This window comes from Bartonella sp. AU16XJBT, from assembly GCF_028618665.1.
GTDB lineage: Bacteria > Pseudomonadota > Alphaproteobacteria > Rhizobiales > Rhizobiaceae > Bartonella.
In genome coordinates, this window is record NZ_JAQITF010000008.1 from 1 (window position 1) to 57,671 (window position 57,671).

A 57,671-nucleotide genomic window follows, 5' to 3' on the forward strand; every position below is an offset into this window, starting at 1 on the left:
GGATTGTTCCACAACGCTGTGATAATCACTAGAGGTTTTATCCTTGTTAAAGGCAATATTGGTTGACGCCGCATCATCCTTTTTTCCACCATTAAAGCCAACAGAAACAGAGTTTTGCTTGCTGGAACTTTGTCCCGTATCACTGAGGCTGGTAATGGTGAAATCACCACCACCCCCCATCTCTACACGGTTTGCAGAAACCACGGCGCCTGCAAATGTAGTATTTCCCCCACTATTGGTATGAACAGTGCCCGTCCCTATAACATGGCTGTTCTTGTGTAGTACTTATTCACTGGAGCCCTTTCCTTTTCCAAAGGAAGCATTGCCCATCCACCCAGGACCACCCGCACCATAGGTGTAGCCAACATTCACGGAAGCACTTTGCGAATGATTTTGCGTTATTAAGGCTTGCATTCAGGTTGTTCTGGATGCTTTTTACAACATGGGCTGTTTAAGCGCCTCTTGACACTTCGCTGGGGAATGACAGCCCCAGGTTGGTAAATGGGAAGGTTTTCTTCTTTAAATGTATAACACCATCCTCCTGCTCTCGAAAGTTCCTCATTTTTATAGCGAAATCCTGATTGAATCATGCAAGCATAAATTGTCGCTTTTGCATTAATGCTTACCTTTCTGTTTTCTGAATCCTCATCATAAGGAGTTGGCATGCCACATTCTACAAGGCTTTTCCTACTTCTGTAAAATCTGCTCTTGGCTTCTCCCACATGTATATGTATCCTGGAGAAGGCTTAAAAAAATTACACCCAGCTATAATAAACAAGACTATCACACTCAATAGTTTTAAGATGTATTTCATTTCTTGCCCCCTGATTTAATTGAATTAATTTGTATACGGTGAGATGAGCCATAGAACGATGTACACACATCACTTGCATGACCATAACAAGCATGAACAGTAAGCAGTGTTTTTTATTCAATTTTTAGAGATTTCCACGCATATAGAAATCCTTTTTGCTTTTTTGGTCATTTTTAGGTGATTTTGCAGTAGTAAGATTCACTTTTACTTCATTTTTTCAAAGGGTCTTCAAAGCCGATTTTTTTGACTTTTACAGACTTTTTAAAATCTTCAAAGAATTTTCAAAGACCTTTCAAAGCCTTTTCTCATTTTTACCGTCAAATTCCGATTTTTGCCATTTTTGACTTTTTTTTACAATTTAAACTGTCAAAATCCATTTTGACAAAACGTGTATTTAATGGTAAAAATTGTATATAAAAACAATAAACTATCACGTCTTCCTATCGTAATCCCATTGAGTATAAAACCTACTGTCAAATTATAATAGATAAAATTCCAGTAATGCCCTTCATATTCATTATTGAGAATCTCTTCCTATACATTATAGTTTTCATGTTTTTTATTATAAACTAAATAATAAACATTGTTTTTATAGTTTTAATCCGTAAAAAGTTTAATCAATGTTATTATCTCCAAATGTATTAAAAAATAATATTAAGCTCATTTCATAAAAATGATGCAATCATCACATATTATTTTATATATGATACATAAAAAATATTACATAATATGTTTTAAAAGATTCCAATAAAATATATTTATAAGTTATTATAATTATAAAAATATACATTAACACATCAATAAATGATTTAAAAATCTTTTTTGTAATTATTACTGTTACTTTTTTACAATAATTTTTATAAAAAATTACATCTATATTTATAATATGTATTTTTAATATTGACTAAAAACACATAATGAAATATGCATTTTATTTGTAAAGTAAATTATATACACATATTGTATATTTGTAGTATGTTTACTTACATATATAATTTAAAAATATTTGAGGTAAAGTTATGGTGAAAATATTTAAAAATTATGTCTTAAGTGTTTTTATAGCGAGCACTTTTTTTCTTTCACAAACTGTAAATGTTAATGCAAACTATTTGGGAAATAATGCTCCAAAAGAGGAATTTTCTGTTCCTCTAATGGAACAAGTAAAGAATGCGAAATCTGATGCAGTTTCTACCACTGCTTTCTATGTTCCATCTGTAAATTATCAAACAGAAAATGGGGCAACCTTTGAAGGAAAAGTTGAAAAGGTCGTTGAGCCTATGACTATAGGAGTGGGACTATTGTTTGCTGGATATGCAATGAGTTTTATAGGATCCATAATAAGTTGGATAAAGGACATAGTGTTGATGTTCAAATAATTCAATGCAGTGTATAACGCTAGAATAGTAGCTTCATTATGTATTATTGATTTCTTATAATTCATTACATAATGAAGCTCATATTACTACAAAATATAAATGATGTAGATTAAATCCAAATATCCAAAGTATAAATTTACGCATATATATTGAGTAGTATAAAGTATTTGAGGTAAATTATGATTAAATTGTTTAAAAATCATATATTAAGTATTTTAATTATGTCTGCATTTTCTCTTTCTCAGGTTGTAAGTGTGCATGCAAATTATTTGCAAAATAGTGCTCATCGTGAAAATACTTTTGTTTCTGCAATAGAACAGAAAAAAAAGGATGCAGTCCATCTCGTTTCTCTCTATACACAAAATCTAAATCATGGTGTTGGAAATGAAACTACCATTGAAGGAAAATTTGAAAAGATCGTTGAACCTCTTACACTTGGAACTTTTGGGATTGGGGTAGCCATTGGATATGCATCAAGTATGGTAGGCATGTTTTTAGGATGGATAATAGGCAAAATAATATCGCATTTTAAATCTCGTTAAAATTAAAATTTCATCAGAATAAGATCTTCTCGTATAAGACATCATACTATGAATATATTCTCTGCTCATCCATAGTTGATGACAAAAAACGAATGAATTATCACATTAAAAATGAAAAAAGCTTTAAATGCTTCTGTTTCCCTCAATGTGCACTAATTCTGCCGATGCATCTATTCAATTCAAATTAAAGTAAAAGTATTGGTGATAAATTATGATTAAAGGATTGAAAACTTACGTATTAAATATTTTTATAGCGGTTGCTTTTTTACTTTCGCAAATTATAAATGTTCATGCTAATCAGTTCAAAAATGATGCTCAATGGGAAACTGTTTCTCTCATAGAACAAGGAAAGAAAAGAGCTGTCAATATGGCTGCTCTTTATGTACCAAGTTTCACTCATGGTGCCAAAAATGAATCTGCCATTGAAGGAAAAGTTGAGAAAGTGTTTGAACCGATTACTCTAGGTTTTTTTTCTACAGTAGGCGCTTTGGGTTTTGGATTCTTGACCGGATCTGTTATGGCCATATTTAGCGGGATAATCGGATGGGCAATCGGAAAAATTAGAGGCAAATAATTCAAAGATACTCAATTATTTTTTCTATTTAAAATAGGAATATTTTACAGCCTGCTTTACATCATTTGGCAGGCTTTTTTATGCTTTCTATGAATAAGCTTTAGATTACCATACTGTATAGCACAAATGTAATACTTATTCGTATATAAAATGATAAATTAAGTTAAACAAAGATTATTAAAAATATACATCTGCGCACGAAATGCCATAAAATTACCTTATAAATTTTCCACTGTGAATCTCAAGATGTATCATTTCAACATTTATTGTAGTAGATTTAATTGTTACACAGTATAAGAGCATAAAATAGCTCTGGATAATTGAGTTTTACAAAAGAGTTCTTCAATAAATACTTATTCTATCTATTTGATTTTATTATTCAGGAAGATACATAAGTAAAGATTAAGCTGTAAGTTTAAGTGAATGAATAATAGAGAGAAAATTTTCGACTGTAACAGGTTTTCTGTGTACATTTGACGTTTATATCTCAAAAATAATAATGTTTAAGACTATTTCTTTCATTATTGATTCAAAAAAAAGAAAATAAGCTTCTATCCATTTAATAATTTAAATATTATGAAAAACATGAAATAAATAACTTCATCAATTTGCCAGAAATAAAAAAAGGATAAAACTTATGAAATATATCAGCACGAGAGGCGTATCTCCTGCTTTAAGCTTTACAGAAACGATCATGACAGGGCTGGCAAATGATGGTGGACTTTATCTTCCAGATAAATTTCCGCAATTATCATTTGATGCGTTACGCGCACTTCGTGGTCAGTCTTATACAACAATTGCTAAAACACTTCTGTGGCCCTTTGTGAATAACGAGATCGAGTATACAGCTTTTGAAAATATGGTTACTGAATCTTATGCAACCTTCCACCATCCAGCAGTCTGTCCATTACGACAAACTGGAACAGATGAATTTATTCTTGAACTCTTTCATGGGCCTACTTTAGCTTTTAAAGATGTGGCAATGCAGTTTCTTTCTCGACTGATGGATTATGTTTTAACTAAAAAAAATAGATGTGCAACGATTATTGCTGCAACATCGGGTGACACAGGGGGAGCTGCAATACAAGCTTTTGCTGGGAAAAAACACTCAGATATTTTTATTTTATTTCCTAAAGGACGTGTATCACCTGTTCAACAACGGCAAATGACAACCAATCAAAGTACAAATGTTCATGCCATTGCCATTGAAGGAAATTTTGATGATTGCCAGGCTCTTGTCAAAGCAATGTTTAATGATCATCATTTTCGTAAGAAAAGAGCCCTTTCAGGTGTTAATTCTATAAATTGGGCGCGTATTATGGCGCAAATTGTTTACTATTTTTCATCTGCACTTTCTTTAGGTGCGCCTGATAGAGCAGTTTCATTTACTGTTCCTACTGGAAATTTCGGTGATATTTTTGCAGCTTATGTCGCTGCTCGTATGGGTTTACCCATTGCTCAACTGGTTATTGCAACAAACGATAATGACATCCTTGCACGTACATTAACCAGTGGCACTTACGAAACACAACCAATCGTCCATACAACTTCACCTTCTATGGATATTCAAGTCTCTTCTAATTTTGAACGTTTACTCTTTGAAAGTAGCAATCGTGATCCAATGTGGATTCGCAATGCAATGGAAAACTTGAAAAAAACGGGATCTTTCACTCTTGATGAAAAGCAACTCAAAAATATTCGTTCCCTCTTTTCCGCTGGAAAAAGTAACATGGCTGAAACAGCACAAACAATTGATCGTGTCTATAAAGAAAGTGGCTATCTTGTTGATCCACATACAGCCGTCGCCCTTAAAGTAGCGCGCGAAAATAAAAAACCACATATTCCAATGATCGTTCTTGCCACAGCTCATCCTGCTAAATTTCCTGATACGATTAAAAATGCTTGCGGTCTTCATGCCCCATGGCCATCTCATCTCAATGATATCATGGAAGGTGAAGAACACTTCATAAGTCTTGCTAATGATGAAAAAATAGTAAAAGATTATATTTCTTTAAAATCGCGTGCATCTTATTAAAGTTAGCTGCATTAATTTAAATCAAGGATATTCTAATACCCTTTAAGATGAGGTATTTAGCTTGTTTAATGGAGTTGTAAATACATGGATGTAGATGTCTGTCGCCTTAGTAATGGTTTGACTATCGCCACACATACAATGCAACAGATTGATAGTGTCGCACTCGGAATATGGGTTAAAGTGGGCTCACGCAATGAAACCTTCACACAGCATGGTATTGCCCATCTGCTTGAACATATGGCTTTTAAAGGAACCGAAAACCGTACCGCTTTTCAAATTGCAACTGATATTGAAGATGTTGGCGGTGAAATCAATGCCACAACCAGTATTGAAACAACAGCTTACTTTGCACGTGTTCTTAAAAGCGATATCCCACTTGCTATCGACATTTTAGCCGATATTTTAATGCATTCAAAATTTGACGAAGCTGAACTAGAACGAGAAAAACAAGTCATTTTTCAGGAAATTGGTGCCGCCCATGACACGCCTGATGATATTGTTTTTGATCACTTTACAGAAACAGCCTTTCGTCATCAATCCCTTGGTCGCTCTATTTTAGGAACAGCTAAAACTATTCAATCATTTACATCTGCCGATCTTCATGATTTCATCAATAAACAATATAGTGCAGATCGTATGATCGTTGTTGCAGCAGGAGCTGTAAAACACGAAAGCTTTCTAAAAGAAGTTGAAAGTCGTCTTGGTACTTTTCGCTCCCATTCAACCGCCTCTCTTACTAATCTTGCAAATTATGTTGGCGGCGACTTTCGTGAATATCGCGATTTAATGGATACACAAGTTGTTCTAGGGTTTGAAGGGCGTGCTTATCACGCCCGTGATTTTTATGCGAGCCAAATTCTTTCAATCATTCTTGGTGGCGGGATGTCCTCACGTCTTTTTCAAGAAATAAGAGAAAAACGTGGATTATGCTATTCTATTTATGCTTTTCATTGGGGATTTTCTGATACTGGACTTTTTGGTGTTCATGCAGCTACTGGACAAGAAGGGCTCAAAGAACTTCTGCCTGTGATTCTTGATGAACTTTGCAAGGCAAGCAAAAATATTCACGCCAATGAACTCCAACGAGCACAAACGCAATATCGTGCTAATCTCACAATGTCACAGGAAAACCCTTCTAGTCAAGCACATCTCATTGCTCGCCAAATACTTCTTTACGGTCGCCCCATTCCAATATCGGAAACAATTGAACGCCTCAATCTTATCACCCCTACAAGGTTAACAAATTTAGCGCATCGTCTTTTTACAAGCTCCACGCCAACACTCACTGCTGTTGGACCGGTAGGCCCCCTCATGAATTTTGATGATTTAACGTCAACTCTTTCATATAAGCTAAAGTAAAGAAATGCTTTTTAAAAAGAAGCATCACAATGAACATGAATATATTTTATCATAAAATTTACCACAAAAATTCTTCTCATTAAATAAGTTTTGGAAATATTAGGCAAAGAGGCGTACAAAACTATCCAATTCCTCCTTCATGTGATAGAGATTCTAATGTGTAAAGCTGTATCCGTGAAATTTAAAAATTCATGATATAATTTTGCCCTTTTAAAATATAAAATTCCATCCGTTTCAAGTTTCATTGAAGCAAATGGGTATATGGTCTATTTATATATAAAATCATATAACTTAAGAGGAAGTGATCACAATTTATTCTGTAAATAAGTTATAAAAGGTGAACGCTTTTTCTCAAAAATCTAAATGGAAATTAAGCATCCTAAAATATTGAGAGTGGGACATTGTGAAGAGTTTGCGTAAAATAATTAACATCATTTTCATTATCATCGTTAGTTTTTTTGTCCATCTTACATCAGCACACGCTATTGAGCCCGTTAAGATTTCTTCTCAGGATGCTGCACTTGATCTCTCAAAAGCAATTGAAATTCATCATACAAATAACTCTATTTTTCAAACAAGTACAGCGCCAGGACCAGATGGTATTGTATGGCGTATTGAAGTGCAGGCAAAAAGTGAAAAATTCTCGGGAAACTGGGCGGTTTTTTCTCTCGCAAATCCAACAGATGAGCAAGTCGATCGTCTCATCGTTGCACCCCATTACCGCATGACGCATTCTGGATTTTTTTGGCCAGACCTTGGATCAGAACGGATTCAATCTATAACACCAAGTGAAGGTTTTTCTCTCGATCGTCAACCTAGTACAAACTCTGATATCTTTCATATTACTCTCAATCCCGGTGCTGTTGTTACATTTGTGGCCGAACTTAACTCTGAAAATCTACCACAAATCTATTTATGGCAACCTGAAGCTTATAAGGATGCCATTAATTCTTATACGCTTTATCATGGTATTCTTCTTGGAATATCAGGTCTCTTAGCACTTTTGTTAACCGTTCTCTTCGTTGTCCGTGGGACAGGGCTGTTTCCTGCAACAGCTGCTGTCGCTTGGGCCGTGCTTTTTTATATTGGTATTGACTTCAACTTTTTAAATAAATTCTTTGCAGTTACACTCACAACACAACCAATCTGGCGTGCGGGTACAGAAGTAGCACTTGCCGCAACACTCTTCATTTTCCTTTTTACCTACCTCAATCTTAATCGCTGGCATTATCATTTTAGTTATGGTGCTATCGTTTGGATTATTGCCTTTTGCAGTTTAGGAGCCTTTGCTATTTATGATCCAATCAGAGCAGCGGGAATTGCCCGTCTATCATTTGGCCTTACCGCTGTGCTGGGTATACTATTCATCATCTATTTTTCAATCCGAAGTTATGACCGCGCCATTATGCTTATCCCAACATGGTTGCTTATTAGCTTTTGGTGTGTGGGGGCCTATGCCTGCATAGCAGGACATTTAAACAATGATATTATCCAGCCAGCATTAGCGGGAGGATTAGTGCTCATTGTTCTTCTCATTAGCTTTACTGTCCTGCAACAAACTTTTTCTAATGACGCTTTCCATGAAGGAATATTTTCTGACCTTGAACAACAAGTCCTCGCAGCAAAAGGAGCTGGAAATATTATTTGGGATTGGAATATTGAGCGTGACCGTATTGTTGTTCATCCAAACATGAAAACCCTTTTTGGTACTGAAATACACAACCTCAATGGGACTATGCGCAACTGGATTTCAGCCTTGCACTACGATGATCGAGAACGCTTTCAAGCCGTGTTGGATATCATTCTTAAAAATAAAAAAGGGCGTATTGATCAAATTTTTCGGCTTTCTTCCGGTGGTGGTTATTATCATTGGTTTTCTCTTCGTGCACGTCCAGCTATGCAAAAAGATGGGAAAATCACACGTGTCATTGGAACTATTGTCAATATTACTAACCATAAAAAATCTGAAGAACGCTTATTGCATGATGCAATCCATGACAGCTTAACTGGCCTTCCTAACCAACAAATTTTCTTTGATAGACTACAAAATTATACCTCTTTGGCGAAAGCAAATATTAAAATTAGACCGACCGTCTTTATGATTGATTTTGACAATTTTCGCCAAATTAATCGCAAATTAGGTATAGCCGTTGGGGATACTGTACTCCTTATAATCGCCCGTCGTTTAAATCGTCTTATTAACTTTCAAGATACCTTGTCGCGCCTTTCAGCAGACCGTTTTGCAATCATTTTACTCAGTGAAACTGAACCACAAAAAATTGCAGCATTTGCGGATCATTTGCACAAAACAATTTCAGCACCTATTTCACTTTCGGAAAATAAAATAATTCTTTCAACGTCTATCGGATTAGTTACATGGAGTGAAAGCCGATCAACAGCTAAAGATATTTTTAATGATAGTGAATTAGCAATGATTCGTGCAAAACAAATGGGAGGAAATCATATTGAACCTTTTCGTCCTAATTTTCGCACTCTAGGTCTCGAACAGAATATTCTGGAAAAAGATATTCATTATGCTATAAAGCGTCATGAGATGAAAATTCTCTACCATCCTATTCTTAATTTATCAGACGGACATATTATTGGTTTTGAAACCATTGTGGAATGGCATCATCCAACTTATGGAAAATTAAATGTCTCTGATTTCATAAAAATCGTAGAAAATGAACAAATCGTTATGGATTTGTCACAATTTATCATCGACAATGCCATTATCGATCTCATGAATGTAGAAGAAAAATTTCCCCAGCAGTCTTTCTTTATTTCAATTAATTTACCAAGCGCAGAAATGATTCATCCTCGTTTTATCAGTCAACTGCGTGCCGCTCTGCTTCGCCATCCGCTCCACAAAGGGCGCTTGATGATTGAAATATCGGAATTTGTCTTAAGAAACAATCCTGAACAATCAGCGCACTTTCTCGAACAAATTAAAACACTTGGAATGAATCTTGCACTCGATAATTTCGGAACAGGTTATTCGTCACTGACCTATCTCGTCCGTTATCCATTTGATATGGTTAAACTTGATCGTTCACTTATCTCAATCGACTCTCTCAAAAAGAAACTTGTTCTCAAGTCTATCATTAATATGGCAACAGATCTTAACTTGCAAATTATCGCAGAAGGTGTTGAAAATGAAAAAGAAGCAATCTTCCTCCGTCAAGAAGGCTGTAAATATGTTCAAAGCACACTTGTGACGAAACCACTTGCCATAGAAGAATTAATCACTCTCGTTCAAAGCCATTTCCCTTATAAGCCAAAATACTGATTTATAATGATAATTTAGCGTTATTCAACTTGAAATAAAACTCTGAATATTATAAGATTTGCTTATTTCAAAATCTCTTTCATGTTGAATCAATTAAAACCTTTCGCTTGCACGTCACAAGTAGGGAGAGCGCAACTGGAGAAAAAACGATTAAAAAAGGGGTAAAAATGCCTCTTATAAAAAGTCTTTAGTGCCAAGAGCTGTCGCAACATTGGAGGCTAAAAAATATAAAGATGGTTGCCCGGCTTGTTACTTTACAAGCGTAAAGATAGGAGCTCAATGGATTTGCTGCAATACCACTCACAAGCCGCCGTCGCGAAATAGGCTTAAACGTACTGAGGGATGTTTCTTTAAAATAAAAACATAAGGGATAGAATAACGTGTAAAGTTAAAAAGCTCTATGCGTGTCCCATTTCAGAAGCAAGATAAGTTGGATCAATCCCCATGCGTGTTAAACTTTTATCATATTTGCAACTTAAATCACTTTCAAAAAGAAAACTAGGTGATGTAGAACTGATTAACCAACCATTTGTAGAAATTTCCGCCTCAAGTTGCCCCGCTTTCCATCCAGCATAACCTAATGCTACCAGTGCATGTTGCGGGCCTTGTTCACAACTGATTGCTTTTAATATATCAATTGTCGCAGTAAAACAGACCTTATCAGCAATAAAAACAGTTTCTTCACAAGCATAATCATCTGAATGAAGGACAAAACCGCGCGAAGGATCAACAGGACCACCATAGCGAACTGGAAACTGTTTTATTGGTTCAGAAAGATGTTTTTTTTGTCTACTGTCTATGACTCCAAGGTGAAGCAAAAGCTCTGGAAAATCAATATGATGCAATTGATTGAGAATAATGCCCATCGCACCAGAATCAGAATGCGCGCAAATATAAATAACAGAACGAATAAAGCGTTTGTCATTCATCCCAGGCATTGCTATGAGTAATTGTCCACCCAAAAAGCCATTACATTGCTTCATTAATCTGTTATTCTCCATAATTTACATGATAAAAGTTCGTCCATTTAGTACACTAGGAAAATAAAACTCCAATGAGAAAAAGTAACATATTTACAAATTTACAAAATATCGCAACTTTCTTTTATAAAAAGCTTGTCGTTACTTTAAGCTTAACACTCATAGTTTTAGAATTACTTAATATTCCTGTAAATGCTCAAACAGAACAAAAACTCCAGCTTTTCTCAACCTCTTGGTATGAAACAGAGGGTGGCCGTATCCGATTAGCAATCACGGAACCTTCTCTTTCTGGAATGAGAGAAGGCTTTATTGAAATTGTGCTTAAACCAGGCTGGAAAACGTACTGGCGTAATCCAGGTAATTCAGGAATGGCACCCTTTTTTAATTTCAACCAACAGATTTCATATGAAATCTTTTATCCTATTCCACAGCTTTTTGAAACAGAAAATGATTGGTCATTAGGCTATAAAGATAAAGTGATATTGCCTTTTAAATTATCTTCTTCAAACAAAAATTTAAGTGGTGCTTTCACTCTTGGATTATGCCATAAAATCTGCCTTCCATTGACTGTTAACTTTGATTTTTTACCATCTGCTCTTAAAAACAAATATCTTCCTGCTTCCTTGTTAAAAAACGCCCAAGATTCTCTGCCACGCATGACGCAAAATGCCCTAAAAATAAGCGCCGAAAAAAATAATAACACCCTCCTTATAAAAATACAAAATAACAACAAAAGCACGCCTTGCTCTCTCTTTTTAGATGGAGGAGAAATGCAAATTGGAGCAGCAAAAAAAATCAATGATAATGCAGAATATACACTCTTTAGCGCTCCACTCTATTTCGTACCAGAGGAAAAAAAACAAAAAATTTTTTATACAGTTTCTTTTAAAGATCACGCCTTAAGTGGAACATTTATAGTCCATACACAATCACCCCCTCTTGCTATCCCATGATAAAAGAGAAAAGATTCTCAAACAGCAATTATGTTGGGAAACGTCCATTTTCGCGATATTGTGCAATTGCTTTGCGCGCAAGGGCATCAGCTCGTTCATTCTCTGGATGTCCCGCATGCCCTTTTACCCAGTGCCATCTGACTGTATGACAAGAACAAGCAGTCTCAAGAGCTTGCCATAACTCCATATTTTTCACAGGACTTTTTGATGCAGTGCGCCAATTATTCTTTTTCCAATCTTCAATCCACTTAGATATACCGTTACGCACATAAACTGAGTCTGTATAAAGATCGACCAAACAGGACTCTTTAAGTGCCTTTAATGCAAAAATTGCCGCCATGAGTTCCATTTGATTGTTTGTTGTATGAGCATTACCGCCATAAAGCTCACGTTCATGACCATTCCAGCGTAAAATTGCTCCCCAACCTCCAACTCCAGGGTTTCCTGAGCAAGCACCATCTGTATAAATTTCAACGACTTTTTGTTGTCTTGCCATAAAATTTAAAAACCTAATCCACTTAGCGAATTTACGTTACTGAAAAAACAAAGCTTGTGCCAATATTCCCATGGATCTTTTTTAATAACAAAGCTCTCAGGCGGTGTATTAAACCAATCATAAAGACGTGTGAGTAAAAAACGTAAAGACGCACCACGAGCTAATAAAACAATCTTGTCCAATTCTAAAGAGATCAATGGTCGTATTTTTTGATAATTTTCCAATAACTTACGTGCTTTGGTAAGATTATAAGAATGATCAGGTTCAAAGCACCAAGCATTTAAACAAATCGCTAAATCATAAGAAAAAAAGTCATTACAAGCAAAATAGAAATCTATCACACCAGAAAGACGATGATTCACAAAAAAGACGTTATCATTAAATAAATCCGCATGAATAATGCCTGTTGGTAAATTGAATGGCCAATTTTCCTGTAAAAAAGCCAATTCCGACTCAATTTTTTGTCCAAACTCTTTTAACAATGCATCCTCTGTGGTTTGACAACGTTGCCACAATACCTGCCAATCCATAATAGAAAGCGTATTTTTACGACTGAGTGTAAAATCCTGTCCTGCTAAATGCAATTGCGCTAACCCCGTCCCTACTTCGCCACAATGACCTATATCGGGCTGACGGATCCACTCTCCTTCTAGAAAGGTGATAATAGCAGCAGGGCGTCCCGCTAGTTCACCGATCATCATTCCATCATTTTGAATAACGGGTTGTGGACAAGGAATTCCACGCTGTCCTAAATGCTGCATCAAGCAACAAAAAAAAGGTAAATCATCTTTTGAAATACGCTTTTCATAAAGTGTTAAAATAAACCGCCCTTGTGTTGTCTCCAGCATAAAATTAGAATTTTCAATCCCCTCCTCTATCCCTTGATAAGATAAAAGTGACCCTATTGTGTAACGGGTTAAAAACGCTTTTAAATCATTTGGGTGGATATCTGTATAAACGGCCATTATTCTGCTTTCATTGTAGACATGTCTGTATTCTCATTTTCATTTTTTGCATTATTTACTTGACCATTCACAAATGCCATATCTTGAGACGTTAAAATGACATCTCGTAATTCGCGACTCACCAAAAATCTTTCCGTTTCCACCACTGTTTCAGCTAATTCTATGGTCACATCATAACGCGCACGAAACGCTGAAATAATTTCATCAATAATAATTTCAGGCGCTGAAGCCCCTGCTGAAAGACTGACAACAGAAAGAGCTTTTAGGTTTTCAAAATTAATTTCATTAGCACGCTGAACTAAAATAGCTTGTCGCGCACCAGACTTTTCTGCAACCTCTACCAAACGTCTTGAATTAGAAGAATTTGGCGCTCCAACAATCAAAAACAAATCACTCCCCTTTGCTGCTGCCTTAACCGCATCTTGTCGATTCGTTGTAGCATAGCAAATTGACTCAGCCGCTGGGGCTGCTAATGTAGGAAAACGTCGTTGTAATACATTAAGAATTCCTGCAGTATCTTCAACAGAAAGTGTTGTTTGTGTGACAAATCCTAATTTATCCGGATCACTTGGTTGATAATGCAAAGCATCTTCTATCGTTTCAATAAGCGTCACAGCCCCCTCTTCAAGCTGTCCCATTGTCCCTATAACCTCAGGATGATCAGCATGACCAATCAATATAACATGACGGCCGTGACGTTGATGCCGTATCGCTTGTTTATGAACTTTCGAGACCAACGGGCATGTTGCATCGAGATAAAATAAATTATAACGTCGTGCCTCTTCTGAGACAGATTTTGGTACACCATGAGCAGAAAAAACAACTGGTTGATTGCGATGTTCTTCTGGAATCTCATCAAGTTCTTCAACAAAAACAGCTCCCCTTTGCTGTAATCCCTCAACCACGTAGCGGTTGTGTACAATTTCATGACGAACATATACGGGCGCACTATATTTTTTTAACGCAAGGAGAACAATCTGGATAGCACGATCAACCCCTGCACAAAATCCACGTGGACCACAAAGACGTATCGTTAAAGGGGGAAGTCCAGACATAAATCATCCTTAATCGCTATAGCTTTAGTCTCATATTCAAAAAAACGATTATTACATATGAATAAGCAATGTAAAAAAACACGCAATATCATCTTTGCATAAGAATACATTCTATAACATTTTTTTGCAGAAAAGCTCTTTTAAAATTTGCTGTTTCATTTTATTTGCTTAAAGGTCGATAAAATACCAAATAAGAGATTCAATCAAAAGAACTCCAAAGACAGCTGCCAAATAAAGTAACGAAAAGAAAAACGTTTTTTTGGCCATTAAAATAGTTTCATCATGTGTATTAGCTTTCCACAAACGATAAGCAAAATAAATAAAGATAATGCCTAAAATTGTCGAAAAAATGCCATAAAAAATTCCACCAAGACCGGTAAAGCAAGGAGCAACAGCGCATAGTACCATCAAAATAGTATAAAATAAGATCTGTTTTTTTGTTGAGTATTCCCCTCGTACATTAGGCATCATAGGAATGCCTGCAGCCTCATAATCAAGAGATGAAAAGAGAGAAAGCGCCCAAAAATGAGGAGGAGTCCACATAAAAATGATTAAAAATAATAAAAAGCTATCAATACTCACTGTCCCAGTTGTCGCGGCCCATCCAATCATTGGTGGAAAAGCCCCAGAAGCACCACCAATAACAATATTTTGCGGTGTAATACGCTTTAACCAAATTGTATAGATAACGACGTAAAAGAAAATCGTAAAAGCAAGAAAAAATGCAGCAAACCAATTAATGAAACTCCCCATAACCAATACCGAAAGCAGAGACAAAACCATGCCAAAAATAAATGCCTTTTGGGCGCTGATTTTACCCATAGGAATGGGGCGCTTTTTGGTCCGTTCCATCACGGCATCAATGTCTGCATCATACCACATATTCAGCGCTCCCGCACCCCCACCACCAGCAGCAATACATAAAATTGCTAAAAAACCATACCACGGATTGATAGAAACAGGAGATACAACCAAACCGACCAGTGCTGTAAAGACCACAAGTGACATAACACGCGGCTTTAATAATGTGATATAATCACCAATACTGGATTTTGGTGGCGTTGATTTACCATTCGCAACCGATAACTCTCCTGAAACAGACATTCCACACAAAACCCTTTTCCATTTCTGTCATTCACAAATAAATATTATCTGGCAAACATTATTTGGCAAATAATATCCAACGTATGGGAATGCTCCATTAAGACCAATCATATTTTTGAGAAAATATGGCATACCCTTTTTGTACGTATCCTCTAAAAATAGGTAAAAATATCTGCAACAAAAATGCATTTTTCAATCAACATTTTCTCTTAATATTACAAATGTATCATAAAAGTGTATTCTACCAAACATCATAAAGCCATGCTGAAAATTTATTCCCTATAAAATGCTCTTTCTTCTCATTTTCCTTTATTTCTTGCATAGGGATGAATATATTTTGTAAATATGGGTTTTGTGTTATAGTTTTTATGTGGGGAATTCATTTTTTATGCAAATCTATGCAGGGTTGTGTGTGTTGAATCGGATAGGATGTTCTGTGATACTTTATAAATTACTCAAAAAAGCTTTTTTTATTGGTGCTGTTCTTCACACATTTTATAGTAGTTCTATCAACCATGCTTTTGCACAAACACCTTATGCGCAAAATGTCCCTGCCCCACAAACCTATGGTGCATGGACAAAAGTTTGTACTCTACCACCAGGGACACCTAATATGCAATGTGAAGTTGTACAAAACGTCCATACACAAGATCGTCATGATATTACCTTGCGCGTTACATTTTATAAACTTCCTCAAAAGCAAGGTGCTTTAATGCGTGTTTTTGTTCCGATTCGCGTTGAGTTACGTCCTGGCGTCGGAATTAAAATTGACAATAAAAATATGGGCAGAATGGAATATCGTCGTTGTCTTGGTGATAATTGTGTTGCTGAAGCTTTTCTTAAAGAAGACGTATTACAACTCTTTTTAAAAGGGAAAATGGCAACCTATTTTATCTTTACGACCCCGGAGCAAGGAATTGGAGGTCTCGTTGACCTTGATGGCCTTGGCGATGCCTATGCAACTTTACCCACATGAATGAAATCAACGCACATTGGATGATTAAAATCTCATTATATATTTTAAGAGCTTCTTAAGCTAGATCAATGAAAATCTTCTAAGCCCCCAATAAAAATAGGATAATTCTTATGAAATCGCTGATTGATCATTTTGATATTGCTTCCTCTAAAGTGCAATCACTTGTACAGGAAACGCTTCATCATGCTGATGATGGCGAACTTTACCTTGAGTATACAGAAAGCGAAGCCCTTTTATTTGATAATGGACAACTTAAAAACGGTTCTTTCCATCAAGATATGGGGTTTGGTCTGCGTGTCGTTGCTGGAGAAGCGACTGGATATGCACATTCTAGTGAATTATCAGCTTCTGCACTCAAACGTGCTTGTGAAGCAGCTAAAGCTGTTACCTATAATAATCATGCCGGTCCTTATAGCATAGCCCCTCAACGAACAAATAAGAGACTTTATCAACCGCATAATCCCCTTGATGCTCCGTCATTTGAAGAAAAAAGTGCTCTTTTGCAAAAAATTGATGCTTATTTAAGAGCAAAAAATGACAAATTGCATCAAGTGACTGTTTCTCTTTCGGGCTCACTACAACATGTCGAAATTTTACGTGCAGATGGATATTTGGTTCGCGATATTCGTCCCCTTGTACGGCTTTCTATATCTGTTGTTGCGGCTGAAGGCAATCGACGTGAAAATGGTTTTTATGGATGTGGAGGGCGACAAGCATTTGACCAATTTATTCGTGAAGACAATTGGAAACAAGCCGCGGATGAAGCCTTACGTATGGCTTTAACAAATTTAGAAGCAGAAGCAGCACCTGCAGGAACATTTGATGTTGTCTTAGCCAATGGATGGCCTGGCGTTATGCTCCATGAAGCCGTAGGTCATGGTTTAGAAGGTGACTTTAACCGCAAAAAAACATCTGCTTTTGCTGGACTTTTAGGACAACAAGTTGCGGCAAAAGGTGTTACAGTTGTTGATGATGGAACAATTCCTCATTGCCGTGGCTCTCTCACTATCGATGATGAGGGGACCCCTTCAGGATATAACGTCCTCATTGAAGATGGAAAACTCGTTGGTTTTATGCAAGATAGGCTTAATGCACGACTTATGGGGAGTCAATCAACTGGAAATGGACGGCGTGAATCCTATGCTTATGCCCCAATGCCACGAATGACCAATACAATCATGCTAGGAGGAGATAAAACACCTGAAGAAATCCTTTCTTCCCTTAAAAGTGGTATCTATGCTGTTTCATTTGGTGGAGGACAAGTTGATATTACTTCTGGCAAATTCGTCTTTGAATGTACTGAAGCATACCGAGTAGAAAATGGTAAAATTGGTGCACCAATCAAAGGTGCAACTCTTATCGGAAATGGTCCGGATGCTATGAAACGTATCACAATGATTGGGAATGATAGTAAACTGGATAATGGTATTGGTATGTGCGGGAAAGCTGGCCAAAATGTTCCTGTTGGTGTTGGACAACCTCATCTGCGAATCAATAATATGACAATCGGTGGAACTGCGTTATAAAAGAGCAAATTTGCTTATTTCTTTCCAATATTGCCCCCTCCCGTCTATTAAAACGACTTATGAGGCAAGGTCTTTTTGTGTAACCAATTGATTTATAAAGATAACCTAGCGTCATTCAACTTGAATGAGACCCCTCAATACCATAGGATTCTCTTATTTTAAATCTGTGCATGTTGAATCAATAAAAATCATTGGTTTATAGGTTACAAGCGGGGAGAGCCATGTAGAGCGAAACTGCACAAGAAAGACATGCCGAACTGTCTCAAATACCAAAGGCTGTCACGACATTGGGAAATGGCAAATATAATGGTGGTGCTTGTTCAGACGCACCTTCTTCGTAATAGTTAGTCTTTTGTGTAGGGTAACGCTGTCTTTATAAAAAAGTCTAAAATAAGAATACTTCTTATATTCAGTGTTCTCATTCAATGAGAAAAGAAAAAAGCCTTTATTATAGATAAATGAGAAAAAGATTTTATAATAATATTCACGTGAACTAAAAAAATCTTCATAGCGTTAAAAAATTTTCAGGCTAAAGCTTCCAGCCCTTCTTCTTTTTCTTTTTGCTCAAAACAGCAACAATTTCAACATGGGTTGACCATAAAAATTGATCAATTGGTGTGATTTTTTCTATTGTATACCCCCCTGCAACAAGAAGTGATAAATCACGCGCAAATGTAGCAGGATTACACGAAATTGCCACAACACGTGATACTGTTGCCTTCGCCAATTCACGGACTTGTTCCTCTGCACCAGCACGAGGAGGGTCAAAAACAACACTCTCAAAACACTCAAGTTCCTTTACAGAAAGTGGATGGCGGAAAAGATCACGTTTTTCACAAGTGACTGTTTTTAAACCAGTTGAAAAACGCGCTGCTGAACTTAAATTTTCTAATGCTTTCTCATTATTTTCTACCGCATGAACATTCATCTTTTTTGCCATACGCAAGGTAAATGTTCCTACCCCTGAAAACAAATCAAGAGCATTCTTTGCTTTTTTTAAATGTGTCAAAATAATATTGCCCATTATATTTTCAGCTTCGCAGGTTGCTTGAAGAAAACCACCAGAAGGGAATTCAACACGGACATCTCCAAAGTAAATTACTGGTTTTTCTCGTTCAATCAAAACTTCACCATCAACAGATAAACGCGTAATCCCATATGAAAGAGCGGCACTAATCATTTTCTGACGGAGTGCTTCATGGTGTACAATACAACCGCTTAAAGCAACATCTAAACCATTTTCAACGCATGTTATCGTAACATGAAACCGTTTGACAGAGCTGCTTAGAAAAGCACAGAGCTCTCTGATATTACGCAACTGAGAAATAAGTTCTGGATGGCTTACTGGACATTCCTCAAGAGCGACAATCTCATGAGAGAGATAACGATTAAAACCAACTTTTTGACCTTGTGGAGTCATAGATGCTGTTAGAGTCACCCGCCGTCGGCTATAGGGTTTACATTCTATTAAAGGTGTAACAACGCTATTAATTCCATACTTTTTAAGTGCATCAACAACCAATTGTCGTTTCCATACGCGATAAGCATCAGCACGCCAATGTTGAAGCGTACAGCCTCCACATTCTCCAAAATGCTGACAAAGCGCATCAACGCGTTCTGGGGATTTTTCTTTTAATGCTATATATGTTGCATATTTTCCATGAACAATAATTTCAGCATATTCTCCTGGCAAAGTAAAAGGAACATAAACAAAGCCATGCCTCGTCTTAGCAGTACCATAACCATTTGTTCCAATATGGTCGATGATAACATTATCACTCACTGTTGCTTTTCTCCGAATAGTAAATATTCCACATTGCCATCACCTCCTTTAATAGGGGAAGGAAGTAAATCTTTTGCACGCCATCCTGTTTGCGTATTGAGCCAGACAAAAAGTCCCTCAGCGGTTTCTTTAGCTCTTGAGGGATCTAATATTCCTCCCTTACCAAGGTGTTTACGACCAACCTCAAACTGAGGCTTTACCAGTAAAACAGCTTGGGCACCCTTTTTGGCTAAAGACAAAACGGGAGGCAATGCAAGTTTGAGAGAAATAAAGCTAACATCTGAAACGATAAGATCAATTTCCCGCCCGCCTAAATGTTCCTGTTGGAAATCTCTAACATTCAAGCCTTCTAATAATGTTATAGCACTGTTGCCCAATAAACGTTTATCAAATTGATGATGCCCAACATCAACAGCAATGACATGCGCTGCTCCTCGTTCTAAGAGAACTTGTGTAAAACCACCTGTTGATGCACCAACATCAATGGCTGTCACTTTATCCGTTATAATCGGAAATGCATCAAGTGCTGCAATCAATTTCAATGCTGCCCGCGAAACATAATTCTGCGCTGGATCACAAACAACAATCTCTGCATCATCAAAAAAAGTTTCCCCCGCTTTAAAAACTCTTTCACCATTAACTTTAACAGTTTGGCGCATGACAGCATCACGTGCGCGGGAACGTGTCGTAAAAAAGTTTCTTTCAACTAAAAGAATATCGAGTCTTTTTCTGGAAGCCATCTCATACTCGAATTTTCTATTCCATTTGAATTTTGCGTCCCAAAGCCATCAATACCGTGTTGACAATACCCACCGCATCAAGCCCAATCATTGAGAGAACTTTTTCTGGTGGACCATGATTCAAATATTCATCAGGAAGTTTTAATGTACGAACTTTCAAACCATGCTCTAAGAGCCCTTCTTGTGCTAAAAATTGTAATAAATGCGCTCCAAATCCACCGATTGCCCCTTCTTCAATTGTCACCAATACTTCATGCTCACGAGCTAAACGACGCATTAAATCCTTATCCAAAGGTTTTGCAAACCGTGCATCTGCAACCGTTGTCGATAACCCTTTAGCCCCCAACCTATCAGCAGCTCGCAACGCTTCTGATATTCGTGTTCCAAAACAAACCAGAGCGATCCTATTTCCTTCACGCAGAACGCGTCCTTTTCCAATCTCTAATATCTCACCACGTTGCGGTAAATCTATACCAATACCTTCACCACGTGGATAACGAAAAGAAATGGGGCCTTGATCATAAGCTGAAGCTGTACGCACCATATGCATCAGTTCAAGTTCATCTGAAGGCGCCATAACAACAAACTCAGGAAGCGTGGCCAAAAAAACAATATCAAAACTGCCAGCGTGCGTTGCACCATCTGCCCCCACAAAACCTGCGCGATCAATGGCAAAACGTACCGGTAATTTTTGAATTGATACATCATGAATAATTTGATCATAAGCACGCTGTAAAAAAGTAGAATAAATTGCAACAAAAGGCTTATACCCTTCACAAGCAAGTCCTGCCGCAAAAGTTACGGCATGTTGCTCAGCAATCCCAACATCAAACATCTTTTCAGGAAATTTTTCTGCAAAAGCATCAAGTCCTGTCCCTGTTGGCATCGCTGCCGTTATGCCAACAATCTTATCATCATGGCAGGCTTCTTCTATTAAAGCTTTAGAAAATACCTTAGTATAGGGTAAAATATTACTTGATGCCTTAATTTGTCTTCCTGTCGTGACATCAAAACGATTAACACCATGATATTTATCAGATGAGGCTTCTGCGGGTGGATATCCCTTTCCCTTATGGGTTATAACGTGCACCAAAACAGGACCATTAGGGTATTCACGAACATTTTTTAAAACAGGCAATAAATGCCCTAAATTGTGCCCATCTATGGGTCCAACGTAATAAAAGCCAAGCTCATCAAATAACGTTCCCCCAACCAAAAGGCCACGCGCAAATTCCTCTGAACGACGTGCCTTATCCAAAAAAAACTTTGGCAATTTTTCGCTCAACATCTTTACGCGTTCACGCAAATGACGATAAGAAGGACGAGACACTAATCGTGCAAGATGCGCACTCATAGCACCTGTAGGCGGTGCGATAGACATATCGTTATCATTCAGAACAACAATCAAGCGTGCATCTAACGCACCAGCGTTATTCATTGCTTCATAAGCCATACCCGCAGACATTGCACCATCACCAATGACAGCAATGATATTGCGTCTTGTCTCTTCTTTCAAAGCACTTGCCACCGCCATGCCAAGCCCCGCGGAAATAGATGTCGATGAATGACCCGCTCCAAATGGATCATATACACTTTCTGAACGTTTTGTAAAACCTGATAGTCCCCCCTCTTGACGTAATGTGCGAATTTTTTCTCTCCGCCCTGTTAAAATTTTGTGCGGATAGGTTTGATGACCAACATCCCAAATAATCCTATCCTCGGGTGTATTAAAAATATAATGTAATGCAACTGTAAGCTCAACAACACCAAGTCCCGCCCCAAGATGACCACCTGTTACAGAAACAGCATCAATTGTTTCGGTCCGCAACTCATCAGCCAACTGTACCAGATCAGACTCAGATAATGCCCGCAAATCTCGCGGAAAACAAACACGGTCAAGCAATGGTGTTAAGACCTGAGACAAAAAAATTCCTTTCTATTATCTTAGCTCAAGAGAAAGCAACGATAAAAATATATCTTCTCTACTCGTTTATTGAGAGCTTTACATCTTTTCTACTGAAAAATGCTTTTCTCTCTTTGAGATGATTAATGATCTTTTCCATTTTTAACTTATTTTATAAAAAAGAAATCAATAAAATTTGCTTTTTATAAACTAAGATTATTGCATCTCTTAGAGTCCCACAATAAATATCCCAAAATATTTAATATTATTGAGCATCAAGTGGTTCTACTCCTTCTGGAGAACATTCCTGTGAAAGCTGAATTTTTTCAACTTTGGCTTCAGCAACTTTTAAGAGTTTTTCACAATGTTTTTTAAGCGCTTCACCACGTTCATAAATATCAATGGATTGTTCCAAAGGCACATCGCCACGTTCCAAATTTTCAACAATAGCTTCAAGTTGCTTAAGCGCTTGCTCAAAGCTTAAGGTCGTAATATCACCCTCTTGTATCTCTTTTTTCATATGAACCTCAAAAAATATCTGTTCTAGATATACGAATTCCAAAACCTTCTAAACCTACATAATGATGCTCTTTAGAAGCATAAACAATAACAGAGCCTATTCCTAAATATTTTAAAATTTGTGATCCTAAACCAATTTTGCGCCATTCTTCTTCACGCTCAATCGCCTGCACATGGTTTTCTAAAACGTCTCTTTCCATGTTTTGAATGCCAATAGTTGATTGTATAATAGATCCTTCACGCAAATAAACAAATACGCCACGTTTTTCTTTTTCCATCATACGCTGCATCATCACCATGATATCTGAAGATTGACAAAAAACGTCATTTATAATGTTTTCATGATGGAAATGCACAGGAATATCATCACCCTCACGGATATCACCAAAAATAATCGCAACATGCTGAACAGCTTCCCAAGGAAGTTGATAACTTTGAATAATAGCCGGTCCTACCGGTGTTTCAATCGGCATTTCCCCAACATGCTTGATCAATATTTCTTTACGCTGGCGGTAAGCAATTAAATCTGCAACCGTTATGATATGCAACCGATGTTCTTGTGAAAATTTTGTAATCTGATCGCCATGTTTAACGCTTCCATCATCATTGACTAACTCACCGATAACACCAACCGGCGGTAAACCAGCTAATTTACATAAATCAACAGCGGCTTCTGTATGACCTGAACGCATAAGAACCCCCCCTTCATGCGCGATCAAAGGAAAAACATGTCCTGGACGAACAAAATCATCCGCACCTGCATTTGAATTTGCAAGATTACGCACCGCCAATGTACGGTCATGCGCCGAAATCCCTGTTGTTATACCGTGTTTAAAATCAATAGTAACAGTAAATTGTGTCCCATGTGCAGAGTTATTATCTCGTACCATAGGAGCAAGATTAAATCGTTGTGCCTCTTTTTTGGGCATAGGTGTACACACAATCCCTGTTGTGTGACGAAGAATAAATGCCATCTTTTCTTCTGTACAATGCGCTGCTGCAACTGTTAAATCACCTTCATTTTCACGGTCATTATCATCTGTCACCACAACAATTTCACCGCGTTCAAAAGCTTTAAGCGCAGAAACAATTTTTTCTTCATTATACGCCATTATTCACCTTCTCAATCACCCAACTTGACCGCGATGTCTTAAATAATGGTCAGCAATAGCACAAGCTACCATCGCTTCACCAACAGGAACGGCACGAATCCCAACACATGGATCATGACGTCCCTTCGTTATAACGTCTACATCATGACCATCAACATCAATGGAGCGACAAGGCGTTAAAATGGATGAAGTAGGCTTTACAGCAAAACGTGCAACAATTGGCTGTCCACTCGATATTCCCCCTAAAATACCCCCAGCATGATTGGATAAAAAAAGTGGTTTTCCATCATTTCCCATCCGCATTTCATCGGCATTTTCTTCTCCCCTCAAGCGGGCTGCCGCAAAACCATCACCAATTTCAACCCCTTTTACCGCATTAATTGACATAAGGAATGATGCAATGTCTTGATCAAGTTTTGCGTAAATAGGGGCTCCTAAACCTGCCGGAACATTTTCTGCAACGATCTCCACAACCGCACCAACAGATGTACCATCTTTACGGATTTTACTGATATAATCACTAAAAATCTGAACCATCTCTGCATCAGCTGTAAAAAAAGGATTATTTTCAACCTCTGACCAATCCCAACGATCACGATTAATATGATGGGGACCAATTGCTACCACGGCTCCTCGTACAACCAAATGAGGCACAACTTTACGAGCCAAAGCACCAGCCGCAACGCGTGCTGCCGTCTCGCGTGCTGAAGCACGCCCCCCCCCCCGAAAATCACGAATGCCATATTTAACATCATACGTATAATCTGCATGACCAGGACGATATTGATGAGCGATTTCTCCATAATCTTGAGAGCGTTGATCTGTATTTCGAATCAACAAAGAAATTGGCGTGCCTGTTGTAACTAATGTCGTCCCGTCTTCCTGCGCAATCGCTCCTGAAAGAATTTCTACTTGATCTTGTTCTCGGCGCTGCGTTGTATATTTAGATTGCCCGGGTCTACGCTTATTAAGATAAGCTTGAATTTCTGCAAGAGTAAAAATAATTCCGGGTGGGCAACCATCAATGACACAACCAAGAGCAGCACCATGACTTTCACCCCATGTTGTTACACGAAACAAATGACCAAATGTATTATGCGACATGAAAAAAGATCCATTTCTCTGTCAAATATACGCAACGACAACGCATGTTGAGCTTTACACAAAACCGCTCTTTACTACAAATATTCTTAGCCGCTTCAAATTTGGTCAAATCACCGCTGTCCAATACGGGTCCTTAAACCAAACTTATTCTTTAACGACGGAAATATCTGGTGCATCAACGGCTTTCATACCGATGATATTATAGCCTGAATCGACATGATGAACTTCACCGGTAACAGAACGAGACAGATCCGAGAGAAAATAAAGAGCAGAATCACCCACCTCTTCAATCGATACCGTACGACGTAAGGGAGCATTATATTCATTCCATTTTAGAATATAACGGAAATCACCAATACCTGAAGCCGCTAACGTTTTAATTGGTCCAGCTGATATCGCATTAACACGAATATTTTGGGGGCCTAAATCTACCGCTAAATATTTCACGCTCGCTTCAAGAGCTGCTTTGGCAACCCCCATAACATTATAATTGGGAACAACCTTTTCCGCACCATAATAGGTTAGTGTTAAAATTGAACCACCGTCTAACATCAACTTTTCTGCACGCTTTGTTAGCGCTGTTAGGGAATAAACCGAAATATTCATGGTCATCATAAAATTTGATTCGCTGATATCAACATAACGACCAGTTAATTCATCTTTATCAGAAAAACCAATAGCATGAACTAAAAAATCAAGTTTACCCCATTTCTTCTCTATGGCTCTAAAGACTGTATCAATAGAGGTACTGTCAGAAACATCACAATGTCCACAAACAAACCCTTTTAATTCTTCAGCCAAAGGCTCAACACGCTTTTTCATTGCTTCACCCTGATAGGTGAAAGCAAGCTCTGCTCCTGCAGCACTTGCTGCTTTAGCGATTCCCCAAGCGATGGAGCGATTATTGGCCAACCCCAAAATTAAACCACGCTTACCGTACAATAAACCATTACCCTTCGCCATCAGCACTGCCCCATTGTTACTTAAAATTAATATTATTCATCTGCCTATGACACAGGTCAACTTTTTCTTCAAGTAATTGGTTTAAAATCAAACAAAAACCACACTTTGTATATATAAAAAATTTTAAAAATTAATCTTTTTGCGTTTGCAAAAACTGTTCTAGCGCAGCATTTTCACTTTCCGGCAACATAACACGAACATGCACATAAAGATCATCTCTTGTACCATTTTTTAAACGAAGCCCTTTTCCTTTCAACCGCAAAACGCGATCAGAACTTGACCAAGCAGGAATCGTTAAAACCACACGTCCTTCCAATGTCTCAACTTCTTCTTTTGCTCCCAAAACAGCATGTTTAAGAGAAACGGGTAAATCAAGATGAAGCGCCCTTCCTTCAACCCGAAAACGAGGATGTTTTTGAATCTGAATGGTAATCAACGCATCTCCTGCTTGCCCATGAGGAACCTCTTCTCCCTGACCTTTTAAACGAATAGTTTGCCCATCTTCAATATAATCGGGAAGTTTAATTTTTAACTTTTTTCCATGAGGAAAAACAGCTTCCACCTTTTCTGCGCCAACCATCTGCTCTAATGTTATGGTAAGATTAGCGCGAATATGGGCTCCTTGTTGAGGGCGATTATAGTGTGTGGAATTTGAAAAGCTACCACCTCCCCCAAATAGATCGCGAAAAATATCACTCGCATCAAAACCTGGTCCCCCTGAAGAGGAAAAATCAAATCCTTTCGCTCTTCCTGAAAAGGGATTTTGTTTATTACTAAAATTTTCACCAGCACCATAGGCTTGATAAAGCGGTTTGCCTTCCATATCAATTTCACCGCGGTCAAATTGTGCCTTTTTATCTTTATCACCTATAATTTCATAAGCTTGATTAATTTCAGCAAACTTTTCTTTAGCCTTTGCATCATCTTTATTGTGGTCTGGATGATACTTCTTTGCTAATCTTCTAAATGCTGATTTAATCTCTTGCGGTTTTGCGGTACGTGCCACACCCAGAATCGTGTAGGGATCACGCATATTGCCCTCTTTTCAATTTTTTCGTTTTCAAAATATCAACGGATACGTTGCTCAATACCCCTCATAGCTTTATCAGTCTATTCTAGAGAATAATTTCTTCTTTTCTTTTATATGTCTATCAAGAAACTAAAATACCAGATAAAATGAGATATTTATTTAATATAGCTTATTGTCGTCTATGCTAAAGACAAAAATAACGAGACCTCCATAAAAATACGCGTTAAAAATATATGAAAGCATTGGCTTTTTGAAAATAAGAAAAAATGGTACTTTACTTCTTGATGAAAAAGTAAATGAGAAAATGCCCTATGCTCACTGACATTTGGAGACACTATGAGCCATAAAATACCAACAGACGATCATTTTATGCAAATGCAAAAACCTTTTGAACTTTTTGCAAAGTGGCTTGAAGAAGCAACGATCAGCGAAATAAATGATCCGAATGCTATGGCACTCGCAACAGTTGACGAAACAGGACTTCCTAATGTTCGTATGGTTCTCCTCAAAGATTATAGTCCTCAAGGCTTCGTCTTCTATACCAATTATGAAAGCTGTAAAGGGCAAGAAATTTTAAAATCAATGAAAGCATCCTTAGGGTTTCATTGGAAATCGCTCCATCGTCAGGTCAGAATAAGAGGAATTGTTGAAAAAGTAAGTCCCCAGGAAGCCGATGCCTATTTCCAATCACGCCCCCGTGGGAGTCGAATTGGTGCATGGGCATCTAAACAATCTCAACCATTAGAAAATCGTTTTGTGCTCGAAAAGGCAATTGCTCAATATACTGCGCGTTATGCTCTAGGCCCTATTCCACGACCACCTTATTGGTCTGGTTTTCGTGTTAAACCCCTTTCTATTGAATTCTGGCGTGACCGCCCATTTCGTCTACATGATCGTCTGCTTTTTACACGCGATTGTGTTGAAAACAACAATTGGAAAAGACAAAAACTCTACCCCTAATCCTTCAAGCTTCATCGTTATGAGTTTTTTCTGACAGTTAAACGATTATTGTCTATTTGCAAAATTCTAAAAGGAGATGATTTATTTCATTTAAAGAAGAATTTTATTTTTACGATAAAAGTTGATTGATAATATTCTCTATCGCTTGAAGATAGGTTAGCGACAAGCTTATTGAAGAGAAAGTGCACTTTCAATTAAAAAATTGTTCATTCCTCCTAAAAACTATTTTCATTTCAATAAAATTTGATAAAAGCGTCGTTTCGAACCAGAAAAATCTGGAACGAAACTAATCATAAAATACAAACAAGCTTTGAAAATTCAAAGAATAATAAACTTTAAAATCAATGAAAGTATCTTTGTATTTTCATTCTTCTCCCCATCATTATAGAATACATAACTTTAACGTGTTGTTAAACTGTAGGATAAAATATCATCCATAGACCACCACAGACTAAACCAGCAAAAATCACAAAACCAATAAACGAATTAGATTTGAAAAGCCTAAGGCATTGTGCACTGTCATCTATATCAATGACTTTAATTTGAATAAACATATGGATGCTTGCCACAAAAATTCCCAAAAAACTCAATGGAGGAACTTTAGCCAAATAAAATGCTAAACTAACGAATACGACAAAACCACCATACAGAAATACTAAAGCACGCTTAGTGCCTTTACCAAAGAGAAGCGCCGTAGAACCGATACCAACAGTAATGTCATCCTCTTTATCTTGATGTGCGTAGATTGTATCGTATCCTATGGTCCACAAGATTGATCCCACATAAAGTAAAATTGGTTCCCAGCTTAAACTTCCAAACACAACGGCCCACCCCATTAATGCTCCCCAATTAAATGCAACGCCTAAAAAAAACTGCGGCCAATAGGTTACGCGTTTCATAAAAGGATAAAATGCAACGGCTATCAATGACGAAATGCCTAGAAAAAAACTAAACCTATTAAATTGTGATAAAACGCCTAAACCAACCAAACATTGCACAAGTATAAAAGCTTTTGCTTGAAACCGACTCACATGACCTGTCGGTAATGGACGAGAACGTGTTCTTTCTACCTGAGAATCGATTTTATGGTCAATAAGGTCATTCCAAGTACATCCAGCCCCTCGCATAGCGACGGATCCCAGAAAAAAAAGAAAAAGATACCAAACCCAATGAAGAAGCATTGATAAAAGAGGCTCATAATGCATGTCATAAGAGAGAAAAGCCATTGTTGTTGACCAAAAACAAGGCCACATCAACAATTGCCATCCGATAGGCCGATCCCAACGCGCCAATTGCGCATAAAACCATAAAGAACAGGGAAGAAAATTATAGACCCATTGTTTGGAAGATGCATCCATAACCCGTCCTTGGCTATCATGGGACTGAACATGGGGAATATTTTTATTTTTTTTCATCAAATGATTTACCTTTAGTCTTGCGATAGAGACATTTCATTCTTATGAGAAGAAGATGAAATTAATCATCTTTTATGAGAGGAGCAAGCAATGAATATTCTTCTTATCGGCTCAGGTGGACGAGAACATGCTTTAGCATGGAAAATCGCAGCATCACCACTGCTCAAAAAGTTATATTGCGCTCCTGGAAATCCTGCCACAACAGAATTTGGTGAAAATATTAATTTAGACATTGATGACCACCCCCTTGTTATTGATTTTTGTAAAGCACATTCTATTGATCTTGTGATTGTGGGACCAGAAGCACCATTGGTTGCAGGTATAACCGACTCTCTTAATAGCGCCAACATCTGTGTATTTGGTCCTACTCAAAAAGCTGCTCAACTAGAAGGTTCAAAAGCTTTTACAAAAGATTTATGTTGTAAGAATAACATTCCTACAGGAAGTTACCAATGCTTTAATGATGCGGCTAAAGCCAAAGCTTACATTCATCAACAAGGTGTTCCCATTGTCATTAAAGCCGATGGCTTAGCAGCTGGCAAAGGTGTTGTGGTTGCAACAACGATAGAAGAAGCATTTAACGCCGTTGATGCCTGCTTCAAAAGTGCCTTTGGAGATGCAGGAAACAAAATTGTTGTAGAATCTTTTCTTGAAGGCGAAGAAGCAAGCTTCTTCTGTCTTTGTGATGGTAAAATTGCCCTTCCCTTTGGATCTGCTCAAGATCATAAGCGTGTGGGGGATGGAGATACTGGAGCAAACACCGGTGGTATGGGGGCTTATTCACCAGCACCCATCATGACCGAAGAAATGGTGAATCGCGCCCTCAAAGAAATTGTTGAACCCGCTTTAAAAAGCATGAATGAAATGGGCGCCCCTTTTAAAGGCATTCTCTTCGTCGGATTAATGATAACGCAAAAAGGACCCGAACTCATTGAATTTAATGTACGATTCGGTGATCCTGAATGTCAAGTTTTAATGATGCGCCTCAAAGATGATATTCTACCGATTTTTCTTGCTGCTGCTCAAGGAAAACTTGAAAATAAACCTCTTCAATGGTCTGAAAAAACTGCTATCACCGTTGTTATGGCTGCTAATGGTTATCCAGGCTCTCCCCAAAAAGGAACTGTTATCCGTAACGTTGATAAAGTAAACACACTTCCGGATGTGAAAGTTTTCCAAGCTGGTACCGCATTGTGCAATGGAGAACTTATTGCAAATGGTGGACGTGTTCTCAATATAACAGCAACAGGAAAAACGATTACACACGCACAAAAACGTGCTTATGAAGCTGTTGATTGTATTGATTGGCCAGAAGGCTTTGTTCGTCGTGATATCGGATGGCGAGCCATTGCGCGAGAAAACTAAATCTTTTGGTATTCTTTTTTACGATTTGATTCTTTCACCTAAGAGCATGATACATGAATTTTCTTATTGTTTTGCATTGTCCATAACTTTGGGAAAAAATGAATATATTTTCCTTTAAAAAATAAAATACCTAAAAAAGAATGCGCTTCATGTTATTCAAGAACAAAGCAATATATCTCATGCTCTTTCTCCCATTTCACGATCTTAACCGTGAAGAGTATAAACCCATTCTGCAATCTTAACGAAATAAAGAAAAAAACCGATACTATCGTTTGATCCAACGCCCAATGTTACCGATAACTCTTGTTATCTAGAAAACTTATCAGAGAGTTTTTGCTCTTTTTGAGTACTTTTCATCCACATGAGCATTCCCTCTTGATAACGTGCAAGAAAATGATTTTGATTATAAGAGAGAAATGAGAATATTATATTCGTAGCTCTCATTTAATATGACAAAATGATTCATTATTTTTATAAATCAATAACTTGCTTTATAAAAAAGGAAGTAAAAAACACTCCCCGCCATTTGCTCGTGTTTTAACGATGTAGCAAAAACAAAAATTACATCATCAATAAAAAAAGCATTTAATATTAATCAATTTCTGCTGCCAATATGTACTGTCAAAAAAACTCTCATTTGCAATCCTTGACTTCCTCTTTGCCTTAAAGAGCTAGAACTCCCGCCAAAACCGAGCTCTAAACAGTCAGATTTCTTATTGAGTTTGTTCCCCTTGTCTTCCCACTCATGTACTTCACTGCTGTAAGGCTCGACAAACAAACTGAAGACTATTTACCACGTCCTCTAAAAACACCTCATATGTGAAGCTTGTGCATGCCTTATATCAGTGCGCTAAATAACAGTGTTTTACGACACAACAAGATCAATGCTTATAATCGAAAAAAATGAATACATATTAATATTATTGCAGTGTAATTCGATTTGCAATCACCAAACGCAAACCTAACGGATTGCTATAACGAAGAAAAAAACGCTTTTGTTTAGAATGCGACGCTGTATCAAAAAATCGATGTAAATCAGAGCGATCTTTTACAACCACAATGCGCTCATCTTCATTAATCATAAGCATGGGAAGATCATAAGTATCCGCCCACAACCGCCAATCCAGAAGAACATTATTCAAATCTCTGGAAACCAAAAGCGGAATACAAGATTCCTCATCTGCATGAAGTAATTCTAATGCAACAGCTCTCTCTCCTGAACATGTTTTTACGGTACGTGCCGCAATTCCTTTAAAATGATAAGAGGGCACTAAATGCGATAAGCTTGAAGGCTTATCCATTTTAAAAAAAACACCGCGCTCATTTAACGAACAAATGACCTTATTGCCCGTTTTGGATGAAAAATATGTCGTCGTTTGTGGCAAATGGCACGGATCTAACCGAAATTCAAGCACCGCTTTTGCCTGATTAAAGCATTGATTAGCCATATACAGTGTCCCAATTTATCTTAAATAACATACACCTTTTAGCAGCTTTTCCTCATTGGATTATTAAAAGTTTGAATAAAAAACAACTGGTTTATTTTTTGGTTATTAAAATCTAAACAAAAATACATGATCAGCATTTTTGAATTATAATACTTTTCTAGGATTCATGATTCCTAAAGGATCGAGTGTTTTTTTAATCCCTCGCATAATATCCAATGCGACAGGCGATTTAAAAGAACGAAGTTCTTCGCGCTTAAGCTGACCAATTCCATGCTCAGCAGAAAATGCACCTTGATAATCCATCACTAACCTATGAATGCGATGGTTCATTTTTGGCCATAACTGCAAGAATGCTGTCGTATCAGCACCTGTCGGTTGTGTAACATTATAATGCAAATTTCCATCACCCATATGTCCAAAACACACCACCCGCGCCCCTGGAGCAACATCTTCAACAATAAGTGCTGCCTCAGCAATAAAATCAGAAATGGAAGCAAGCGGTACAGCAATATCGTGCTTAATAGATCCTCCCAACAATTTTTGTGCCGGTGATATACTTTCTCGCAATTGCCAAAAAAAATCTTGCTGTTTTAAAGATTGCGCAATAATTGCATCTTCTATCACCGCCCTCTTTAAGGCTTTTTCTAAAATAATACTCAACACGGATAACGCCTCATCATTACCTTGCAACGATGAAATGTTCATTAATACATACCATTCATGTTTCTGTTGGAGGGGAGACTGCTCACACATCTTATAATCTAAAGCCATTTGCAAACTGAGGTTTCCCATAAGCTCAAAGCCCGTCACCATCCCTCCCCCATATTCTTGAGCCAAAGATAAAAATTCAAGAGCCTTCGCTGGACTATGTAATCCCACTAAAGCAACGGCTTTTCCTTTTATTTTTGGAAAAATCTTCAAAACGGCTGCAGTTATAATGCCTAATGTGCCTTCTGCACCAATAAAAAGATTTTTCAAATCGTAACCGCTATTGTCTTTTTTAATAAAGCGCAAATCATCCAAAATACGGCCATCCGGTAAAACAACTTCCAAACCAAGACAAAGGTCACGCATATTGCCATAAGCTAAAACAGCTGTCCCTCCAGCATTTGATGAAAGATTTCCTCCTATTTGGCAAGAACCTTCAGATGCCAAAGAAAGAGGGAAAAAACGGCCTGATTCATCCACTTTTTTTTGTAAATCCTGTAAAATAACACCAGCTTCTACAACAACAAAATTCCCTTCAAGATTCATCGCTTTAATCTTATTTAATCGCTCCATGGATAAAAGAACGCTCTCTCCTTTTTCATCTGGTTGTTGCCCCCCTACGAGCCCTGTATTTCCACCTTGAGGTACAATTGGTGTGCGTGTTTTACTCGCTAACTGCATAATCAATGAGATTTCTTGCGGTGAAGATGGACGTAAAAGTAAGGGTGTTTTGCCGTGAAAAAGCCCTCGCTCTTCAAGCAAATACGGTGCAATCAACGCCTGATCTGTTATAGCATGCTTGGCACCAACAATTTCTCTAAACCTCTCAATTAATTCCTGCTCCATGTTCATTTCTCCCTTGGAGCTGCAGCCCTTATAAGACGATCATTGATAGCTTCTCCTAATCCATATGATGGAATAGGTTCTACGGCTATACATCTCACTTTAAATGAATCTAATTCCTTCATGTATTGAAATAAATGAGAAGCTGCTTCTTCCAACTTTCCTTCTTCGCTAAGGTTTAAAATAAAAACAGCATTCTCAGCCCCCATAACACGCTTTGGACCAAATGCTAAAAGCGCTTCACCATTTTCCACCTTTTCTACATTCAAACGAATCGCGGCATTGGGAGCATAATGTGATTTTAACATCCCTGGAGCTTCAATCGCCGCCCTTTGATCTCTCCGTTTTAAAGACTTCCCCACAACTTCTTCAATTTTATCAGCCGAAAGCCCCCCTGGACGTAAAAGATAAATATTTTCACCACAAATCTTAATAATCGTTGATTCAAGCCCTATTCTAGCAGGTCCTCCATCCAATATCAAAGGAACAGATTCCCCCAAAGATGCAAAAACAGCCTCAGCCGAAGTAGGACTAAGACTCCCCGATTGATTCGCACTAGGCGCAGCAAGTGGACGGCCAAAACATTGTACAATTTCCGCAAAACGACTATCTGGAAAACGAATAGCCAATGTATTCAAACCGGCCGTTGTTAAAGGATGGATATTATGCTGTTCCTTTAAAGGTAAAACCAATGTCAAAGGACCTGGCCAAAACGCTTCCATTAGTCGATGCGAAAGAAAATCAATTTCAACATAGCGCTCCGCCATTTCAATACCGTTGACATGCGCAATAAGAGGATTAAATTGTGGACGCTTTTTTGTAGAAAAAATAGAAGAGATCGCCCTTCCATTGGTTGCATCGCCCGCTAATCCATAAACAGTTTCCGTTGGTAATGCTACCAACCTGCCTTGTTCAAGAAGCGCTATTGCTTCTTTTATCGAAACGCTATTGAGTGGTCGAATCGTCATGACACATCATTCCTATAACGCTCTTTGAGTGGCGCAAAACTATAACGATGTAATCTTACAATTGGACCATATTTATCAAGAGCCCTACGATGGGCTAATGTTGCATACCCTACATGCTTCTCTAAACCATACCCTTTATAAACTTGTCCAGCACATTCCATCATCCGGTCACGCGTTACTTTCGCAATAATAGATGCAGCTGCAATTGAAACCGAACGCTGATCACCCTTAATCAATGCCGTTGCGGGACAGGATAGCTGAGAAGGGATATCACGTCCATCAACAAGTACATAGTGAGCTGGAACAGCTAATCCTGTAATACAGCGACGCATTGCTTCCAAAGTTGCTTTTCTAATATTAGATTGATCAATTGTACGAGCGCAAAGACTAGCGACTGACACCGCTAATGCACTTTGCAAGATTTCATGATAAAGCCTACTCCGTTGAAGGAAGGAAAGCTTTTTTGAATCATTTAACCCATCAGGAATATGATCTTTATCCAAGATAACCGCTGCCGTTACCACAGGTCCAGCGAGAGGTCCCCGTCCTACTTCATCAACCCCTGCTATATGAAAAAAACCTTGTTTCTGCAAATCTAATTCGCACAAAAAATTTGGTTGAAGTGGCAAATTAAACCTCTTTGATAAATCACAAATACAACAAATACCCATCCATTTCTGCAATCTGCTTATTTTTTGCAAGCGTTACAGTTTTAAATAGCTCTTCAAACATTGCGTGAATTATTGCACAAAAGGTAGAAATAAAATACGAAATTAAAGACTATCTTATCGTCCATTTTCTCTTCTAAAAGATTATTATAGCATGTATTCATTTTATCTAAAAAACAAAAAAAGAGATTTCTTTAGTTCCCTTCTTCATTCTGTATAATAGAATCATGATAAAATGAAAGCCTTTATTTCTCAAATAGCCCCCAAAGTCATGATCGGTTTAACAAACCAATTTGGGTGCATTGATTTGATAAAAAGAGCTGCCTGTTGCGCTGCTTGTTGATTTTTAAAAATGCCAAAACAAGTTGCCCCCGTTCCGGACATGCGAGAAAAAAGAGAGCCACATTCATCTAATATAGATAACACTTGTGTTAACTGAGGTGCCATTTTTAATGCTGGAGAAAAAAGATCATTTCGCGTTTCTTGTAAAGCTTCAACCAATAAATCAACACTCTTTAAAGCGACTGGATCAATTTTTAAAGGAGAATGATGGCGCTTGTCTAACGCTTTAAAAACAGCTTGTGTTGAAATCTCTTGTCCATGATTAACCAATACTATCGCAAGAGAACAAGCTTCTTTGAGTCGTATAATCTCTTGGCCAATCCCTTTAACCAAAAGTGGCTGCTGATATTCCAATGCAAAAAGACACATGGGAATATCAGCACCAAGGATTAAACTCATTTTTGCTAATTTTTCGCAAGAACAATCAAGATTCCATTGTCGACGCAATATACTGATAACCCCTGCGGCATCACCTGAGCCACCACCAATGCCTGAAGCAATAGGGAGTGTTTTTACAAGTCGAAAAAAAGCAGGTTGAGCACTTTCAGGGAAAGTCTTATGCATAAAGTCTCGTGCGCGAATAACCAAATTGTTTGAATGAGACACAAGTTCTTTTGCAAACGGTCCCGTTAAAACAAACCGATCACTTTCACAAGGCGCGTAGTGTAGACAATCACCGCTCAGACTAAAATAAACCAAACTTTCTATTAAATGATAACCATCAGCACGTTGCCCTACAACATGCAGAGCTAAATTCAATTTAATGGGTGTAAACACATAAAACATGTCTTTGGAACGAAACTAGTACATCCGATATCATATGACGTAATATTCACTTTTATAGGGTTCTTTTACAACTATCCCCTTTTATTCATACTTTTAACACCAACCCTATAAACAGTTCGAAATATTCTTAATTTTTTCTAAAAAAACAATAAATATTATGAAGAACTCTCATAAAATAAACGACACGTTCTCATTCGTATCATTTCAAGCATTTTTTCTTTTAACATTTGTTTTTTAGATAAAAAAAACTCTTGCTTGAATGATCCTGTCTATCACAAACCGTAACGCTGCCAAAGCGCCCGCTCTTCTGCTGCCATCAATGCACTATCAACAGCCGTATAAACTGTATGAGCAGTCACTCCTGAAGGCGTTTTAAACCCTAAAAAACTTTTTGGAGGTGTAATAAATCGAAGTTTTGCATCACTACCAAAGCGCTCCTTAATAACAGAACGGACATCATTCAACCCGTCAATTAGACCAAGTTCAACGCTTTTTTTTCCACTCCAAAACATTCCTGTAAAGAGATTCGAATCATCTGATAATTTTGTAGCACGCCGTTCTTTAACCAAATCAATAAAAGTTTGATGCACTTCAAGTTGGAGAGATTTCAAATGCTCAATATCTGCCTTTTTTTCAGGCTGAAATGGATCGAGTGTAACTTTGTTTTTTCCTGCCGTATATACACGCCGCTCCACACCAATTTTTTTCAAAAGTTCCGGAAAACCAAAAGAAGCTGAAACCACCCCAATGGAACCAACAATCGAAGAAGGATCTGCAAAAATTTCATCCCCCGCGCAAGCAATCATATAACCACCAGATGCCGCGATATCTTCAATAAATACAAGAACCTTTTTATTTTTTTCTTCTGCTAAATCGCGGATACGCTTGAAAATAAAACGTGATTGCACTGGAGAACCACCAGGAGAATTAACAATAATTGCAACAGCCGGTGCTTTTTTGTACGCAAAAGCCTTCTCTAAAAGATTAGCACATCTACTGAGGGAAAGCGTACGAGATATAGATGATGAATCCATAATCGCCCCTTTAAGGCGAACAACAGGAATTTCAAGTTTATTGGAAGAAAAACGGCGTGGAATAAGATTTTTTAAAATATCCATCAAAACAAAATCTCCTTAATTTAAGAACAATTAAATAGGCAAGGACAACAAAAAGGAAAAACGCGATAGCATCCAAAAGCGCCAATCAATCCCCACATTACAACCAGAAATATAACTTCACCCAAAGCTACGCCTCCTTAATAAAGTTTAGACTTTAAATAATAAACTGAAAAACACAAGAGACCATTACAAAAGTTCCCACAAGCTTATATATCCATTATTGATTGCATCAATCCGTGGTGAAAAAATATGGCTATTCCCTTCATGTATAACCAATGCCGGTAAAATAGATAAAGCTGCTCTACTCCCCCGTTTTGCGTAAAATAAAAGACGAATTGCCGGAGTTGTTGCACGTGCATGAATGGGAATGATACAGATACCACCAAAGCGGCCTTCTAAAGCATGCAAGATATCCCTTAGAGATTGTGGACGCGCAATGAGCCCTAAATATCCACCTGGCTTAACGATGGCTGCCGCACTGCGTAACCATTTATCAAACATCGCTTCAGGCATAACGTGTGCTTCAGATTTTTGTTTATCAGGTGTCTTACGATCGTTAGGATTATTAAAAGGTGGATTCATAATGGCAAAATCAAAGCTATTATTTATCAAACCTGCTTTTATACGAGCATTCCCTTTGAGAGTAACATCTGCTTCTAGCAAACAAATCCGCTCAGCAAGTTTTTCATTTTGCTTTAGCATAAGTGTTTTTTGTGCATAAGATACCATAAAAGATGAGCGTTCAACCAATGTAACATGAACTTGCGGACAACGCGAAGCAACGGCCAACCCTGCTGCTCCAGCCCCCGCCCCTAAATCAACAACCTTTCCCTTTAAATCAGTGGGTACCAAACTAGCTAATAACATAGCGTCTATCCCAGAGCGATGACCATATACACGTGGTTGAACCAAATAAAATTTCCCACGATGAAAACTGTCTATTGTTTCATCATTCTGATTCGCTATTTTATCCATCTGAAAGCCTAATGTTCACTATAAACTGAACTTTTCTTATCAATGACTACTTAAATAAAGCTGTTGCAAATTGTTTCCTTATCCCTCATAGAAACAATATTATACAAGCTTTTAAAATATACTCTTGCACATATCATTCAAAGTTTGCACTTCAAAGCAACATCAAAAGCTTGAGTCAAAACAAAACCCCCTTTATGCTAATATTCAAGAAAATAGAATTCATAGATGTCCATTGCAATACTCTAGGAGTCAACATATTGTGAGTGTAGCCACAAAACTAGATCAAACACAAAATAATCAAATATCTCTCCAATCCCTCATTAGTCTTACAAAAAATGATATGGAGCGTGTCAATCGATTTATCCTCTCTATGGCAAAATCAGAGGTTGAAATGATCCCTGAAATTTCTAACCATCTTATTTCATCAGGAGGAAAACGGTTACGCCCAATGATCACATTAGCTTCTGCTCATATGTTCGGCTATCAACATGATGGGCATATAAAACTCGCAACAGCCGTTGAATTTATGCACACAGCGACCTTGTTACACGATGATGTGATTGATGAAAGTGATCTACGACGTGGAAAATCTACCGCACGAATGATTTGGGGAAATCAAGCAAGTGTCCTTGTTGGAGATTTCCTGTTAGGACAAGCTTTTAAAATGATGGTCGATGTTGGCTCTATAGAAGCGCTCTCTGTCCTAGCAAACGCTGCTGCAATTATTGCTGAAGGAGAAGTTATGCAACTTTCTGCCGCAAAAAATATCAAAACAAGCCCTTCAGATTATCTCAAAATTATCAATGCAAAAACAGCAGCACTTTTTTCAGCAGCTGCCGAAGTAGGCCCCATTGTTGCTGGTTATGGAAATAAAGAGCGTTCTGCATTACGGGAATATGGAACATCTTTAGGATTAGCTTTCCAATTGATTGATGATGCACTTGACTATAGTGGTAGTGCTCAAAACTTAGGAAAAAATATAGGGGACGATTTTAGGGAAGGAAAGATCACAATGCCTGTTATTCTCGCATATGAGCGTGGGAATATGGGTGAAAAAGCTTTCTGGAAACAAGCACTTGAAGATGGCAATAGCAATAATGAAGCCTTCGCACACGCGCAACACTTAATGGAGAAATATAATAGCATCACAGATACGATAGAACAAGCGCGCATCTATGGAAAATATGCAATTGATGCTCTTATTCCCATGAATGAAAATCCCGCTTATAATGCTCTCGTTGAAACTGTTGAATTTTGCATTGCGCGCGTAAACTGAATTCTTTGCAAGAATCGCAGTATTTCTAAAAAAAGTAATGAGATATGATTTATAAACGACACAATCGATTGATTATCTTGAAAAGGATTAGCTCCATGTGCTCTGCAACGGTATCCCGACTTTTTACCCTCTTGATCGTGGGTATCACGCTGATGCCATCCCCTACCTACAGTAAAATAAGCACGGCGACTCATACAAGCTCATTTACAGGTGCTTATTTAGCCGGAAGAGTTGCAAATCATGAAAATAAAACAGATCTTGCTATCAATTATTTTAAACAGGCACTCGTTTATCAACCTGATAACATTGAAACACAAAAAGAGCTCCTGGAAGCTATGCTCTTGGTCGGAGACTTTAAAGGAGCTGTGCAACAAGCCAAAAAACTCAAAGAGCAAGATGTTATAACTCCCTTTGTTTCCTTAACGTTGTCAATAGAAAGTCTCATCAAAAGAGACTATAAGAATGCCAAACTTCTTCTGCAATTAAAAGAACCTGCAACAGCCAGTAACCCAATACCTGAACTCATCGGTGCTTGGATTACATTTGGATCTGGACAAAAATCTCAAGCAATTGCTGATCTTAAGAAGCTCAAAGGTCCTGTCTGGTATGAGCTTTTTATATCTTATCACCTAGCACTTATGAGCGACCTTGCAGAACAACCACAGGATGCAAAAAAATATTTTATTAAAGCATTGAGTAACAAACAGGGGACTCTTATCGCTCCTAATACCTATGAACGTATTATTATAGCCTATGCCTCATTCCAATTGCGCCATAATATGCGCAAGCAAGCTCTTCAGACAATCCAGCATGGTGAACAAATGTTGTCAGGTCGAGAAGTCTTCAAAAACTTTCGAAAAAAAATTGAAAAAAATACTTTCTTAGAAAGGTTGATTAAAACACCTCAACAAGGAGCAGCCGAGGTGTTGTACAATTTTGGAACAGCCCTTAACCATAAAAACTCAGGGCGCATTGCACGTATTTTCAAACAATTATCTTTCACCTTATACCCTCAAAATGACGCAATACTGTTTCAGCTCGCACATATTTCTGCTAAATTAGACGATCCTCATCAAGCAATTAAACTTTATCGCGCTTTATCCCCTCAATCTCCTTATTATAAAGATGGACAACTTCATCTTGCATTCCTTCTTGCCAATAACAACAATTATAAAGAAGCAATAAAATTACTCACATTGTTAAATAAAAAATTTCCCAATGATCGTAATATTTTGATAACGCTTGTTGCCTTTTATATGCAGGATCATAAATTTCTTGAAGCGACTAAAACTCTAGACCATGCTATTGCCCAGATAAAAAACTTTCAGCAGGACGATTGGAAACTTTTTTATCAGCGTGGTATTGCTTTTGAACGTCTAAAACAGTGGTCAAAAGCAGAAGTTGACTTGCGAAAATCACTTGAATTTTTCCCAAACCAACCGCAGGTTCTGAATTATTTAGCCTATTCCCTTGTAGAACGAGGTGAGAAGCTTGAAGAATCGCTCCATATGCTGCAAAAAGCTTCTGCTTTGCAAGCTCACAACAGTCATATTCTCGATTCTTTAGGATGGGCTTATTATAAACTAAAAGAATACAACAAAGCAGTCCAAATATTAGAAAATGCTGTCAGATTACAACCTGAGGATCCAACTCTGAATGATCATTTAGGAGATGCCTATTGGAAAGTTGGACGTAAACGTGAAGCAATATTTCAATGGAACCACGCAATTGACGGAAAACCTGAAAATTCTAAACAAATTCAAGAAAAATTGAAATTTGGTTTGCAATAAACAATGCTTAACCGTAAACCACATAAAATAATAAACTAAAGAGACTAAAATTTCTTTGGTTGCTATCTATATCGTTCAATATTTAAAGAGTATAAAGCGTGAAACTGCCGGAGCATCTAAACCCCAAACGTTCTTTTCAGGGACTAATCTTAACTTTGCAAAATTATTGGGCCCACTATGGATGTGCGATTTTGCAACCTTATGATATGGAAGTCGGAGCTGGAACTTTTCATCCAGCAACAACGCTACGCTCTCTAGGTCTACGGCCTTGGAAAGTCGCTTATGTCCAACCCTCTCGGCGTCCAACAGATGGCCGATATGGTAAGAATCCAAATCGTTTACAACATTATTATCAATTTCAAGTGCTTCTCAAACCTTCTCCGCCCAATCTACAAGAACTTTATATAAAGTCGCTACAAGCTATCGGGCTTGATACAAAACTGCATGATATTCGTTTTGTTGAAGATGACTGGGAAAGCCCAACCCTTGGCGCTTGGGGGCTTGGATGGGAATGTTGGTGCGATGGGATGGAAATCTCTCAATTTACTTATTTTCAACAAGTTTGCGGCATTGAGTGCGCCCCAGTTTCAGGAGAGCTCACATATGGTCTTGAGCGCCTAGCGATGTATATCCAAGGGGTTGATAATGTCTATGATCTTAACTTTAATGGTTTGGAGGAAGAAAACAAAATAAGTTATAGAGATATTTTTCTACAGGCAGAACAGGAATATTCATATTATAATTTCGAATTTGCTGATACAAAACTGCTCCACCAGCATTTTATTGATGCCGAACGCGAATGCAACGCACTTCTTGATGCTGGGAAACCCAATAAAGAAAATACATTACATCGCTGTGTTTTTCCTGCCTATGATCAATGTATTAAAGCGAGCCATATCTTTAATCTTTTGCAAGCACGTGGCGTTATTTCTGTAACCGAACGACAAAATTACATTCTTCGCGTTCGTGATCTCGCACGCCGTTGTGGGGAAGCCTTCTTACTCACAGAAGCTGGACAAATATACACTGGAGAAGCCTAATGTCTGATCTTCTTCTTGAACTTTTCAGTGAAGAAATTCCTGCACGTATGCAACGAAAAGCTGCTGCTGACCTTAAAAAAGCTGTCACGGATCAACTTGTGAATGCTGGATTGACCTATAAAGCTGCTCGTGAATATTGGACACCTCGTCGACTAACATTGGACATACGCGGACTTTCTATCCGCTCAAAAGATGTCCATGAGGAACGAAAAGGGCCCAGTACAAAATCACCACAACATGCAATTGATGGCTTTCTACGTGCAACGGGGCTCAACGATATTTCTGAAGCACATATTGGGCATGATGATAAAAAAGGTGATTTTTATATTGCTAAAATTGTAAAAAAAGGCAGGGCAGCAGAAGAAATTATTGCCGATATTTTACCAGATATTATCCGTAACTTTCCGTGGACAAAATCCATGCGTTGGGGAAAAAATTCAGCAAAAAGTGGTGCTCTCAAGTGGATTCGACCTTTACAAAATATTCTTTGCATCTTCGGACCAGAAATTGGTGAAACGCATGTTATTCCGTTTACAATTGGTTCTCTTGAAAGTAACAATCTAACTTATGGTCATCGTTTCTTAAGTGACGGAAAGCCATTCCAAGTGCGCCGTTTTGATGATTATGTGACGCAACTTGAAACTCATAAAGTCATTCTGGATGCCGAAAGACGAAAGAATATTATTTTAGCTGATGCCCAAAATCTTTGCTTTGCAAACGGTTTAGAACTGGTTCAAGATAATGCACTCCTAGAAGAAGTTGCTGGTCTTGTTGAATGGCCTGTTATCCTTATGGGTGATTTTGACAAATCATTCCTTGATATTCCTCCCGAAATTATTCGCTTGACCATTCGGGCCAATCAAAAATGTTTTGTCACCCGGAAACAAGGAGAAAAAATAAAGCTTTCTCATCATTTTATTCTTGTTTCTAATATTCTTGCAAATGATGAAGGCAAAGAAATTTCGAAAGGAAATAGTAAGGTTGTCCGTGCCCGTCTTTCTGACGCACTCTATTTTTGGCAAACAGATCAACGTGATTTGCCCGATATCCAACAATTGGAATCTTCTATAAAAAAGTTTGATCTTGATATAAAAAAACCTCTCGATCAGAGAATGGCACGACTTGATCATTTGAATGTAACTTTTCACACCAAATTAGGCACGCAAGGTGCAAGAGTAGAACGCATCGCTACACTCGCACAAAAAATTGCACCTTTGATACAAGCAGATCCTCTCTTAGCGAATCGTGCTGCAATCCTTGCAAAAGCTGATTTGCAAACAGAAATTGTCGGAGAATTTCCTGAACTACAAGGGGTTATGGGGTGCAAATATGCCCTTCTTCAAGGGGAAGATCCTCGCGTAGCTGTAGCCATTGAAGAGCATTATAAACCTCAAGGACCAACAGATCGTCTTCCGCAAGAACCACTTGCTATAACCATTATGCTCGCCGACAAAATTGACATGCTGGTTGGCTTTTGGCTCATTAATGAAAAACCAACGGGCTCGAAAGATCCCTATGCGTTAAGACGAGCAGCCTTAGGAATTATTAGGCTTGTACTTTCGCGGGATTGGAAAATTAATCTCATGCCACTGTTTCAGTTGGCAACGAATCTTTTCGTACAACAAAAAAATAAACATGAAATCTCTCAAAGAGAAAATCCACAATTGCAAAATCTTTTTCCAGAAAAAACAGAAGCTATTTTATCTGATCTGTTATTCTTTTTTCATGACCGCCTAAAAATCTATCTAAAAGAAGAAGGGGCTCGCTACGATGCTCTTGAAGCCGTTTTAAATAAAGATTCTGATGATTTTTTATTGGTTGCACGTCATGTCGAATCTCTTATTGCTTTTATCAATACCCATGATGGAATGAACTTTGTAGCCTCGGTAAAACGTACTGCCAATATTCTTGAAAATGAATTTCAAAAAAACACAACAATCGCAAATGAAATTAATCCTGATCTCTTTATTGAGACAGAAGAAAAGCAGCTCTATCATGCAATCTGTGAAGCAGAAAAAAAGGTTCTTGCACCCATCAATGCAACAAATTTATCATGTGCACTCGATATTCTAGCGCCACTTGGAAAATTGATTGACCTATTTTTTGAAAAGGTATTGGTGAACGATAAAAACCCCGATGTTCGCGCCAACCGTCTTGCTCTTCTTAAACGTATTCACACAATTACACAAGCGGTTGTAGACTTCTCAAAACTTGTCCTTTAAACTTAAAATGTCCATTAACTGATAAGAAATAATAAAGATAAATTTTTTCTTCTTTTTATTAATGAATATTCCAAAATCTTAAAAAGAAGTTTCCCGTGAGATTTGACCTCACTTTAAAAAGCAGTAGAATTTTTATCGTCAATGACACTTTATATCGTAATATTTTCTTATCATAAGTCCCTTCTCTCTTATTGCATCAATCAAAATCATATTCTTGCACGTGACAAGCAGGAGTAGTTTGTTGGTAACATATTGAAGACAATAGTCAAAACGCTCCTCATGAACGGAGCCAAGTGCTGTTGCAAAATTAGGAGAATTGGCCAAGTAATATAAATGCTATTGATCTGAATTTTTATTAAAACAAAAAGATGGTTACGCTCAGTAGATTTTATACACTTTACGGGGAGGTGCTACTTTTCACAGATATCGTCGTAAAATAAAGGAAGAGTATATGTTGGAAAATATCTTTTAAAAACAAGTATATAAATGTTTAGCACATAGGTATTCTGTAAGACAAAATGCCATTGGATTGCGCATTCATTGGCTTTTTTAAAGAAAAATTTCTTAAGCCCCCCAAGCCCTTTTCACAACAAAACCCATGAATGGTATTGTGATAAAGCCATTGAGTACCACCATCTTTACCGCTTATAAAGGAGAGATCGAGCTCCGTCACACACTTTGCCTTCCCCAAATGCTACCGATAACCCTTAGCTTTTGAGACGATTCATAAGAGAGTATTCTTTCTTGTAGAATTTTTTCCCACAAACCACCCCCGCTTGTCACGTGTAAGAAAATGATTTTGATTGATTCAATATAAAACAGATTTGAAATGAGAAAATCTTACGGTATTCAGGATTCTAATCCAAATTGAACAACGATAAATTAGTTATATAAATCAATATATTGCATATTAAAATACTCTGTTTTTTTATAAAGAGCGTACTTCCATTTAAAAACATTTCTCTGTGAGTTTTGAGATAACTTTTAAAAAATTATAGAATCTCCAGTGAAAATGATACTTTGTAATGACTTGTCAAAAAATTGAATAAATCATCAAAAAGCAAAATTATTGATTTATAATAACCAACTTATCGTTTTCGCATATTCAATGAGAATATAGAAAAAAATCTCTTACTTTAAACTCTTCCATCATGAGTGATAACCGTCTTCAGATGATGGCGATAGATAAGAGAGATAAAAAACTGATAAAAAGAATTCTTAAAAAATGAGAGAGGTGCTTTTCATAAAACCGCTAAATATAAAAGCAGTTGTTCAATACAAAATGGGCGTAATATCTTAACTGATAACACAATAACGCTACTCGCTTATCGCTTCATAAAAATAAAGACAATAGCACTCCTCATTATAATCTTTATGAATAGAATCAAAAAACGAATCTAAGCTAGGGAATAGTGCTCTCTAAACTCAATGCATAACCAATTCAAAACTAGCATCACGACATAATAGATTAAAGCATTCAATAATGAAAAAATTATGCACCTAAAGAAGCAGTTTCTTATCTCTAAAACACCATTAATTAAGATGTGTTTTCATTTTGCTCAATGATTCTTTCGAAAGAGTTTCTTTAACGAGTTCATCTGCCCCGTTAGAATCTAATTCCTTTGCGATAAGAATACGTGCCGTAGAAATTGCCAAATCGATAGCCGATGCAGAAACCATGCGTATTGCATCCGCTTCTGCCTGAGCGATTTTTTGCTCTGCCAATTTATTGCGGTTTTTTACATATTCTTCTGCTTTTGTACGCGCCTCAGCAATAACAGATTCAACTTCATGCTTTGCTGCTGCAATAATTTCTTGCGCATCTTTTTCTGCTTCCGCGTGTTTGCGTTGATATTCAGCTAATATTTCCTGTGCCTCTTCACGAAGACGCAGAGCCTCATCCAACTCATCTTTGATACGCTTTGCGCGTGCATCAAGATGGTGTATAACCTTCTGTGGAATTTGGAAATAGACTAAAAGAGCTAAAAAAAGAACTAATCCAACAAAAGCCCAAAAAGTATCACTCATCTTTGTCTTCCTCAATAATCCGCAGTTTTCACAACTGAATGAACAACCTCTTTGCTGATATCAACATCAATTAATTTTTTCACAATTTCAAGGGCGACTTCTTCAGCGATAGAACCAACATTTTGCATCGCTTTATCCCGAATTTTTGCTATCTGTTTTTCAGCATCTGCAAGTTTTTTCTCTAAACGCTCTTCAATTTCCTGCCGTTCAAGTTCAGCCTTTTCTTTTAATTTTTCACCAGCTGCTTGTGCTATAGTATGAGCTTTCAAACGTGCTTCTGCTAATTCCCGCTCATAAGTTTCAACAACAGTGTCTGCTTCCTGCTTCATGCGCATTGCTTGATCTAAATCAGATGCAATTCGATCTCGACGTGTTTCAATAACACCACCAATACGCGGCGCAATCACACGAGAGATAAACAGATAAAAAAGTCCGAAAGAAATTGCCAACCAGAAAAAATGCGAACTAAAATGAACAAAATCAAAAGGCGGAAACACACGATTTGCATGCTCTGCCACTTTTTTGATATGTTCTATCGACGTTTCAGTGTTCTGTGCATAAGCGCTGGAAACAAACATCTTCTTTCATCCTTTAAATAGCTTAAGCCCTCTATCCCCGATGATAATTGACGAACATTTTTCTTAATTGAGAGCTAAAAGGGTAAATCTTTCCTCATAGCGAGAACAAACATACCCTTCTGATGATGATTAAACCCCAAAAAGAAGTAATAAAGCAATGAGCAATGAAAAAATACCCAAAGCCTCTGTCACAGCAAAACCAAAGACGAGACGTCCAAACTGACTATCTGCTGCTGATGGATTACGTAATGCACCAGAAAGATAGCTCCCAAAAATATTACCAAGCCCTAAAGCTGTTCCAGCCATACCAAAGCAAGCAAGACCAGCACCAATATATTTTGCTGCAAGCACCATTTCCATATTATTCTCCTTTAAAGCGAAATTGCACTATTCGACGGAAAACCGCCAATTCTATTAATGTCCTGGATGAATTGCATCATTAAGATACATACAAGTTAAAACTGTAAAGACGTAAGCCTGAAGAAATGCAACCAAAAACTCAAGAGCCGTAATCGCTACAGTCATAATAAGGGGCAAAATCGAACCACCAACGCCTACGATTCCTACCCCAATCATTGAAACAACAAACCCAGCAAACACTTTGAGCGTAATATGACCAGCAAGCATATTCGCAAAAAGACGAAGAGAAAGACTGATGGGGCGAGAGAGAAAAGAAATAATCTCAATCATTGTCACTAGAGGCAAAACTACCACAGGAACCCCACTGGGAACGAACAGTTTCAAAAAACTGACCCCATGCTTATAAAAGCCATAACCAATCACCGTTAAAATAACCACCATTGCCAACGAAAACGTGATCATGATCTGAGAGGTCACCGTATAAAAATAGGGGAAAAGACCAATAAAGTTAGCAACCAAAATAAAAGTAAACAGAGAAAAAACTAAAGGGAAAAACTGCATTCCCCGCACACCAGATGATTCCCGCAGAGTCGACGCTACAAACTCATAGGCCATTTCTGAAAGAGATTGCATCCTCGTTGGAACTAATCCACGACTTGATGATGAAATAAAGAGAAAAACGGAGGTTATAACAACCGTAACGACTGTAAACAATGATACATTTGTAAATGATAAATCCATATTTCCTATGGAAATCTTAATCAGCCGTGAAACCTCAAACTGATGAATAGGATCTGGAGCGTGCGCTGTCACTTCAACCTCATTTATCGGACCTCTCATGGGCCCCTTTATTTTGTTCATCTTGGCGCAATACGCCTTTTTGTCCTAATTGACTGGAGGAAACATATCCCACAGACCGAAGAATACTCAATACACCAGCAGCAAATCCAAGAAAGAGAAAGAACACCAATCCCCACGGCCATGAACCTGCTAACTTATCAAACCCCACCCCCAAAACAACACCAACAATAACACTTGCTAGAAACTCACTGGAAAGCTTAATCGCATCCGCTATCCTTCCTTGTGATTTTTTCCGCCTATCCTTATGCTCCCGCTTCCTTAACGCTTGCTTACGTCCTAAAGCTACGCTTAAGTTTTTACTACGACATTCCAAATCCTCTGAATGAAAACACCCTCTTTGCTTTTTTTCTTCAGCCTCCTTGCGGCTTGTAACGGGTTTTTCGCCCATCGCCATCATCGGCTCCTTTATCAAAAAGCAAAGTAAAAATGCATCTCATAAAACCGTGTGCATCATATTGTTCCCGAATTTATTCGTCAAGACACTAAAAGAAATCTATCACAAATTATCGTATAAATTTTATCGCATAAGTAACCTATTTTTCAATTCACATGATTTTTTTAAAAGATATTTCTTAAAGCCCCTAAACCAATTCCACAACATCACCCAAGAATACATAAAAGCTTCCGTAAATAATATAAAACTTTTAAGTTCTCCATCTTTATGCTTATGAAGAAACAAGCTGGCACCCTTATACACTTTGTTAACTCCAATGTTGCAACAGTCCTCGTCTTGAAAGAACGCATAAAAGACTTTTCTTTAATCGTTTTTACTCAGACATCAATCCGACTTGTGATGGCAAGGACACCATTTTAATTAATTCAATATGAACATGTTTGAAATATAAAGAAGCGTACGATATTTTGTGTTCTTAATTCAATATAAAAAGTGATAATTTATTATTATAAATCAAACTATTATTAAATTAATAACACTAAACATTAACACACTTGCACATCATCATTCTAGCTTGCAAACAAATGGAATGCTGTCTTGTTTTCCGTCAAAATCATATTTTTCCTCATATCATTTAAATATTCTGAACGTATGTAAATTCATCTACCCAAAACATACAAAATATATCGTGTAACACTTTGATAAGATAGCACAAACATAACTGATGTCTTATTCTTGGTAACAATAATATACTAAACACATATTCACTGAATGTGAATCAATCGCGTAGGCTTTACCCATCATGCGTTAAGGGAAATGGAAGCTATTAGTTTTTTTGCGTTATTTTAGCGCAACGTATTTATTTATAAGGATAATTTATAATTTTCACCTTTAAAAAGAACTCTGATAAGATATTCTTGCGTATTCATATTGAAGTCATCAAAACTGTTTTTGTATATCACAAGAAGGGTTTATGTGTGCTTAAAAACGGTTGAAAAATTGCTTTTTATGCTCTCTTTCAAAACGAGAATTGGTACAAATAGAATTGATACACCCTTGAAAGCTGAAAATAATATGAACGCATTAGCTTGTGGCTTTTATTCAAGTAAACTTGTACTTTTTGTTTAACTGAAAATTCTCAACGGGTTGTATATGATTCCACTTGCAAGGTATTTTACGTTATCCTCTATTTACAGACACCATCGTGAAATAGGCTTATAGAAGCACAAAGAGATTTTTCTTTAAGTACGAGATATAATAAATTTACAATTTTAAATAGAGCTCAATAAAACTTGAATACGACCGCTATACCGCTTTATACAATTTTAATCCACTTTTTGAATCTCACCCTTTGCAATTGAATATTATTAGATTCCGCAGATATTTTTGCTTTTTATTTAGAAAAACTATCGCAAGCAAAAGCGCTTATGAATACCGTCTATTTTTATGAAAAGATAATTTAATGCTTCTTTTCAAATGAGCATCATCATTATATTTCCCTCCCCTCAGATTGCATTTATTTTTGCATTAAAATACACTCTTAAAAGGATTGTGTGCTCTTTCTTAAATACTCCCCATTAAATTCTTCTCATAACATGCGCATAGAGAATCTTTATCAAGAGAAAATAAAATGAGAAAGCTCTATAGCACTCATGATAAATGATTATTGATGAATCAAGACTTTAGAAAATAAAAATTTTTTTCTTTTATAAAAAAGGAGATGATTGTCTGTTGAAGTTATCATTTCATTTTCGATATTTAGAACACGACAAATCATGCAACAGCTTATTTTTAAGGTTCTATAGATTTCATTCACTTTTAATCATTTCTTTTGAGAGCGTGTCGCAAAAGGATTATCAGAAGCTCGTAATGATAGGCGCACTGGTATACCAGACATATCAAATGTTTCACGTAATCCATTGACAAGATAACGCAAATAGGACTGAGGCATGACTTTGGGACGTGAGCAAGAAATCATAAATCCAGGGGGACGTGTTTTCACCTGTGTGATATATTTAACCTTAAGTCGACGTCCCGAAATCGCAGGTGGTGGATGATGTGCCACAACAGTTTCAAGCCATTGGTTCAATTTAGCCGTGGAAATACGGCGATTCCATACACGGTGCATGATCATGATATTTTCCATGAGTTTATCAATCCCTTGACCATATTGTCCCGATAAAGGAACAGCCCTCAAACCACGAACTTGAGGAAGAAATCGCGCACATTTTTCATGCAAATCAATCAATGTGGCCTGACTATTTTCAATAAGGTCCCACTTATTGAAAGCAATAACTGGGACACGCCCTTCACGAATCACAAGATCCGCAATTTGTAAATCCTGCTTTTCAAAAGACATCGTTGCATCAAAAACAATGACCACCACTTCAGCAAAACGAATAGCACGCAAAGTATCTGCAACCGATAACTTTTCTAATTTCTCTTGAATTTTCGATTTTCGACGTAAACCTGCAGTATCAAATAGTTTAATATGACGACCACGCCATTCCCAATCGACAGAAATAGAATCGCGTGTCAACCCTGCTTCTGGTCCTGTTAACAACCGATCTTGCTTCAACATACTATTGATAAGAGTGGATTTTCCTGTATTGGGACGCCCGGCAATGGCAATCCGAATAGGCTTACTTTCATCGTAAATAAGCCCCTCTTCTTGCAAATCTTCTATATCATTACCAACAGATGCAGGCTGTATCGTCATATCTTCTTCTTTGTTGTTGCCAAAAGCGCGCTCTGACCCAACAGCGTCTATAATGGCATCACGAAGATCGCTAAGTCCCAAACCATGTTCAGCCGATATTGGGCACGGCTCTCCCAAACCTAATGACCATGCCTCATACTCTCCCCCTGTTGCCGCTTTTGACTCAGACTTATTAGCAACGAGTACAATCGGTTTTCCTGATTTGCGAACCAGTGAAGCAAAATTTAAATCACTCGGTGTTATTCCGCTCTTTGCATCAAATACGAAGAAAATAAGATCTGCTTCATCAATCGCAGCTTTTGTATGAGAACGCATACGCCCCTCAAGTGTATGATCTCCTGCTTCTTCCAGCCCAGCCGTATCAATCACATCAAAACGTAGATCTTGAAGTTTTGCCGCATGAATACGCCGATCACGTGTTACACCCGGCTTATCATCAACCAAAGCCAATTTTTGCCCAACCAAACGATTAAAAAGTGTCGATTTCCCAACATTGGGACGACCAACGATAGCAATGGTAAGGCTCATCGATTTATTCCTTATTTGCCTTGCCCTCAGCTTGCATAAGCTCAAGCATCATTCGAGCCCGATCTGTCACTTTTGATCTCAGCGTCCCTTCTGCAGAAATTTTCTGAAAATAGTCAACGGCCTCATCAATCTTCCCTGCTTTATAAGCAGCTAAGCCCAAAGCCTCTCGTGCGGACATACGCATAGGATCAATATCACTTGCCATATCTTCGACGCGCTTTTTGACATCATCCAAAGTCCCTGTATCAACCAAAATATAGGCGGCTCGAATTTTTGCAACCTTTCGCAAAATCTGCGGTGCTTTCTCATCTGCTGCAACAGAATCAAAGATCTCTACCGACTTGATAAGATCACCTTGCTCCATGCGTAAAGAAGCCTCCCGCAAACGGGCAAGAAAAGGATATCCTCCAAAATGAGAGTCTTTAACATTCTCCAATTGCTTTATCGCCTTATCAAAATGACGTGTATCCGCAAAATTAAGGCTTTTTACAAATGCATCACCAATATGGCTGGCTTTCTTTATTTGCGCATGATGATAAATTTGATAAATAATTATCGTGAGAATGAAAAGAAGAGCTGCCCCAATAATTGAAAAACCATAACGTCTCCAAAAAGCAAGTGCTTTTTCTTGGCGAAATTCTGCATTAACTTCAGCAATAAAACTATCATACGACATATAACATACCTTGTAAAAAATTTACTTTCTACACTTTTACGCATAAATGGACAAAGATGGTAGTCCTCATTAAAGAAAAAGCTTTAAGTTGCTCTGTTTATTCATTTCAAAGCAATATGTATCCCAATTGATTAGTCTTTTGCAACTGTATCAATTAAAAACGACGCAAATATCCTTTTGCTTAACATGACAATTTTTATATAATTTGTTTTATATAATTTGAATTTATAAAAAAGATCACGACCTTAATATATAGATGCTTGTCGATAATGTTAACCATTCTTTCTTAATTCAATGTATACCAAAGACAATCTTTTAAAGCCCTTAAAAACAAATGGTTCCTTGTCTTCAATTGTAGAATGGCATTAAACACACAAACTTTTTACAAAAAACGATAGCTAAACTTCTCTCTCCCCCTCTAAAACCAAATAAACAAATTTGCACCCCACAGAAAAAACACTGGAGCGTTATTAAAAGAATGCTCTCCCCTAAGTTTCAAGTAAAAATTTTTATACAAAGTGTATCCCTTCAACTTAATCTTCATACGATTAACGACCTTTTGTAATCGATCCTTAAAGCTTCTAAAAATATCCTATTGTAATGGCCAAACCCACATAAGCATGGGAACAGCAACAATAACGATCAACACCGCCAATGGAGCCCCCAAACGTGGATAATCACTAAAACGATATCCTCCTGGCGCCATCACGAGCATATTGCTTTGATGTCCAATAGGTGTAAGAAACTCACACCCCGCACCAATTGCAACAGCCATCAAAAAAGCTTCAGGCTTATAATGAAGAGAATGAGCAAAACTTGACGCGATGGGTGCAACCATCATAACCGTTGCTGCATTATTCAAAAATGGCGTGACCAACATGGCTGTCACCAACATCAGTGCTAAAGCACCAGATGGCGGGAAAAATATTGCCAGTTGGCTCAGCCATTGACCAATGAGATCCGTACATCCCGTTCTCTCTAAGGCTTCACTCACTGGAATAAGAGCCGCTAAGAGGACTAATATTGGGCCATCTAATGCCTGATACAGATCACGCGCAGGCAAAACGCGAAAGATAACCATTGCAGCGGCTGCAGAAAAGAAAGAAAAAGCCACTGGAACAATATGAAAAGCTGTAAAAATAATGGCTATAAATAAAATGGCTAAAGATATAAAACCATGTCGTAAATTTCCAAACACAATATTTCGTTTTGCTAGGGGTAGACATTTCAATTCCCTTAATAAATTTGGAATAACCGCATCTTGTCCTTGTAAAACAATCACATCTCCAAGATGGAAAATAATATCATTAAGTCTTCCCCTCACCCTCTCATGTTGACGACTTAACGCAAGCAAATTGACATTATAGTGATCAAATAGGGAAAACTCTTTCGCACTAATGCCAATAAGAGGCGAATTATGCGTGATGACCGCTTCAATAATATCAATATCACTGTCCTTATCCCCTGTAGAAAGCGTTCGCTCCTTAGAAAACTCTAAACGAGCAGAATTCATCACACTATCTATTCCTGTATGTGACCCTTCCAGCAAAACAATATCATTTTCAGATAAAACAAAATCCGGTAGTGGCGAAATAAATACTTTGTTTCTGATAATTTGAATCACCATAACATCACCACTTGATGGCTTAACCAAATCAATAATACTTTTCCCCACAATCGGTGAATTTATTGGAATATGCACTTCTGCAACATAATTACGAATATCAATGGCTTTATCAAACGATCCACCTGAACGCACACGTACAGGCAAAAGCCAATAAAAAAAGACCAAATATAAAACACCAACCATCGCAATAACCGCACCAACTGGTGTAAAATCAAACATCGTAAAAGGTGTTCCTGCTAAACGTTCTTGCATCGCTGAAATAACAACATTGGGAGATGTCCCTATCTGTGTCATAAGCCCCCCCAATAAAGAACCAAAGGCCATGGGCATCAAAAAGACAGAGGGAGAAACCTGAGAACGACGCGCAAACTGAAAAGCGATCGGAAGCATGATAGCCAAAGCACCAATATTTTTAACAAACATTGATAAAACGACAACAGAAAGAACCAAAAAAGCTAATTGAAGACGCACCGATTTCACATCTGGCCATATCCGCTGAATAATAAATTCCATTATACCAGAACGTGATACAGCCGTACTGACAACAAACACACTTCCCACGATAATAACAATATCATTACTAAAACCGCTAAAAGCCTCCTTTGGACTGACAAGACCAAGAGCACACGCTATTAATAATGTACAAATAGCGACAAGATCATAACGAAATCGATCCCAAATAAAAACAACCATCATGAGACCAATGATCAAAAAGGCCATTATTTGATTTTCTGTCATAACACTCACCTCTCCCCATTAAATTATAATAAACAAAAACATATCTTTATATGTTTTAAATATTCTTATAAACAGCAGCAAGATAAAAGCGGACATAGGAATATTTTATGATAACTTAAAGTGATAAAAAATATGATGCGCATAAACTTATCTCTCCTTCATTATGCGTGCTTTTCTATAACGTGCTGAATCTAAAGAAAATCGATAAAAGTTGATAAAGTGATATTGCAAAAAAGCTGAGAATAACTCTAATATACAAGGTAGATGACTGTTGAAACTGGTACACGCTATATTTTAACCTTTGTCGTTGCTTAAAAGAGTTTATCTTCACTCTCAATTCAAAGAGTGATAAAAATGAAAGAAGAAAGAATGGTCAATCTTAATAGTGGGTATCAAAGTCACCTAAAATATTGGCTCACTTGCATTATTGGATTTGTTGCTATCTTGGCAATTATAATTGTGGGTGGATTTTATATCGCAAAACCCTATCTTGACAGTTTTGTCAAACAAGAGATAGCCCGTCGTGCTATAAAAGCAGAAAAAACTGAAGTCAGCATTCTAGGTACAGTCAATTTGAAGAATGTTACACTCCCCGTTCCAGCCGGTACATCACTTAAAATTGGTGCCATTTCTGCTCGTCCTCCTCTTTCCTTTATTCCTGGAACTTTTACATTTTATAATGTTGATTTAAAGCATAATAATATTCATGTAAAAATTCCCCAAATTTCTCTTAAAAGTGTATCCTTAAAAGACAAAGATAGAACAATCACATCACGTCTTTTACAATCAATGATGCGTATTGAGCTTGCCTCAATAAGTGCTCCTAATATACAGCTTTCTGTAGAAAATAGAAACAAACCAGCAGAAACAGTTGAAGTCAAAAATTTTCAGCTTTTTGATTTTAAAAAAGGTCATATTCGTTCCGTTAGTATCAAAAATATGGATTTTAAAACAATCGCAGTCAATGGTGATAAACAGATGCAGCTGATGGCTAAAAGTGATAGCATAAAAGCCAATGATATCGACATCAATTATGCCTATTCTATCATTTTCGGAAAAAATAACGCTCTCACTCAAGGAAAAACCGTTACTGGCCCTATTTCTCTGAACAATATAAGTGTCGATATTTTTGAAGAAGCAGAAAAAAATAGCTCTTTCTTCCTCGGCCAATTTAAAACATCTGGTCTAAAGATGAAACCACTTGAACAAACGCCTGAAAAATTGGTTAAAGCTTATCTTAATGCAAGAAAAGAGAAGAATAAAGTCGCGGAAAAAATAGCACAAAATGGTCTCCTTCTAAACATACTGCTCGCCATTACCTCAGCAGATGCCAAAGTTGATAATGTCACCGTTGATATTCCGCCCTTGAAAGCAACTCTCGAATCATTTCAATTTAAACCAAGCTTGTGGAAACACCCTATCCCCAAAAAGCTTTTTCTTTCTTTCAATAACCTTTCGGTTTTACCGAAAAAAATGAATGAAAAAGACTTAGAACTCTTTAAACAGATGGGGTTTGAACAAATCGATTTTTCAGGAAAACTTGATATTTCTTATGATGAAAAAAAACATATGCTCCTTCTTGATACAATGTCTTTCGATATGAAAGATGTTGGGTCTGGGAACATATCGGCTAAGGTTATTGATGTTGATGAGAAGTTTTTTTCTGGTCAACAAAATGTCATGATTGCTGCTTCTCAAAACATTGGCATCAATGAAATTGATATACAATATAGAGATGCAGGTTTTATTGATAAGCTTTTTTCTTATCTTGCGAAAAGCCTTAATGATAGCCAACATGATCTTAAAAAGGAACTCTATGATGATTTCTATTTAATGATGACGCAAACCCCAAAAATGCTGCTAAAAAATCATGACGAAGCAGAAAAAATTTCAAAATCCTTAGGTGAATTTGCTAAAAATCCACAAACATTGATCATTAAAATTAAAGCAAAAGATAATAAAGGGCTCACAATGGTTGATCTCGAATCTGCTCTACAAAATGATCTATCCAAGGTGTTAAACAAAGTAGACCTCGCTATT

Annotated in this window: 44 protein-coding genes and 3 pseudogenes (1 of these 47 running past the window's edge); 16 read left to right on the forward strand and 31 right to left on the reverse strand. The window is 37.4% G+C overall.

Annotated elements, in window-relative coordinates; translation table 11 throughout:
• Both PVV66_RS05835 and PVV66_RS05845 read right to left on the reverse strand, forming a co-directional pair.
• Positions 1-399, reverse strand: a pseudogene (locus PVV66_RS05835) (hemagglutinin repeat-containing protein); the annotation flags it as partial.
• Between the two features lie 2 nt (positions 400-401).
• Positions 402-814 (reverse strand): annotated as a pseudogene (locus tag PVV66_RS05845) (hypothetical protein).
• Positions 815-1,833: 1,019 nt separating this feature from the next.
• Between PVV66_RS05845 and PVV66_RS05850 the strand changes: the two are divergent.
• From PVV66_RS05850 to PVV66_RS05875, 6 genes are all read left to right on the forward strand, one after another.
• Positions 1,834-2,190, forward strand: coding sequence for a hypothetical protein (locus tag PVV66_RS05850; protein WP_273719003.1), 357 nt, complete (start codon positions 1,834-1,836; stop codon positions 2,188-2,190).
• Positions 2,191-2,369: 179 nt separating this feature from the next.
• Positions 2,370-2,732, forward strand: coding sequence for a hypothetical protein (locus tag PVV66_RS05855; protein WP_273719002.1), 363 nt, complete (start codon positions 2,370-2,372; stop codon positions 2,730-2,732).
• A 211-nt stretch (positions 2,733-2,943) separates the two neighbouring features.
• Positions 2,944-3,306: a hypothetical protein gene (locus PVV66_RS05860; RefSeq protein WP_273719001.1), complete on the forward strand. Its 363-nt coding sequence runs from the start codon at positions 2,944-2,946 to the stop codon at positions 3,304-3,306.
• Between the two features lie 637 nt (positions 3,307-3,943).
• Entirely contained in the window at positions 3,944-5,341 is a 1,398-nt protein-coding gene (thrC, locus tag PVV66_RS05865; RefSeq protein WP_273719000.1) for a threonine synthase, read from the forward strand.
• 84 nt (positions 5,342-5,425) lie between these two features.
• The gene (locus PVV66_RS05870; RefSeq protein WP_273718999.1) at positions 5,426-6,700 is read left to right on the forward strand and encodes a pitrilysin family protein; all 1,275 of its coding nucleotides are present in this window, start codon (positions 5,426-5,428) and stop codon (positions 6,698-6,700) included.
• 403 nt (positions 6,701-7,103) lie between these two features.
• Entirely contained in the window at positions 7,104-9,989 is a 2,886-nt protein-coding gene (locus PVV66_RS05875) for an EAL domain-containing protein (protein ID WP_273718998.1), read from the forward strand.
• Positions 9,990-10,387: 398 nt separating this feature from the next.
• Here PVV66_RS05875 and PVV66_RS05880 read toward each other — a convergent pair whose 3' ends face one another.
• Positions 10,388-10,972 carry a YqgE/AlgH family protein gene (locus tag PVV66_RS05880; RefSeq protein WP_273718997.1) on the reverse strand — a complete coding sequence of 195 codons (585 nt, stop codon included), beginning with the start codon at positions 10,970-10,972 and terminating at the stop codon, positions 10,388-10,390.
• Between the two features lie 71 nt (positions 10,973-11,043).
• Here PVV66_RS05880 and PVV66_RS05885 point away from each other — a divergent pair, with 71 nt between their 5' ends.
• Complete coding sequence (locus tag PVV66_RS05885) at positions 11,044-11,922, forward strand: protein-disulfide reductase DsbD domain-containing protein (protein WP_273718996.1); 879 nt, start codon at positions 11,044-11,046, stop codon at positions 11,920-11,922.
• 28 nt (positions 11,923-11,950) lie between these two features.
• On the opposite strand, the gene rnhA is transcribed toward PVV66_RS05885, so the two are convergent.
• From rnhA to cyoE, 4 genes are all read right to left on the reverse strand, one after another.
• The gene (gene rnhA, locus PVV66_RS05890) at positions 11,951-12,418 is read right to left on the reverse strand and encodes a ribonuclease HI (RefSeq protein WP_273718995.1); all 468 of its coding nucleotides are present in this window, start codon (positions 12,416-12,418) and stop codon (positions 11,951-11,953) included.
• Between the two features lie 5 nt (positions 12,419-12,423).
• On the reverse strand, positions 12,424-13,383 hold the full coding sequence (locus tag PVV66_RS05895; RefSeq protein ID WP_273718994.1) for a homoserine kinase: 960 nt from the start codon (positions 13,381-13,383) through the stop codon (positions 12,424-12,426).
• Positions 13,383-14,438: a 4-hydroxy-3-methylbut-2-enyl diphosphate reductase gene (gene ispH / locus PVV66_RS05900; RefSeq protein WP_273718993.1), complete on the reverse strand. Its 1,056-nt coding sequence runs from the start codon at positions 14,436-14,438 to the stop codon at positions 13,383-13,385. The genes PVV66_RS05895 and ispH overlap by 1 nt, the downstream gene beginning before the upstream one ends.
• 168 nt (positions 14,439-14,606) lie before the next feature.
• Positions 14,607-15,542: a heme o synthase gene (cyoE, locus tag PVV66_RS05905; RefSeq protein ID WP_273718992.1), complete on the reverse strand. Its 936-nt coding sequence runs from the start codon at positions 15,540-15,542 to the stop codon at positions 14,607-14,609.
• 388 nt (positions 15,543-15,930) lie between these two features.
• On the opposite strand from cyoE, the gene PVV66_RS05910 reads away from it, so the two are divergent.
• Together PVV66_RS05910 and tldD are read left to right on the forward strand one after the other, a co-directional pair.
• Entirely contained in the window at positions 15,931-16,518 is a 588-nt protein-coding gene (locus PVV66_RS05910) for an invasion associated locus B family protein (RefSeq protein ID WP_273718991.1), read from the forward strand.
• Positions 16,519-16,628: 110 nt separating this feature from the next.
• On the forward strand, positions 16,629-18,044 hold the full coding sequence (gene tldD, locus PVV66_RS05915) for a metalloprotease TldD (protein WP_273718990.1): 1,416 nt from the start codon (positions 16,629-16,631) through the stop codon (positions 18,042-18,044).
• 529 nt (positions 18,045-18,573) lie between these two features.
• On the opposite strand, the gene PVV66_RS05920 is transcribed toward tldD, so the two are convergent.
• The 8 genes from PVV66_RS05920 to PVV66_RS05955 form a co-directional block, all read right to left on the reverse strand.
• The gene (locus tag PVV66_RS05920; protein WP_273718989.1) at positions 18,574-19,827 is read right to left on the reverse strand and encodes a class I SAM-dependent RNA methyltransferase; all 1,254 of its coding nucleotides are present in this window, start codon (positions 19,825-19,827) and stop codon (positions 18,574-18,576) included.
• Entirely contained in the window at positions 19,824-20,567 is a 744-nt protein-coding gene (locus PVV66_RS05925) for a TlyA family RNA methyltransferase (protein ID WP_273718988.1), read from the reverse strand. Before PVV66_RS05925 ends, PVV66_RS05920 begins: the two co-directional genes overlap by 4 nt.
• A gap of 16 nt (positions 20,568-20,583) precedes the next feature.
• Positions 20,584-22,491, reverse strand: a complete 1,908-nt coding sequence (gene dxs, locus PVV66_RS05930) for a 1-deoxy-D-xylulose-5-phosphate synthase (protein ID WP_273718987.1) — start codon at positions 22,489-22,491, stop codon at positions 20,584-20,586.
• A gap of 244 nt (positions 22,492-22,735) precedes the next feature.
• Positions 22,736-22,990 (reverse strand): exodeoxyribonuclease VII small subunit, encoded by a 255-nt coding sequence (locus PVV66_RS05935; RefSeq protein ID WP_273718986.1) that lies wholly within the window; start codon positions 22,988-22,990, stop codon positions 22,736-22,738.
• A 7-nt stretch (positions 22,991-22,997) separates the two neighbouring features.
• Positions 22,998-24,101, reverse strand: a complete 1,104-nt coding sequence (gene ribB / locus PVV66_RS05940; protein ID WP_273718985.1) for a 3,4-dihydroxy-2-butanone-4-phosphate synthase — start codon at positions 24,099-24,101, stop codon at positions 22,998-23,000.
• Positions 24,102-24,116: 15 nt separating this feature from the next.
• Positions 24,117-25,205, reverse strand: a complete 1,089-nt coding sequence (gene aroC, locus PVV66_RS05945; RefSeq protein WP_273718984.1) for a chorismate synthase — start codon at positions 25,203-25,205, stop codon at positions 24,117-24,119.
• A gap of 144 nt (positions 25,206-25,349) precedes the next feature.
• Positions 25,350-26,168 (reverse strand): enoyl-ACP reductase FabI, encoded by an 819-nt coding sequence (gene fabI / locus PVV66_RS05950; protein ID WP_273718983.1) that lies wholly within the window; start codon positions 26,166-26,168, stop codon positions 25,350-25,352.
• A 130-nt stretch (positions 26,169-26,298) separates the two neighbouring features.
• A complete protein-coding gene (locus tag PVV66_RS05955) occupies positions 26,299-27,201 on the reverse strand; it encodes a J domain-containing protein (RefSeq protein WP_273718982.1) in 903 nt (300 codons plus the stop codon).
• Positions 27,202-27,534: 333 nt separating this feature from the next.
• On the opposite strand from PVV66_RS05955, the gene pdxH reads away from it, so the two are divergent.
• Entirely contained in the window at positions 27,535-28,158 is a 624-nt protein-coding gene (pdxH, locus tag PVV66_RS05960) for a pyridoxamine 5'-phosphate oxidase (RefSeq protein ID WP_273718981.1), read from the forward strand.
• A gap of 410 nt (positions 28,159-28,568) precedes the next feature.
• Here the strand turns inward: pdxH and ubiA are convergent, their stop codons facing one another.
• Positions 28,569-29,573 (reverse strand): 4-hydroxybenzoate octaprenyltransferase, encoded by a 1,005-nt coding sequence (gene ubiA, locus PVV66_RS05965; protein ID WP_273718980.1) that lies wholly within the window; start codon positions 29,571-29,573, stop codon positions 28,569-28,571.
• Between the two features lie 90 nt (positions 29,574-29,663).
• Here ubiA and purD point away from each other — a divergent pair, with 90 nt between their 5' ends.
• Positions 29,664-30,938 carry a phosphoribosylamine--glycine ligase gene (gene purD / locus PVV66_RS05970; RefSeq protein ID WP_273718979.1) on the forward strand — a complete coding sequence of 425 codons (1,275 nt, stop codon included), beginning with the start codon at positions 29,664-29,666 and terminating at the stop codon, positions 30,936-30,938.
• A 920-nt stretch (positions 30,939-31,858) separates the two neighbouring features.
• Here the strand turns inward: purD and PVV66_RS05975 are convergent.
• The 7 genes and pseudogenes from PVV66_RS05975 to PVV66_RS06005 form a co-directional block, all read right to left on the reverse strand.
• On the reverse strand, positions 31,859-32,386 hold the full coding sequence (locus PVV66_RS05975; protein ID WP_273718978.1) for a DUF6101 family protein: 528 nt from the start codon (positions 32,384-32,386) through the stop codon (positions 31,859-31,861).
• A gap of 144 nt (positions 32,387-32,530) precedes the next feature.
• Positions 32,531-33,940 (reverse strand): FAD-binding oxidoreductase, encoded by a 1,410-nt coding sequence (locus tag PVV66_RS05980; protein WP_273718977.1) that lies wholly within the window; start codon positions 33,938-33,940, stop codon positions 32,531-32,533.
• Positions 33,941-33,942: 2 nt separating this feature from the next.
• Positions 33,943-34,905: an L-threonylcarbamoyladenylate synthase gene (locus tag PVV66_RS05985; RefSeq protein WP_273718976.1), complete on the reverse strand. Its 963-nt coding sequence runs from the start codon at positions 34,903-34,905 to the stop codon at positions 33,943-33,945.
• Positions 34,902-35,576 (reverse strand): ribonuclease HII, encoded by a 675-nt coding sequence (locus PVV66_RS05990; protein WP_273718975.1) that lies wholly within the window; start codon positions 35,574-35,576, stop codon positions 34,902-34,904. The genes PVV66_RS05985 and PVV66_RS05990 overlap by 4 nt, the downstream gene beginning before the upstream one ends.
• Positions 35,577-35,825: 249 nt before the next feature.
• Positions 35,826-36,735: pseudogene (locus PVV66_RS05995) on the reverse strand (4-(cytidine 5'-diphospho)-2-C-methyl-D-erythritol kinase).
• Positions 36,736-36,973: 238 nt separating this feature from the next.
• Positions 36,974-37,819: a S49 family peptidase gene (locus tag PVV66_RS06000; RefSeq protein WP_273718974.1), complete on the reverse strand. Its 846-nt coding sequence runs from the start codon at positions 37,817-37,819 to the stop codon at positions 36,974-36,976.
• Between the two features lie 186 nt (positions 37,820-38,005).
• A complete protein-coding gene (locus PVV66_RS06005; protein WP_273718973.1) occupies positions 38,006-38,794 on the reverse strand; it encodes a tRNA1(Val) (adenine(37)-N6)-methyltransferase in 789 nt (262 codons plus the stop codon).
• Positions 38,795-39,053: 259 nt separating this feature from the next.
• Between PVV66_RS06005 and PVV66_RS06010 the strand changes: the two genes are divergently transcribed.
• From PVV66_RS06010 to glyS, 4 genes are all read left to right on the forward strand, one after another.
• Positions 39,054-40,070: a polyprenyl synthetase family protein gene (locus PVV66_RS06010; protein WP_273718972.1), complete on the forward strand. Its 1,017-nt coding sequence runs from the start codon at positions 39,054-39,056 to the stop codon at positions 40,068-40,070.
• Positions 40,071-40,165: 95 nt separating this feature from the next.
• Complete coding sequence (locus PVV66_RS06015) at positions 40,166-41,860, forward strand: tetratricopeptide repeat protein (protein WP_273718971.1); 1,695 nt, start codon at positions 40,166-40,168, stop codon at positions 41,858-41,860.
• Positions 41,861-41,958: 98 nt separating this feature from the next.
• Positions 41,959-42,900 (forward strand): glycine--tRNA ligase subunit alpha, encoded by a 942-nt coding sequence (locus PVV66_RS06020; RefSeq protein WP_273718970.1) that lies wholly within the window; start codon positions 41,959-41,961, stop codon positions 42,898-42,900.
• Positions 42,900-45,122 carry a glycine--tRNA ligase subunit beta gene (glyS, locus tag PVV66_RS06025; protein WP_273718969.1) on the forward strand — a complete coding sequence of 741 codons (2,223 nt, stop codon included), beginning with the start codon at positions 42,900-42,902 and terminating at the stop codon, positions 45,120-45,122. Before PVV66_RS06020 ends, glyS begins: the two co-directional genes overlap by 1 nt.
• 1,533 nt (positions 45,123-46,655) lie before the next feature.
• Here glyS and PVV66_RS06030 read toward each other — a convergent pair.
• The 8 genes from PVV66_RS06030 to PVV66_RS06065 all read right to left on the reverse strand — a co-directional run bounded on the left by PVV66_RS06030 (position 46,656) and on the right by PVV66_RS06065 (position 55,631).
• Positions 46,656-47,150 carry a F0F1 ATP synthase subunit B gene (locus PVV66_RS06030; RefSeq protein ID WP_273718968.1) on the reverse strand — a complete coding sequence of 165 codons (495 nt, stop codon included), beginning with the start codon at positions 47,148-47,150 and terminating at the stop codon, positions 46,656-46,658.
• Between the two features lie 11 nt (positions 47,151-47,161).
• A complete protein-coding gene (locus tag PVV66_RS06035) occupies positions 47,162-47,728 on the reverse strand; it encodes a F0F1 ATP synthase subunit B (protein WP_273718967.1) in 567 nt (188 codons plus the stop codon).
• A gap of 129 nt (positions 47,729-47,857) precedes the next feature.
• Complete coding sequence (locus PVV66_RS06040) at positions 47,858-48,088, reverse strand: F0F1 ATP synthase subunit C (protein WP_005773968.1); 231 nt, start codon at positions 48,086-48,088, stop codon at positions 47,858-47,860.
• Positions 48,089-48,142: 54 nt separating this feature from the next.
• Positions 48,143-48,901, reverse strand: a complete 759-nt coding sequence (locus tag PVV66_RS06045) for a F0F1 ATP synthase subunit A (protein WP_273719005.1) — start codon at positions 48,899-48,901, stop codon at positions 48,143-48,145.
• A 7-nt stretch (positions 48,902-48,908) separates the two neighbouring features.
• Positions 48,909-49,343, reverse strand: a complete 435-nt coding sequence (locus PVV66_RS06050; RefSeq protein ID WP_273718966.1) for an AtpZ/AtpI family protein — start codon at positions 49,341-49,343, stop codon at positions 48,909-48,911.
• Between the two features lie 1,822 nt (positions 49,344-51,165).
• The gene (gene der, locus PVV66_RS06055) at positions 51,166-52,590 is read right to left on the reverse strand and encodes a ribosome biogenesis GTPase Der (protein WP_273718965.1); all 1,425 of its coding nucleotides are present in this window, start codon (positions 52,588-52,590) and stop codon (positions 51,166-51,168) included.
• A gap of 4 nt (positions 52,591-52,594) precedes the next feature.
• On the reverse strand, positions 52,595-53,266 hold the full coding sequence (locus PVV66_RS06060) for a tetratricopeptide repeat protein (RefSeq protein WP_273718964.1): 672 nt from the start codon (positions 53,264-53,266) through the stop codon (positions 52,595-52,597).
• 592 nt (positions 53,267-53,858) lie between these two features.
• Positions 53,859-55,631 (reverse strand): SLC13 family permease, encoded by a 1,773-nt coding sequence (locus PVV66_RS06065; RefSeq protein WP_273718963.1) that lies wholly within the window; start codon positions 55,629-55,631, stop codon positions 53,859-53,861.
• 354 nt (positions 55,632-55,985) lie between these two features.
• Here PVV66_RS06065 and PVV66_RS06070 point away from each other — a divergent pair, with 354 nt between their 5' ends.
• Positions 55,986-57,671 carry the 5' portion of a hypothetical protein gene (locus PVV66_RS06070; RefSeq protein WP_273718962.1) on the forward strand. The gene runs 21 nt beyond the window's last position, so 1,686 of the gene's 1,707 nt are visible here — the first part of the coding sequence; its start codon is at positions 55,986-55,988; the stop codon falls past the right edge of the window.

Coding starts and splice junctions, on each gene's coding strand:
- PVV66_RS05850 (WP_273719003.1), top strand. CDS start 1,834: ATGGTGAAAATATTTAAAAATTATGTCTTAAGTGTTTTTATAGCGAGC.
- PVV66_RS05855 (WP_273719002.1), top strand. CDS start 2,370: ATGATTAAATTGTTTAAAAATCATATATTAAGTATTTTAATTATGTCT.
- PVV66_RS05860 (WP_273719001.1), top strand. CDS start 2,944: ATGATTAAAGGATTGAAAACTTACGTATTAAATATTTTTATAGCGGTT.
- thrC (WP_273719000.1), top strand. CDS start 3,944: ATGAAATATATCAGCACGAGAGGCGTATCTCCTGCTTTAAGCTTTACA.
- PVV66_RS05870 (WP_273718999.1), top strand. CDS start 5,426: ATGGATGTAGATGTCTGTCGCCTTAGTAATGGTTTGACTATCGCCACA.
- PVV66_RS05880 (WP_273718997.1), bottom strand. CDS start 10,972: ATGAAGCAATGTAATGGCTTTTTGGGTGGACAATTACTCATAGCAATG.
- PVV66_RS05885 (WP_273718996.1), top strand. CDS start 11,044: ATGAGAAAAAGTAACATATTTACAAATTTACAAAATATCGCAACTTTC.
- rnhA (WP_273718995.1), bottom strand. CDS start 12,418: ATGGCAAGACAACAAAAAGTCGTTGAAATTTATACAGATGGTGCTTGC.
- PVV66_RS05895 (WP_273718994.1), bottom strand. CDS start 13,383: ATGGCCGTTTATACAGATATCCACCCAAATGATTTAAAAGCGTTTTTA.
- ispH (WP_273718993.1), bottom strand. CDS start 14,438: ATGTCTGGACTTCCCCCTTTAACGATACGTCTTTGTGGTCCACGTGGA.
- cyoE (WP_273718992.1), bottom strand. CDS start 15,542: ATGTCTGTTTCAGGAGAGTTATCGGTTGCGAATGGTAAATCAACGCCA.
- PVV66_RS05910 (WP_273718991.1), top strand. CDS start 15,931: ATGCAAATCTATGCAGGGTTGTGTGTGTTGAATCGGATAGGATGTTCT.
- tldD (WP_273718990.1), top strand. CDS start 16,629: ATGAAATCGCTGATTGATCATTTTGATATTGCTTCCTCTAAAGTGCAA.
- PVV66_RS05925 (WP_273718988.1), bottom strand. CDS start 20,567: ATGGCTTCCAGAAAAAGACTCGATATTCTTTTAGTTGAAAGAAACTTT.
- PVV66_RS05935 (WP_273718986.1), bottom strand. CDS start 22,990: ATGAAAAAAGAGATACAAGAGGGTGATATTACGACCTTAAGCTTTGAG.
- ribB (WP_273718985.1), bottom strand. CDS start 24,101: ATGGCGTATAATGAAGAAAAAATTGTTTCTGCGCTTAAAGCTTTTGAA.
- aroC (WP_273718984.1), bottom strand. CDS start 25,205: ATGTCGCATAATACATTTGGTCATTTGTTTCGTGTAACAACATGGGGT.
- fabI (WP_273718983.1), bottom strand. CDS start 26,168: ATGGCGAAGGGTAATGGTTTATTGTACGGTAAGCGTGGTTTAATTTTG.
- PVV66_RS05955 (WP_273718982.1), bottom strand. CDS start 27,201: ATGCGTGATCCCTACACGATTCTGGGTGTGGCACGTACCGCAAAACCG.
- pdxH (WP_273718981.1), top strand. CDS start 27,535: ATGAGCCATAAAATACCAACAGACGATCATTTTATGCAAATGCAAAAA.
- ubiA (WP_273718980.1), bottom strand. CDS start 29,573: ATGAAAAAAAATAAAAATATTCCCCATGTTCAGTCCCATGATAGCCAA.
- purD (WP_273718979.1), top strand. CDS start 29,664: ATGAATATTCTTCTTATCGGCTCAGGTGGACGAGAACATGCTTTAGCA.
- PVV66_RS05975 (WP_273718978.1), bottom strand. CDS start 32,386: ATGGCTAATCAATGCTTTAATCAGGCAAAAGCGGTGCTTGAATTTCGG.
- PVV66_RS05980 (WP_273718977.1), bottom strand. CDS start 33,940: ATGGAGCAGGAATTAATTGAGAGGTTTAGAGAAATTGTTGGTGCCAAG.
- PVV66_RS05985 (WP_273718976.1), bottom strand. CDS start 34,905: ATGACGATTCGACCACTCAATAGCGTTTCGATAAAAGAAGCAATAGCG.
- PVV66_RS05990 (WP_273718975.1), bottom strand. CDS start 35,576: ATGGGTATTTGTTGTATTTGTGATTTATCAAAGAGGTTTAATTTGCCA.
- PVV66_RS06000 (WP_273718974.1), bottom strand. CDS start 37,819: ATGGATATTTTAAAAAATCTTATTCCACGCCGTTTTTCTTCCAATAAA.
- PVV66_RS06005 (WP_273718973.1), bottom strand. CDS start 38,794: ATGGATAAAATAGCGAATCAGAATGATGAAACAATAGACAGTTTTCAT.
- PVV66_RS06015 (WP_273718971.1), top strand. CDS start 40,166: ATGTGCTCTGCAACGGTATCCCGACTTTTTACCCTCTTGATCGTGGGT.
- glyS (WP_273718969.1), top strand. CDS start 42,900: ATGTCTGATCTTCTTCTTGAACTTTTCAGTGAAGAAATTCCTGCACGT.
- PVV66_RS06030 (WP_273718968.1), bottom strand. CDS start 47,150: ATGAGTGATACTTTTTGGGCTTTTGTTGGATTAGTTCTTTTTTTAGCT.
- PVV66_RS06035 (WP_273718967.1), bottom strand. CDS start 47,728: ATGTTTGTTTCCAGCGCTTATGCACAGAACACTGAAACGTCGATAGAA.
- PVV66_RS06040 (WP_005773968.1), bottom strand. CDS start 48,088: ATGGAAATGGTGCTTGCAGCAAAATATATTGGTGCTGGTCTTGCTTGC.
- PVV66_RS06050 (WP_273718966.1), bottom strand. CDS start 49,343: ATGGCGATGGGCGAAAAACCCGTTACAAGCCGCAAGGAGGCTGAAGAA.
- der (WP_273718965.1), bottom strand. CDS start 52,590: ATGAGCCTTACCATTGCTATCGTTGGTCGTCCCAATGTTGGGAAATCG.
- PVV66_RS06060 (WP_273718964.1), bottom strand. CDS start 53,266: ATGTCGTATGATAGTTTTATTGCTGAAGTTAATGCAGAATTTCGCCAA.
- PVV66_RS06065 (WP_273718963.1), bottom strand. CDS start 55,631: ATGACAGAAAATCAAATAATGGCCTTTTTGATCATTGGTCTCATGATG.